This is a genomic window from Brevibacterium sp. 239c (genome assembly GCF_900169365.1).
Taxonomy (GTDB): domain Bacteria; phylum Actinomycetota; class Actinomycetes; order Actinomycetales; family Brevibacteriaceae; genus Brevibacterium.
The window spans coordinates 55,735-113,405 of the sequence record NZ_FXZH01000011.1; the positions used below are offsets into that span (position 1 = coordinate 55,735).

Annotated in this window: 51 protein-coding genes, 1 other RNA gene and 2 pseudogenes (2 of these 54 only partly in view); 27 read left to right on the top strand and 27 right to left on the bottom strand. The window is 61.2% G+C overall.

Features of this window, described 5'->3' with window-relative positions; genetic code table 11:
- From BSP239C_RS11555 to BSP239C_RS11580, 7 genes are all read left to right on the top strand, one after another.
- A protein-coding gene (locus BSP239C_RS11555; RefSeq protein ID WP_101572986.1) for a D-alanyl-D-alanine carboxypeptidase family protein crosses the window boundary here: on the top strand, positions 1 to 1,161 show its 3' portion. The gene continues 96 nt to the left of window position 1, outside the view; the window shows 1,161 of its 1,257 coding nt (coding positions 97-1,257); the start codon falls outside the window, past its left edge; its stop codon occupies positions 1,159 to 1,161.
- Between the two features lie 48 nt (positions 1,162 to 1,209).
- Entirely contained in the window at positions 1,210 to 1,683 is a 474-nt protein-coding gene (locus BSP239C_RS11560; protein WP_101572988.1) for a hemerythrin domain-containing protein, read from the top strand.
- A gap of 402 nt (positions 1,684 to 2,085) precedes the next feature.
- Positions 2,086 to 2,253 (top strand): hypothetical protein, encoded by a 168-nt coding sequence (locus tag BSP239C_RS20735; RefSeq protein WP_180958991.1) that lies wholly within the window; start codon positions 2,086 to 2,088, stop codon positions 2,251 to 2,253.
- A 201-nt stretch (positions 2,254 to 2,454) separates the two neighbouring features.
- Complete coding sequence (locus BSP239C_RS11565; protein WP_101572990.1) at positions 2,455 to 3,570, top strand: aromatic acid exporter family protein; 1,116 nt, start codon at positions 2,455 to 2,457, stop codon at positions 3,568 to 3,570.
- A 170-nt stretch (positions 3,571 to 3,740) separates the two neighbouring features.
- Positions 3,741 to 3,929, top strand: a complete 189-nt coding sequence (locus BSP239C_RS11570) for a hypothetical protein (protein WP_101572991.1) — start codon at positions 3,741 to 3,743, stop codon at positions 3,927 to 3,929.
- A gap of 1 nt (position 3,930) precedes the next feature.
- Positions 3,931 to 4,182, top strand: a complete 252-nt coding sequence (locus BSP239C_RS11575; RefSeq protein WP_101572993.1) for a hypothetical protein — start codon at positions 3,931 to 3,933, stop codon at positions 4,180 to 4,182.
- A gap of 548 nt (positions 4,183 to 4,730) precedes the next feature.
- Positions 4,731 to 5,903 carry an AI-2E family transporter gene (locus tag BSP239C_RS11580; protein WP_101572995.1) on the top strand — a complete coding sequence of 391 codons (1,173 nt, stop codon included), beginning with the start codon at positions 4,731 to 4,733 and terminating at the stop codon, positions 5,901 to 5,903.
- A 23-nt stretch (positions 5,904 to 5,926) separates the two neighbouring features.
- On the opposite strand, the pseudogene BSP239C_RS21140 reads toward BSP239C_RS11580, so the two are convergent.
- A pseudogene (locus BSP239C_RS21140) lies at positions 5,927 to 6,295 on the bottom strand (hypothetical protein); the annotation flags it as partial.
- Between the two features lie 361 nt (positions 6,296 to 6,656).
- Here BSP239C_RS21140 and BSP239C_RS11585 point away from each other — a divergent pair.
- The gene (locus tag BSP239C_RS11585) at positions 6,657 to 6,875 is read left to right on the top strand and encodes a hypothetical protein (RefSeq protein ID WP_257930180.1); all 219 of its coding nucleotides are present in this window, start codon (positions 6,657 to 6,659) and stop codon (positions 6,873 to 6,875) included.
- A 333-nt stretch (positions 6,876 to 7,208) separates the two neighbouring features.
- Here BSP239C_RS11585 and nrdF read toward each other — a convergent pair whose 3' ends face one another.
- The 4 genes from nrdF to nrdH form a co-directional block, all read right to left on the bottom strand.
- Positions 7,209 to 8,189, bottom strand: a complete 981-nt coding sequence (gene nrdF / locus BSP239C_RS11595) for a class 1b ribonucleoside-diphosphate reductase subunit beta (protein WP_101572999.1) — start codon at positions 8,187 to 8,189, stop codon at positions 7,209 to 7,211.
- Positions 8,190 to 8,335: 146 nt separating this feature from the next.
- Positions 8,336 to 10,462 carry a class 1b ribonucleoside-diphosphate reductase subunit alpha gene (nrdE, locus tag BSP239C_RS11600; RefSeq protein ID WP_257930185.1) on the bottom strand — a complete coding sequence of 709 codons (2,127 nt, stop codon included), beginning with the start codon at positions 10,460 to 10,462 and terminating at the stop codon, positions 8,336 to 8,338.
- Between the two features lie 5 nt (positions 10,463 to 10,467).
- The gene (gene nrdI / locus BSP239C_RS11605; protein WP_101573003.1) at positions 10,468 to 10,881 is read right to left on the bottom strand and encodes a class Ib ribonucleoside-diphosphate reductase assembly flavoprotein NrdI; all 414 of its coding nucleotides are present in this window, start codon (positions 10,879 to 10,881) and stop codon (positions 10,468 to 10,470) included.
- Between the two features lies 1 nt (position 10,882).
- On the bottom strand, positions 10,883 to 11,131 hold the full coding sequence (gene nrdH / locus BSP239C_RS11610; RefSeq protein WP_092106910.1) for a glutaredoxin-like protein NrdH: 249 nt from the start codon (positions 11,129 to 11,131) through the stop codon (positions 10,883 to 10,885).
- Between the two features lie 568 nt (positions 11,132 to 11,699).
- Here nrdH and BSP239C_RS11615 point away from each other — a divergent pair.
- From BSP239C_RS11615 to BSP239C_RS11645, 7 genes are read left to right on the top strand one after another with little or no spacing between them, the layout of a single operon-like run.
- Positions 11,700 to 12,695, top strand: coding sequence for a MoxR family ATPase (locus tag BSP239C_RS11615; RefSeq protein ID WP_101573005.1), 996 nt, complete (start codon positions 11,700 to 11,702; stop codon positions 12,693 to 12,695).
- 12 nt (positions 12,696 to 12,707) lie between these two features.
- Positions 12,708 to 13,592 carry a DUF58 domain-containing protein gene (locus BSP239C_RS11620; protein WP_101573008.1) on the top strand — a complete coding sequence of 295 codons (885 nt, stop codon included), beginning with the start codon at positions 12,708 to 12,710 and terminating at the stop codon, positions 13,590 to 13,592.
- Positions 13,579 to 14,031 carry a hypothetical protein gene (locus BSP239C_RS11625; protein ID WP_101573010.1) on the top strand — a complete coding sequence of 151 codons (453 nt, stop codon included), beginning with the start codon at positions 13,579 to 13,581 and terminating at the stop codon, positions 14,029 to 14,031. Before BSP239C_RS11620 ends, BSP239C_RS11625 begins: the two co-directional genes overlap by 14 nt.
- Positions 14,022 to 14,996, top strand: a complete 975-nt coding sequence (locus BSP239C_RS11630) for a VWA domain-containing protein (protein ID WP_101573012.1) — start codon at positions 14,022 to 14,024, stop codon at positions 14,994 to 14,996. The genes BSP239C_RS11625 and BSP239C_RS11630 overlap by 10 nt, the downstream gene beginning before the upstream one ends.
- Complete coding sequence (locus BSP239C_RS11635) at positions 14,993 to 16,075, top strand: VWA domain-containing protein (RefSeq protein WP_101573014.1); 1,083 nt, start codon at positions 14,993 to 14,995, stop codon at positions 16,073 to 16,075. The genes BSP239C_RS11630 and BSP239C_RS11635 overlap by 4 nt, the downstream gene beginning before the upstream one ends.
- Positions 16,072 to 16,863, top strand: a complete 792-nt coding sequence (locus tag BSP239C_RS11640; RefSeq protein WP_101573016.1) for a tetratricopeptide repeat protein — start codon at positions 16,072 to 16,074, stop codon at positions 16,861 to 16,863. The genes BSP239C_RS11635 and BSP239C_RS11640 overlap by 4 nt, the downstream gene beginning before the upstream one ends.
- A 23-nt stretch (positions 16,864 to 16,886) precedes the next feature.
- Positions 16,887 to 17,996, top strand: coding sequence for a histidinol-phosphate transaminase (locus tag BSP239C_RS11645; RefSeq protein ID WP_101573018.1), 1,110 nt, complete (start codon positions 16,887 to 16,889; stop codon positions 17,994 to 17,996).
- 116 nt (positions 17,997 to 18,112) lie between these two features.
- Here BSP239C_RS11645 and BSP239C_RS11650 read toward each other — a convergent pair whose 3' ends face one another.
- Positions 18,113 to 19,666, bottom strand: coding sequence for a PucR family transcriptional regulator (locus tag BSP239C_RS11650; RefSeq protein ID WP_101573123.1), 1,554 nt, complete (start codon positions 19,664 to 19,666; stop codon positions 18,113 to 18,115).
- A 195-nt stretch (positions 19,667 to 19,861) separates the two neighbouring features.
- Here BSP239C_RS11650 and speB point away from each other — a divergent pair, with 195 nt between their 5' ends.
- The 4 genes from speB to BSP239C_RS11670 all read left to right on the top strand — a co-directional run bounded on the left by speB (position 19,862) and on the right by BSP239C_RS11670 (position 26,133).
- Complete coding sequence (gene speB, locus BSP239C_RS11655; RefSeq protein WP_101573020.1) at positions 19,862 to 20,872, top strand: agmatinase; 1,011 nt, start codon at positions 19,862 to 19,864, stop codon at positions 20,870 to 20,872.
- 2 nt (positions 20,873 to 20,874) lie between these two features.
- The gene (locus BSP239C_RS11660) at positions 20,875 to 22,596 is read left to right on the top strand and encodes a thiamine pyrophosphate-binding protein (protein WP_257930181.1); all 1,722 of its coding nucleotides are present in this window, start codon (positions 20,875 to 20,877) and stop codon (positions 22,594 to 22,596) included.
- A gap of 49 nt (positions 22,597 to 22,645) precedes the next feature.
- Positions 22,646 to 24,136 (top strand): sodium:solute symporter, encoded by a 1,491-nt coding sequence (locus BSP239C_RS11665; RefSeq protein WP_101573024.1) that lies wholly within the window; start codon positions 22,646 to 22,648, stop codon positions 24,134 to 24,136.
- Positions 24,137 to 24,480: 344 nt separating this feature from the next.
- Entirely contained in the window at positions 24,481 to 26,133 is a 1,653-nt protein-coding gene (locus BSP239C_RS11670) for a thiamine pyrophosphate-binding protein (RefSeq protein ID WP_101573026.1), read from the top strand.
- On the opposite strand, the gene BSP239C_RS11675 is transcribed toward BSP239C_RS11670, so the two are convergent.
- The 12 genes from BSP239C_RS11675 to BSP239C_RS11725 form a co-directional block, all read right to left on the bottom strand.
- The gene (locus BSP239C_RS11675) at positions 26,103 to 27,146 is read right to left on the bottom strand and encodes a DUF418 domain-containing protein (protein ID WP_101573028.1); all 1,044 of its coding nucleotides are present in this window, start codon (positions 27,144 to 27,146) and stop codon (positions 26,103 to 26,105) included. The two genes, BSP239C_RS11670 and BSP239C_RS11675, sit on opposite strands and share 31 nt — an antisense overlap.
- Positions 27,147 to 27,214: 68 nt before the next feature.
- Positions 27,215 to 27,859: a response regulator transcription factor gene (locus tag BSP239C_RS11680; protein WP_101573030.1), complete on the bottom strand. Its 645-nt coding sequence runs from the start codon at positions 27,857 to 27,859 to the stop codon at positions 27,215 to 27,217.
- On the bottom strand, positions 27,831 to 28,937 hold the full coding sequence (locus tag BSP239C_RS11685) for a sensor histidine kinase (RefSeq protein WP_180958993.1): 1,107 nt from the start codon (positions 28,935 to 28,937) through the stop codon (positions 27,831 to 27,833). The genes BSP239C_RS11680 and BSP239C_RS11685 overlap by 29 nt, the downstream gene beginning before the upstream one ends.
- Positions 28,938 to 28,968: 31 nt before the next feature.
- Positions 28,969 to 29,523 (bottom strand): hypothetical protein, encoded by a 555-nt coding sequence (locus BSP239C_RS20740; RefSeq protein ID WP_180958994.1) that lies wholly within the window; start codon positions 29,521 to 29,523, stop codon positions 28,969 to 28,971.
- 224 nt (positions 29,524 to 29,747) lie between these two features.
- Positions 29,748 to 30,124: a transfer-messenger RNA gene (ssrA, locus tag BSP239C_RS11690) on the bottom strand.
- A gap of 153 nt (positions 30,125 to 30,277) precedes the next feature.
- Positions 30,278 to 30,748: an SsrA-binding protein SmpB gene (smpB, locus tag BSP239C_RS11695; protein WP_101573034.1), complete on the bottom strand. Its 471-nt coding sequence runs from the start codon at positions 30,746 to 30,748 to the stop codon at positions 30,278 to 30,280.
- Positions 30,749 to 30,959: 211 nt separating this feature from the next.
- Positions 30,960 to 32,189, bottom strand: a complete 1,230-nt coding sequence (locus BSP239C_RS11700; protein WP_101573035.1) for a M23 family metallopeptidase — start codon at positions 32,187 to 32,189, stop codon at positions 30,960 to 30,962.
- A gap of 1 nt (position 32,190) precedes the next feature.
- On the bottom strand, positions 32,191 to 33,105 hold the full coding sequence (ftsX, locus tag BSP239C_RS11705; protein WP_101573037.1) for a permease-like cell division protein FtsX: 915 nt from the start codon (positions 33,103 to 33,105) through the stop codon (positions 32,191 to 32,193).
- Positions 33,102 to 33,791 carry a cell division ATP-binding protein FtsE gene (gene ftsE / locus BSP239C_RS11710; RefSeq protein ID WP_101573039.1) on the bottom strand — a complete coding sequence of 230 codons (690 nt, stop codon included), beginning with the start codon at positions 33,789 to 33,791 and terminating at the stop codon, positions 33,102 to 33,104. The genes ftsX and ftsE overlap by 4 nt, the downstream gene beginning before the upstream one ends.
- 187 nt (positions 33,792 to 33,978) lie before the next feature.
- On the bottom strand, positions 33,979 to 35,097 hold the full coding sequence (gene prfB / locus BSP239C_RS11715) for a peptide chain release factor 2 (RefSeq protein WP_101573041.1): 1,119 nt from the start codon (positions 35,095 to 35,097) through the stop codon (positions 33,979 to 33,981).
- A gap of 160 nt (positions 35,098 to 35,257) precedes the next feature.
- Positions 35,258 to 36,484: a globin domain-containing protein gene (locus BSP239C_RS11720; protein ID WP_101573043.1), complete on the bottom strand. Its 1,227-nt coding sequence runs from the start codon at positions 36,482 to 36,484 to the stop codon at positions 35,258 to 35,260.
- A gap of 237 nt (positions 36,485 to 36,721) precedes the next feature.
- Positions 36,722 to 38,521, bottom strand: coding sequence for a multicopper oxidase domain-containing protein (locus BSP239C_RS11725; protein ID WP_219618890.1), 1,800 nt, complete (start codon positions 38,519 to 38,521; stop codon positions 36,722 to 36,724).
- Positions 38,522 to 38,595: 74 nt separating this feature from the next.
- On the opposite strand from BSP239C_RS11725, the pseudogene BSP239C_RS11730 reads away from it, so the two are divergent.
- The 4 genes and pseudogenes from BSP239C_RS11730 to BSP239C_RS11745 form a co-directional block, all read left to right on the top strand.
- Positions 38,596 to 39,164, top strand: a pseudogene (locus BSP239C_RS11730) (IS630 family transposase); the annotation flags it as partial.
- 317 nt (positions 39,165 to 39,481) lie between these two features.
- Positions 39,482 to 39,697, top strand: coding sequence for a hypothetical protein (locus tag BSP239C_RS11735; protein WP_180958995.1), 216 nt, complete (start codon positions 39,482 to 39,484; stop codon positions 39,695 to 39,697).
- A 97-nt stretch (positions 39,698 to 39,794) separates the two neighbouring features.
- Positions 39,795 to 41,045: a DNA cytosine methyltransferase gene (locus BSP239C_RS11740; protein WP_101573047.1), complete on the top strand. Its 1,251-nt coding sequence runs from the start codon at positions 39,795 to 39,797 to the stop codon at positions 41,043 to 41,045.
- Positions 41,042 to 42,187: a hypothetical protein gene (locus tag BSP239C_RS11745; RefSeq protein WP_101573049.1), complete on the top strand. Its 1,146-nt coding sequence runs from the start codon at positions 41,042 to 41,044 to the stop codon at positions 42,185 to 42,187. The genes BSP239C_RS11740 and BSP239C_RS11745 overlap by 4 nt, the downstream gene beginning before the upstream one ends.
- A gap of 231 nt (positions 42,188 to 42,418) precedes the next feature.
- On the opposite strand, the gene BSP239C_RS20480 is transcribed toward BSP239C_RS11745, so the two are convergent.
- Entirely contained in the window at positions 42,419 to 42,796 is a 378-nt protein-coding gene (locus tag BSP239C_RS20480; protein ID WP_145997440.1) for a hypothetical protein, read from the bottom strand.
- A 69-nt stretch (positions 42,797 to 42,865) separates the two neighbouring features.
- Positions 42,866 to 43,345: a hypothetical protein gene (locus BSP239C_RS11750; protein ID WP_101573050.1), complete on the bottom strand. Its 480-nt coding sequence runs from the start codon at positions 43,343 to 43,345 to the stop codon at positions 42,866 to 42,868.
- 26 nt (positions 43,346 to 43,371) lie between these two features.
- On the opposite strand from BSP239C_RS11750, the gene BSP239C_RS11755 reads away from it, so the two are divergent.
- Complete coding sequence (locus tag BSP239C_RS11755; protein ID WP_101573052.1) at positions 43,372 to 44,406, top strand: serine/threonine-protein kinase; 1,035 nt, start codon at positions 43,372 to 43,374, stop codon at positions 44,404 to 44,406.
- 519 nt (positions 44,407 to 44,925) lie between these two features.
- Here BSP239C_RS11755 and BSP239C_RS11765 read toward each other — a convergent pair.
- Both BSP239C_RS11765 and BSP239C_RS11770 read right to left on the bottom strand, forming a co-directional pair.
- Positions 44,926 to 46,401 (bottom strand): amino acid permease, encoded by a 1,476-nt coding sequence (locus BSP239C_RS11765; protein WP_101573054.1) that lies wholly within the window; start codon positions 46,399 to 46,401, stop codon positions 44,926 to 44,928.
- A gap of 74 nt (positions 46,402 to 46,475) precedes the next feature.
- Positions 46,476 to 47,477 (bottom strand): GNAT family N-acetyltransferase, encoded by a 1,002-nt coding sequence (locus BSP239C_RS11770; RefSeq protein ID WP_101573056.1) that lies wholly within the window; start codon positions 47,475 to 47,477, stop codon positions 46,476 to 46,478.
- Positions 47,478 to 47,523: 46 nt separating this feature from the next.
- Here BSP239C_RS11770 and BSP239C_RS11775 point away from each other — a divergent pair, with 46 nt between their 5' ends.
- A complete protein-coding gene (locus BSP239C_RS11775) occupies positions 47,524 to 48,333 on the top strand; it encodes a purine-nucleoside phosphorylase (RefSeq protein ID WP_101573058.1) in 810 nt (269 codons plus the stop codon).
- Between the two features lie 102 nt (positions 48,334 to 48,435).
- A complete protein-coding gene (locus BSP239C_RS11780) occupies positions 48,436 to 50,304 on the top strand; it encodes a phospho-sugar mutase (protein WP_101573060.1) in 1,869 nt (622 codons plus the stop codon).
- Between the two features lie 659 nt (positions 50,305 to 50,963).
- On the opposite strand, the gene bioD is transcribed toward BSP239C_RS11780, so the two are convergent.
- Genes bioD through bioB form a run of 4 tightly spaced genes read right to left on the bottom strand, consistent with a single transcriptional unit; the run spans position 50,964 to position 55,438 of the window.
- Positions 50,964 to 51,731 carry a dethiobiotin synthase gene (bioD, locus tag BSP239C_RS11785; RefSeq protein WP_219618892.1) on the bottom strand — a complete coding sequence of 256 codons (768 nt, stop codon included), beginning with the start codon at positions 51,729 to 51,731 and terminating at the stop codon, positions 50,964 to 50,966.
- Positions 51,728 to 52,861 (bottom strand): aminotransferase class I/II-fold pyridoxal phosphate-dependent enzyme, encoded by a 1,134-nt coding sequence (locus BSP239C_RS11790; RefSeq protein ID WP_101573062.1) that lies wholly within the window; start codon positions 52,859 to 52,861, stop codon positions 51,728 to 51,730. The genes bioD and BSP239C_RS11790 overlap by 4 nt, the downstream gene beginning before the upstream one ends.
- Positions 52,858 to 54,192, bottom strand: a complete 1,335-nt coding sequence (bioA, locus tag BSP239C_RS11795; RefSeq protein WP_101573064.1) for an adenosylmethionine--8-amino-7-oxononanoate transaminase — start codon at positions 54,190 to 54,192, stop codon at positions 52,858 to 52,860. Before bioA ends, BSP239C_RS11790 begins: the two co-directional genes overlap by 4 nt.
- Positions 54,185 to 55,438, bottom strand: a complete 1,254-nt coding sequence (gene bioB, locus BSP239C_RS11800) for a biotin synthase BioB (RefSeq protein WP_374701029.1) — start codon at positions 55,436 to 55,438, stop codon at positions 54,185 to 54,187. Before bioB ends, bioA begins: the two co-directional genes overlap by 8 nt.
- Positions 55,439 to 55,738: 300 nt before the next feature.
- Between bioB and BSP239C_RS11805 the strand changes: the two genes are divergently transcribed.
- On the top strand, positions 55,739 to 56,356 hold the full coding sequence (locus BSP239C_RS11805) for a hypothetical protein (protein WP_257930182.1): 618 nt from the start codon (positions 55,739 to 55,741) through the stop codon (positions 56,354 to 56,356).
- A 33-nt stretch (positions 56,357 to 56,389) separates the two neighbouring features.
- On the opposite strand, the gene BSP239C_RS11810 is transcribed toward BSP239C_RS11805, so the two are convergent.
- Positions 56,390 to 57,671, bottom strand: the 3' portion of a protein-coding gene (locus BSP239C_RS11810) for a GMC family oxidoreductase (RefSeq protein ID WP_101573069.1). It continues 254 nt past the right edge of the window; 1,282 of the gene's 1,536 nt are visible here — the last part of the coding sequence; its start codon lies off the right edge, out of view; it ends in the stop codon at positions 56,390 to 56,392.

Below are 57,671 nucleotides of genomic sequence, written 5' to 3' on the forward strand. Positions count from 1 at the left end.
CTTCTGCTCATCGGCGCTCAGCTGGTCCTCTCCCCCACGAGCTCACATGCGGATGCGAAGCCCGACAAGAAGCAGGAGAAGGTCTACGAAACTCCGGCCGACCTCGGCGATGGAGCGAAGCCACCGAAACCGGTGGGCATTTCATGGCTGGTGGGAGACCTCGATACGGGCGAAATTCAGGCCGCCCACGACATCGACAAGAAGCACGCGCCGGCGTCGACGATCAAGCTCCTGACCGCTCTGGCTCTGGTCGACGTGCTCGACGATCCCAAACAGAAGGTCGAGGCGAAGTTCGAGGACATGGAGATCGACGGCACCAAGGTCGGCCTCATGCAGAAGAACAAGTACACCGTCGATCTGCTCTTCCACTCGATGCTGATGTCGAGTGCCAATGATGCCGCGAACGCGCTGGGTCGGGCCGCTGGCGGTCAGGAGAAGGCCGTGGCCCTGATGAATGAGAAGGCCGAGGAGCTGGGTATGACGGACACCCACGCAGCGAACACTTCCGGCCTCGACGACAAGAATCAGTACATGACGGCTGCAGACATGATGAAACTGGCGTGGGCGGTGTGTGAGGACGACTACCTGATGAGCGTCATCGACACCGAGACCATCAAGTTCCCGGGCGGGAAGAACCCGGTCACGAAGGAGAAGTTCAAGGGCTACGAGATTCAGAACCACACTCAGATCGTCGGACAGGTCGACGGCGGGCTCGGGCTGAAGAACGGGTTCACGCGTAAAGCCAAGGGCGCCTATATCGCCGTGGCCGAACGTGACGGTCACCGTGTGGTCGCGACGATGCTCGGCATCGACAACAACTCCCGACAAGCCGCGGTCGACCTGCTCGAATGGGACTTTGCCCAGAAGGAACCCAAGTCTCTCCAGACGATCCCCGTCGGGCAGACCGTGACGCCGAGCGCCGATCCCAGCGCCTCGGCGAGCAGCAGTGATGCCGGCGGCAGTGGAAGCGACTCCCACGGCACAGAAAAGGAATCGGGTGAGAGCACCGATGATTCTACGGCTGCGGCGAACGGAACCGAGGCCTCATCGTCGGTGCTGGGCATCTCCGCAGAGAATCTCCTCCCATTCGCAATGTTGGCCGGCGCTGCGGTGCTTCTCATCGCGGCAGGGACCATCTGGGTCCGAATGCGCCGGAGCTGAGTGACCTGATCTCAGATAGAATCGGGACAGTCCCGTTCGGAGGTTGCCGTGAAAACACCATTGCTGTCCACACTCCTTGAGCGCGAACATGAGGAGATCGATGGCGGAATCGAGGAGTACGCCGACGGTCTGAGCAGTGGCGGAACTGACTCAGCGCCCCTGCTGCGGGCGATGGCGGCTCTGCGACGTCACATCTATCTCGAAGAGGAATTCATCTTTCCAACGCTGCGCACGGCCGGACTGATGATGCCTGTGTTCGTCATGCTCCGTGAGCACGGTGAAATCTGGGACGCGATGGCCTCCCTCGACGTGCAGCTGGCGGCTGACGCCGATTCGCAGACCATGGACGATGCGTGCCGGGACCTGCTGACTCGCCTCGATGCACACAATTCGAAGGAAGAGCCGATCATCTATCCGCGTGCGGATGCAGACCTGACGGATGAGGCGACCAGCCGCCTACGAGATTTCCTTGACGTGGGCGCCATGCCTGAAGGGTGGCGGTGCGAAAAGGCAACGCGGTGATCCGGTCCACAAACTGTTTGGCACCCCCTCGCGCTGCACCCCACACCTTGATTTTGACATCTTCTGATGAACTTGTATAAGCTGATGTCTTGCGTTCGAAGCAGTCCGGCTTCATCGAACCTTTGATTCCACTCTTACCGCAACATGCCATTCATTACGGCAGTTGAAGAATCAGGTTCAACTTGCAGATGAAATACGACGGACTCTATGTCTCTTCTGAATGCAGATCCCCCACCGTGACGGAGCAACCCGCACCACGGTAAAACCCAGCCGGCTCGCCACCGAGATTCTCGTTCGGCAGCTAGCACTATTCGGTGACTACCCCGTCACCAACTCAACACGAAAAGAATCGCGTGCACAGATGCATGCCATTCAACAGAACTGTAATGAAAGGAGGGAACGATGACTCAGTTCCCACAATGGGTTCAGCGTGCCGTCGAGCATGCAGGACTGATCGAACCGAGGATCAGCACCAGAAACACCGGCGAAATCACGATCAGTGATTCCACCGGACGGACCGTGCTGTTCACCGGAACATCGCTGCGTGAGACCACGCCGCTGGCGGCTTAATCGCCGCCGTCTGTCGGGTTCCTCTTCGCACTGCTGGGTCTTAAGCAGAGCGGGAACTAAGACAGTCTGACCTCAGCCCGACATTTCGCAGGTTCTGCCTGCAGGAATGTCGGGCTTTTTCATCGCCCACCTGTGCACGTCACCGATTATGAATGCCAGGTAGGGTGAACACTCCATCCTCATGGTCCGAAAGGACGACCATTGCCGCAGAACTCGCAGCGACAGCTATCGCTACTTGCCCGACGCCCCGATGTCATCACCGATCTGCTCCAGATCGTCAAGGCGGTCATCGCAGCTACCGGCGCGTGGTGGCTGTCCGATAGCGTTCTGAACTCTCAGATGCCATTCCTGGCACCGTGGGCAGCACTACTGACAGTTCACGCCACCGTCCACCGCTCGTTGTCTCGCGGTGCGCAGTCGACTATCGCCTCAACCCTCGGCGTTGCCTTGTCCTTCGTGATCGGCAACTACCTGGGCGTGAGCATATGGACATTTGCGCTTGCGCTCCTGGTCGGCCTCTCCGCTGCTCGGCTGCCTTGGATCCGCGATGAAGGTATCGCGATCGCAACAACAGGCATCTTCGTCCTCGGGAGCGGCTTCGACAGTCAGCAACCCCTTCTCGGGGAGCGGATCTTGGAACTCTGCGTCGGCGTCGCCGTCGGCATCGTCGTCAACCTTCTGGTAATTCCACCTCTGCGCGATCAACAGGCAAAGCGCTATGTCGACAGCATCAACCGGCGCATGGGCGACACCTTGGTCGAAATGGCCGATGAACTGGACGAAGGATGGGACACAGACAACGCCAACGACTGGTTCCAAACGACCAAATCTATGAGCGAGGAACTGAACTCAGCATGGCAGTCGGTCAAGTTCGCCAGGGAGAGTCAACGGGCGAACCCCCGCGACCGTCTGCGTCGGCGACGCACCCCATCCGGTGTAGCCCGCGAAGTGCAGACATCGCCGGAGGACGCCAGCTACGAGAACATCCTGCAGCGGGTCGATGAAGGCATCTCCCACCTGCGCCATCTGACCCGGACTCTGCGCGAGGGCTCTTACGATACCGGCGAATGGGACACTCGCTTCCGCGAGAAGTGGACAACAATCGTCCGAGACGCCGGTCAATCGATAGCCGACCCAGATGCGGAAGTCGAACCGATCTTCAAACGCCTCGAAGAGCTGTCGGTGAACATGGCCGAAGATGACGGCCTCCCGGAACGTTCCTGGGCCCTATACGGTTCACTGATCGCGAGCGTGCAGCACATCGCCGCCGTCGTCGATGACGTCGCCTCCGCGCGTACAGCACGCGATGCTGGCTGACGCTGGCGGGTGACGCATCGAATCACAGACGACGACCGAAGCTGGTCTTACCTCAGGCGGTCTCAGTCTGCTGTGCGGCACCCGTAGTGGATTTACCGGCCGTATCCACACCACCTGGCTCCTATGTGATTCGGGTGCTAGAGAGACGATGATCTGAGGAAAGTGCGACAATGGCCGAGAACAATCAAGACTCGAATGGGACGACGACGGTATTTCTCCTAGCAGGCGCGATACTCCCGTTCTGTACTTTTGTGGCGCTGCCCGGTGGCCATGATGAAGTTCATCCGGTTGGGCTGCTCGCTACGATCGCTGTCGTACTGACAGGTTCCGTCCTCCGTGCTCTCGAACAGAAGGACTGACATGCGTCTTGCATTTGGACAGATACTCGTTTTGCTCGTGATCCTGGCCGTCATCGCTGCGATTATTGTGGGCGCGATCTTCGGAGTCATCAAGCTCGTCAAGTCCACGAAACGATGTGAAGCTGACCGCAAGCTCACGCTCCCCCTCGAGTTCGCTATGCCCTGCGAGTTTCGCACACGCCGACGCCATGCAGGTGATGCGGCGAACCTCGGACTCGTGCGGGCGGGCCCTTTCAGGATTGAACTGGGCTGACCGCACCAATTGCACAGGTCTGCCTCATATATAGTCAGTGCGGGTCTATGGGAAGATCGTGGGCAGAAGCCGCTTCCACTTCCGACGATGGTTGAATGCACGAAAACGGCCCATCCAAGCAGTAATGCTCGGATTGGCCGAAAGCCGAGGGCGTCCGCCCCTCAGCGACTCAGAAGGTGACTCAGAAGTCCCAGTCGTCGTCTTCCGTGTTCTCTCGGCCTTGCCGATGACGCAGGAGCATCCAGAACCGCAGAGGTCGTGGTTCGCTCTTGCCTCCCGGTCAGGGAGTCGACCGTTGAATTCTAGGCGGAGTTTACGAGTTTCTACCTGGACCCATCGGGGATGAATGTGGTCAAGATTTGGGCAAATTCTGGGCCCTCGCTTCCCCTCTCACCGCACGTCGTCATGGTGCAACCACATCGCGACAGTCTTCTGTTGCTCGCCAAGGGAATACCCACGGCCACAGCCGTATGGCTCGTCGCCAAGCCCCCGGGCACACCTCGCCAACTGCACTTCCCCGCAACAACGCTTGAGGGTAGTGTGAATTCATGTTGAACGACTCCCAAGACTCCATGGAGAAAAATCGGGACGACCCTATTCCCGAAGGATTGAAGCTCGGAGCTCGTTTCACCGGCTACCTTCTGGTCATCGTCGCGGGGATCACCGTTGCGGGATTCCTGGCATTGCAAATGGCAGAAATCGTGATCCCCTTTCTGGCGGGACTGATACTTTCGGCCCTCCTGGTCCCATTGTCGTCGTTCCTGCAGCGGCATCGGTGGCCGAAGTGGCTGGCCGTGGTCACCGTCTGGGTCGTCGTCCTCGGCCTGCTGGCCGGACTCGTCCTCCTCATCACCTTCCAGATCAGAAGCGAGATTCCTGCGATCCAGAAACAGGTGGCGACGTCTCTGGACGCGGCGAAGCAGTTCTTGGCAACGCAGCCGTTCGGGCTGACCGAAGCCAAGCTCAACGATCTCGTCACCTCCTCGGGGCAGTGGTTGCAAGACAATGCTGCCGGACTCGGCTCGGGTGCCGCCGAAGTCGGCACTACAGCGGCTCACATCGTCGAAGGCGTCATCATCGTCTTGTTCGTGACGCTATTCGCACTGATCGACGGGAAAGGAATCTGGACCTGGGCAGTCCAGATATGGCCCCGGAAATCCCATCAGCGAATCATTGCAGCCGGAGACGCCGGTTGGAAGACCCTGTCGAGCTTCATTCGAATCCAACTCGTCGTCGCCGCCACCGATGCGGTCGGAATCGGCCTCGGTGCACTGATTCTGGGAGTGCCGCTGGCCGTACCGATCGCGACCGTTGTGTTCCTAGGAGCATTCGTCCCTTTTGTTGGAGCGATCATCGGCGGAGCGTTCGCAGTAGGTCTCTCACTAATGTTCAACGGATGGATTCACGCCGTCATCATGCTTGGCATCGTGATCCTCGTTCAACAAATCGAAAGCCACGTTCTTCAGCCCTGGTTGACCGGCTCACGAGTCAAAATTCACCCCTTAGCAGTGATCCTGGGCGTCACCGCGGGGGCTGCTCTTGCGGGCATTACAGGGGCATTCTTCGCGGTTCCTGTCATCGCTACTCTCAATTCAATGTTCAGAGCCGCGAAGAATCCGCCCACCGATCAGTCAGCGGCGAGTGCCCATCACACGATCAGCGATGCTGAAATGACCAACGACAGCGCTGGGAACGATCTCGAACCGAACGAAGACCGGTGAAGTCTGAGCTGATAACTCCGGGGTCACTTTCCAGCCAACGCAACTGCTGAAGGTTTGGTTGACTCCGGAGTTTGTGCCGCCAGAGCGACGGCCTTGTGGTGAACAGGCTCGTAATCAACCGGGGCCAGTTTACCCAATCTCCGTTGCCGACGCTTCCGGTGATAGGTCCGCTCAACCCAGTGCACGATCGCAGTCCGTAACCTCGCTCTTGTACCCCAACGGCCCCGATCAAGGACGTTCTTCTGCAACACGACGAGGAACGATTCCATTGCCGCATTATCACCAGCAACGCCGACCCTGCCCATCGAGCCGACTCGCCCATGATGCCGTAAAGCGTGCTGGAACTACCTGGGCCGAAATTGTGACCCGCGGTCGGTGGGGACGAGGCAGCCGGCAACGACTCGAGCCTCATTCGACAAAACCGGCGTAACTCGTGGTCGGACCGATCTCGGCGCTGGTCCCTCCACTCGCCTCGAACAGGTCGTGTCCGATCGAGGCCGGAGGTTGCCCGTATCAACCTGGGGCGAACGCTTTCGCATCGGCAGTGATATCGGCTGCGGTCTTTGTGACGACCAGTCTGGTGCCGGCCTGGGCCTTCACTCCGGCCCTTGTGAGGTCATGGCCGAGTGATCGGAATTCGCTTGCGTCGAACGCTTTGCCACCACTTCCTCATGCCGCCACCTTCTGTCCGTTGATGTTCTGGCACAGGTAGTCCCTGGTCCAGTTCGTGGTCCCGGACTCAGCCACAAGCACTTGAAGCTCGCGCTCCTTGAGGTGTGGCTCGTCGGGATTGTCGATGGTCTGGATGGTGTCTCCGCGGTGTCGGCCCGCGCCTCGGTGAAGGTGGTTCAGAACATGCTCGGGCACTCGTCGGCGGCCATGACGTTGGATGTGTATTCGGATCTGTTCGACACGGACGTGGATGATGTTGCCGAAAGGATTGATGCAGCTCGCAGTGCGCGGCTCGCGTGAAGCCTTCACCATAGATAGAGTGGGCGTGAGAACGAAGTGCGAATTCGTTCTCACGCCCGGATGGGGATCCTGCAGAGGGATCAGTACTTACTTCTTCTTGGGCTTATGAACGACGGTCGTCCGCGGGTTGCGGGCGGCCGTCGACATCTTCACAAAGCGTCCAGTGATAGCACTGCGAGCATGTCCTTTCTTAGCCAATCTCAATTCACCTCCCCTCGAGCTGAAATGTGGGCAAAAATTGGGCAGACCGATCTCGGCCAGCCCAAGTCTTCGCATACAGTGCGGGCCTGCCTTCCTCTCAAATCGAGGCGAGCAGGCCCGTCACCAGCAGTTTCAGAAGTCCCAGTCGTCGTCTTCCGTCTGCTCGGCCTTGCCGATGACGTAGGAGGAACCGGAACCAGAGAAGAAGTCGTGGTTCTCGTCGCTGTTGGGCGAGAGGGACGCGAGGATCGCCGGGTTCACCTCGGTGACCTCCTTCGGGAACATCGCTTCGTACCCGAGGTTCATCAGGGCCTTGTTCGCGTTGTAATGGAGGAACATCTTGCAGTCCTCAGCCAGCCCCACTGAGTCGTAGAGGTCATGCGTGTAGGCGACCTCATTCTCGTAGAGTTCGAACATGAGGTTCATCGTGTAGTCCTTGAGCTCCTGCTTGCGCTCCTCGGACTGTGACTCCAAACCCTTCTGGTACTTGTAGCCGATGTAGTAGCCGTGGACAGCCTCGTCGCGGATGATGAGGCGGATGAGGTCGGCCGTGTTCGTCAGCTTCGCATGTGCAGACCAGTACATGGGCAGGTAGAAGCCCGAGTAGAAGAGGAATGACTCCAGCAGCGTGGAGGCAACCTTGCGCTTGAGCGGGTCATCGCCTCGGTAGTAGCTGAGGATGATGTCGGCCTTGGACTGCAGGTAGGTGTTCTCCCGCGACCAACGGAACGCTTCGTCGATCTCTTTCGTCGAGCACAGGGTTGAGAAGATCGATGAGTATGACTTCGCATGCACGCTCTCCATGAACGCGATGTTCGTCATCACTGCTTCCTCGTGCGGCGTCACTGCATCCGGAATCAGGGAGATCGCACCCACGGTGCCCTGAATCGTATCCAGCAATGTCAGACCCGTGAAGACGCGCATGGTCAGCGTCTTCTCCTCCTCGGTCAGCGTCGCCCATGAAGGGATATCGTTGCTCAGCGGCACCTTCTCAGGCAGCCAGAAATTTCCGGTGAGGCGGTCCCAGACGTCATCATCGACGGGATCGATGACACGATTCCAGTTGATGGCATCGACATGCGAAGCCAAAGTCAGGTTCTCCAACGTTTCCATCTCTCTTCCAAGTTGCAGGTACGTCATACGTACGTGTGGTCTGCCGTGCAGACTAAGAATGTTGAGTACCCGGAGCCTGTTGTGTGCGCAGGCTCGGGGTCATGAGTTCAGCGGGCCGGTTGTCACCGGCCCGCTGAACTCATCGGTCACAGCATGCAGGAAACGCAGCCATCGACCTCGGTACCTTCCAGCGCGAGCTGGCGCAGCCGGATGTAGTAGATGGTCTTGATGCCCTTGCGCCATGCGTAGATCTGCGCCTTGTTGATGTCACGAGTTGTGGCCGTGTCCATGAAGAACAAGGTCAGCGACAGTCCCTGGTCCACGTGCTTCGTGGCCTCGGCGTAGGTGTCGATGATCTTCTCATAGCCGATCTCGTAAGCATCCTGGTAGTACTTCAGGTTGTCGTTATCCATGAAGGGAGCCGGGTAGTAAACGCGCCCGATCTTGCCCTCCTTGCGGATCTCGACCTTCGAAGCCACGGGGTGGATCGATGACGTCGAGTTGTTGATGTAGGAGATCGACCCTGTGGGCGGAACAGCCTGCAGGTTCTGGTTGTAGATGCCGTGCTCAGCAACTGCAGCCTTGAGCTCACGCCAATCGTCCTGAGTGGGGATGTGCACGCCCGCCTCGGTGAACATCTCGGCCACACGCGAAGTGCGTGGTTCCCACACTTCGTCGGTGTACTTATCGAAGTACTCACCGCTTGCATACTTCGACCGCTCGAAGCCGGCGAAGGCGGACTTGCGTTCCTTCGCGATCTCCATCGACGCCCGCACACAGTGGTAGGCGACGGTGTAGAAGTACATGTTCGTGAAGTCGAGGCCCTCATCGGAGCCATAGTAGATATGCTCACGAGCGAGGTAGCCGTGGAGGTTCATCTGCCCGAGTCCGATGGCGTGAGACATGTCGTTGCCGCGAGCGATCGAAGGAACCGACTGGATGTCAGAGGTTTCCGCGACAGCAGTCAGTCCGCGAATCGCGGTCTCAATGGTCTGCCCGAAGCTATCGGAATCCATTGTGAGCGCGATGTTGAGAGAACCGAGGTTGCAGGAGATGTCCTTGCCGATGACATCATAGCCGAGATCGGAGTCGTACTGGCTGGGCTCGGAGACCTGAAGGATCTCGGAGCACAGGTTCGACATGATGATCTTGCCGTCGATCGGGTTGGCACGGTTGACCGTGTCTTCGAACATGACGTACGGGTAGCCGGACTCGAACTGGATCTCCGCCAAGGTCTGGAAGAACTCACGTGCGCTGATCTTGCTCTTCTTGATGGCGGCGTTGTCGACCATCTCTTCGTACTTCTCTGTCACGTTGACGTCAGAGAAGGGCATGCCGTAGACGCGTTCGACGTCGTAGGGGCTGAAGAGGTACATGTCCTCATTGCGCTTGGCCAACTCGAAGGTGATGTCCGGGATGACGACGCCCAGTGACAGGGTCTTGATCCGGATCTTCTCGTCGGCGTTCTCGCGCTTGGTATCGAGGAACTTGTAGATATCGGGGTGGTGAGCGTGGAGGTACACGGCACCGGCGCCCTGGCGCGCGCCCAACTGGTTGGCATAGGAGAAAGAGTCTTCGAGCAGCTTCATGACTGGGATGACACCTGAGGACTGGTTCTCGATCTTCTTGATCGGTGCACCGGACTCGCGGATGTTCGTCAGAGCGAAGGCCACACCGCCGCCGCGCTTGGACAGCTGCAGTGCGGAGTTGATGGAGCGGCCGATCGACTCCATGTTGTCTTCGATGCGCAGCAGGAAGCAGGAGACGAGTTCACCGCGCTGCTTCTTGCCTGCGTTGAGGAAGGTCGGCGTGGCCGGCTGGAAACGGCCGGCGATGATCTCGTCGACGAGCTGGGTGGCCAGCTTCTCGTCGCCGCGAGCCAAGAACAGTGCGACCATGACGACGCGATCCTCGAAGCGTTCGAGGTAGCGCTTTCCGTCAAAGGTCTTCAGCGTGTAAGAGGTGTAGAACTTGAAAGCACCGAGGAAGGTCTGGAACCGGAACTTAGCCGAGTAGGCGCGCTTCGAGAGCTCTTCGACGAAGTTGAAGGAGTACTGATCGAGGACTTCGGGTTCGTAGTATTCCTTCTCGACGAGGTAGTCGAGCTTCTCCTTGAGGTCATGGAAGAAGACGGTGTTGTTGTTGACATGCTGCAAGAAGTACTGCCTGGCAGCCTGTTTGTCACGCTCGAACTGGATACGACCATCCTGGTCGTACAGGTTCAGCATGGCGTTGAGCGCATGGTAGTCAAGATCCGTCTCTTCGCGGATGATGTCTTCTACATTGCGGTCTTCAGCGAGCTCGCGCACAGTTTGTCCAATCCTAAATTCACTGCTTCGACTTCCTCTGGGGTTCCGAGGAGTTCGACACGGTACAGCACGGGTACATTGCATTTTGCGGCCACCTTGTGTGCCGCGCGACAGTATTCTTCGCCGAAACTCGTATTTCCAGCGCCGACGACGCCGACGAGATGGCGTCGATTCGATTCGATATTGAGGAACTTGATCACTTGCTTGGGAACGGCACCTCTGTTGGCACCGGCACCGTAGGTGGGAGTCACGAGGACGAACGGTTCGTCGATCGTCAGCGTCTCTTCTTTCGTCAGGAGGGGAAGCCGGCGCGAGGGGTGCCTCAGCTTACTGACGAAGCGGTCGGTGTACTCAGAGCTGCTCGAGTAGTAGACCAGGAGCATGTCAGGCCACGACGGAAACCGAGGTCTGCTCGCCGGCCAGAGTGGCGATCTTGTCCGGGCGGAAACCTGACCAGTGGTCGTTGTCGGTGACAACGACGGGAGCCTGCATGTAGCCCATGGCCTTGACGACATCCAAGGCGTTCTCATCGACACTGAGATCGACCGATTTGTACTTCAGCCCTTTGGCATCAAGCGCACGGTACGTGGCGTTGCACTGGACGCAAGCTGGCTTGGTGTACACGGTGATCATCGCGACTCCTCATTTCTGCACTTCGGCTTAGATTTCACGGTATGTCCACGCCGGATCCTTGACCTTGACAATGACGAATATCACGTCAAGCAGGCCCGGGCATGACCACTAGATGTTGTGTTCGGGTTCGACTCTACCCCTATATCCAGTGTTACACCAGTGTTGTTTCGACCGTCCACACCCTGTGTTCAAACCGTCCACAGTCATCCACAAGTCATGAGTGACACCGATGTAGTTCGATCACCTGCGAGGACACTGGGCAGAGCGGTCGAAAAGCCACTTCCGGGCACCTCCCCCGACCCCGTTTTCCACACCTGTCCACAGATAAATTTTTCACCTGTGGGTGTTTTTTCGGCGTGTCACATTCGCTTCTGCTTCCACATGCCCGGGGTCCGTCTGCACTGTCGATTCCGCCTCCTTCTGCGCCCCTATTCCACGCCGTCACCCACTCCTGCAAGCCGGTCTCCTAAGGGTATGTGTCGGTACTGACACGACAGAGTCCAGTCCCGTGTCAGACTCAGCCCATATGCTTGTCTTGTCAGCCAGTTGAGATTCGAGAGGCCCCACCATGACGGCAACGGCACCCGCCAACACCCAAGAGATCGCACACGCTCAATCGATCCTCGGCGGTCTGGAATCCTATCTGGATCATTTCGTCGTCGGTCAGCAGCGCCTGCGCGAAAGCCTGCTCATCGGCCTCCTCTCCGGCGGTCATCTTCTCCTGGAGAGTGTTCCCGGCCTGGCCAAGACGACCGCGGCGGCAGCGCTGGCCAATGCTGTGGACGGTGAGTTCTCCCGCATCCAGTGCACACCCGACCTGCTTCCCGCCGACATCATCGGTTCTCAGATCTACAACGCCCACGAAGGCTCGTTCAATACAGTCCTGGGCCCCGTCCACGCCAACATCGTCCTCCTCGATGAGATCAACCGGTCGTCTGCGAAGACGCAGAGTGCCATGCTTGAAGCAATGCAGGAGAAGCAGACGACGATCGGCGGCCAACGGTTCGAACTTCCCCGCCCCTTCCTGGTCCTGGCCACTCAGAACCCGATCGAGCAGGAAGGCACCTATCAGCTTCCCGAAGCGCAGCTCGATCGGTTCATGATCAAGGACCTCCTCACCCATCCGAGCCCCAATGAGGAGATGGAGATCCTGGCCCGCCTCGATTCGGGCGTCTTCGACCGCGACTCCGTTCCGAAGCCCTCCTGCAACCTCGAGGACGTCGAGACGCTCCAGAACTATGCACGCACCATCTATGTCGACCCTTCGATCACCCGGTACCTTGTCGAGCTCGTCCATGCGACCAGGAACACCGCCAAGTATCTGGGCCGACTCGCCCCGTTCATCGAATATGGTGCCAGCCCCCGCGCCTCGATCGCCTTCACCAACGCGGGACGGTCCCTGGCGATGATCCGGGGTCGCAACTACGTCATCCCCGAAGACATCAAGGATCTGGCTCACCGCATTCTCGATCACCGCATCCAACTCAACTTCGAAGCCGCAGCGGAGAACATCACGAGCGCCCAAATCGTCGATGCCCTCCTCATGGCTGTCCCCACTCCCTGATCGGGTGCATCGATGACTGCTCTGCTCAATCGGATCAAAGCGCGGCTGACCATCCACGCGCACCGCCGGACCCGGCGGCTCCTCGATGGGGACTATTCTTCTGTCTTCCACGGCCACAGCCTCGACTTCGATGATCTGCGCGACTACATCCCCGGCGACGAGATTCGCGACATCGACTGGAAGGCCACGGCTCGACATTCGAACCCCCTGGTCAAACGCTACGTCGCCCATCGCAGACATATTCTTGCCCTCGTCGTCGACTCCTCTCGGAACTTCGACGCAGTAACCTCAGCCGGGGTCGACAAACGCCAGCTCGCGATCCTCATGGCCGGAATGACCGGCTATCTCGCCGTCCGCCATGGCGATGACGTGATGCTCATCCACGGCAGCGCAAAGCGCACCACGGCCTCCCCGCGAAAGGGCAGCGAGGCCCATCTGGAGAACCTGCTCCAGCAGATCCTTGCCGAAGCAGGTGCAGACGGCGAGGGTTCGATCGATAAGCAGCTGCAGTGGATCGCCACTCACGTCAACCACCGGATGCTCGTTGTCGTCATCTCCGACCAGGCGCCGCTCGGCGCGAAGGAAGAGGCCACGATCAAACGGCTGCGGGTACAGCACGAAATCCTGTGGATCACGATCACCGACGCGGACCTGGCACAGCTTCCGGCCGCCTCGGCCCCGTTCGACGTCTCCCGACCAGACGTCGGTCTGCCCACCTCTGTGATGGCCAACCCACACGTGCGCGCCGAATTCATGGCCGCCGAAGCGAACCGCAAGCAGCATCGGATCGATCTGCTCTCGAAACTCGGAATCTCCCACACCGAAATCGCCCACCCGGACCATGCGCTGGGAAGCCTCCACACTCTTCTGCTGAGGCACCGCCGTGGGCCCCGCTGAGCTCGTCGGGCCGCTGGAGATCTCGGTCTGGTGGTATGTTGCCGCCGCATTCGTTCTTCTCGCCGCCGTCTTGAATCTGTTTGCCCCGCTGCTGCGTGTGGCGGCCGGATCGGGAGAGAAGTCCCAGCCGCGGATTCCCATTCCTGTCCGCAGCACCTACATGTCCCGGATCGCGACAGTCGAGTCGAAATTGGGTGCAGGCGACGCCGATGTCCGAGACTCGGCTCGGGAATTGGCGAAGATCGTGCGTGAGTTCGCTCGTGACGCATGGGGAGTCAAAGCCGAACACCTCACCTACCGAGATGCGGCAGTGGCCGGACTCGACGACCTCGCCGAGTCCTTGTCAGGTCTTTACGAAGCAGAATTCGCTGAGAACGACGCCCATGATCTGGGCCCCCAGATCGCCGATGCCAGAAAGTTGGTGGCTCGATGGTCCTGATGTTCTGGTGGCTGGCCCTCGTCCTCCTTGTGCTTGCTGGGGCCACAGTCTTCTTCTTTCGCAGACCCAAGGCCACCGCGTCATCACTGGCCGTGGCTCACAGCGCACGCATGACGAGCCTGCCCAGCTTCCGCAAAGCCATGCGGACCCGTCTGCTCACGACGGTCGCATTCCTCGCAGTCATCGCCCTCACCGGACTCTCCACTCTCGCCGGAATCTCCCGACCTGCATGGGTCGAAACAGTCAATCCGGAGAAGAAACTGCGTGACGTCATGCTCTGCCTCGACGTGTCCGGCTCGATGCTCGGATACGACGCCGACCTCCTTGAGGCCTACCAGGAGCTCGTCGACCGGTTCGACGGTGAACGCATCGGCATGACCGTTTTCAACGCAACCGCGGTTTCCGCGTTCCCGCTCACCGATGACTACGACATGGTCCAGAACTATCTCAAGGAAGCCGAAGAAGGGTTCCGCACATGGGGCTCGGAAGGCACCGACTACTCATGGTCGACCTCACCGCCCAACATCGGCGGCTCCTCCCTCATCGGAGACGGACTCGTCTCCTGCATAGACAACTTCGACCGACAAGATGAGAAGCGTTCTCGTTCGATCATCTTCGCCACCGACAACATGCTCGCCGGTGACCCGTTGTTCGAGCTCGACGAGGCGACCGACGTTGCAGTGGAGTCCAAGGTTCGGGTCTACAGCCTCTCTCCCCCATCGGTGCTGGCGAAAACGCAGACCAAGGAACTGAAATCGGTCTCCGATCGCACCCGAGGCAAACAGTTCGACATGGGGTCGGCCTCAACGATCGATCGCATCGTCGCCGAGATCCAGAGCCAGGAGGCTGAGAACACTCCGGGCCGTTCCTACACCATCGTCCATGACATGCCGGCTGTCCCCCTCGGGATCGCGGTCTTCGGCCTCGCCGGTGTCTTCGTTCTGGCGTGGAGGACGAAATCATGATCTTTGATCCCGTCTTCACCTGGTTCGGCTGGGGGTTCCTCGTCCTCGCCCTGCTGACCGTGTGCATCATTCCGACTGTGCGCGGTGATGGTCCCCGCTGGAAATGGTTCGCACGCATTGGCATCGTCGCCGTGCTCGCACTCGCCCTGGCCCGACCGGGCATTCCCATCAAATCCTCGACCGAGGAATACGAGGCGGCCGCCGATGTCTATTTCCTCGTCGATACGACGACGTCCATGGCTGCCGAGGACTATGACGGTGACAAGACCCGCCTCGAAGGTGTGAAGAAGGACATGCTCGAGCTGGCCAAGCAGTTCCCCGGCACCAGACTGAGCATCATCACTTTCGCTTCGACCGCCTCGACGGTCATGCCTCTGACCACGGATCATGCGGCGTTCGCCTCCGCTGTGGACGTGCTCAGCCCAGAGTTGTCCTTGAATTCGAATGGGTCCTCCATCACCGAAGCGGGTGCTGAACTGGATAAACGAATGAAATCCAACGACGAGGATCGTCCCGAGAACAAGAACCTCGTCTTCTACTTCGGTGACGGTGAGCAGACCGCTCAAACCTCCGTCGATTCGTGGTCGTCATTCGCCTCCCGCATCGACAGCGGTGCAGTGTTCGGATATGGCACTTCTCAGGGCGGGAAGATGAAGGAGCCCCAACCTTTCGGATACGGGTCGAGCCCCGGCGATGAACCCGGACTCGGCGATCCGAATGATCCCGGCGGGGCCGGAGATGGTGACGGGTCCGCGGGAACGAACGATGAGTACATTCGCGATGGCCAGAGCAATCCCGGGATCTCAAAGATCGACGAGGCCAACCTCAAACAGCTCGCAACCGACCTCGGGGAGAAATACCACCACCGTGATGGCGAAGCTTCGATGTCGAGTGTGTACACAGCACCGAAGTACGATCAGACACTGGTCAAGAAGGACGGACGGGTCACCGTCGACGAATACTTCTGGGTCCCCCTGATCCTCGTGTTCGCCTGGATCGCGGTCGAAATGGTCTTCGGAGTCCGCGAACTCCTTCGGCTGCGGACCATTGCTCTCACACGGAAAGGAGGCCGTCCATGAACCGGATCACTCGCACCTGGTCGACGATGCGCCGCCTTTCTCGCATCAACCTCATCATCGGGTCCGCCCTTCTGCTCGTCTTCGGCTATGTGGCTGTGACCCTCTACTTCGGGGCAGCCTCGCAGGTCCGGTACGTGTCCAACGATTTCCCCGGAGCGAAGAAGGCCTCTACCGCGTTCCTCACACTCAGCCCGATTCAACGCCATATCGGCTACTACAATCGCGGTACTGCGGAAGCGGCAGTCGGCGACTTCGAAGTGGCTGAGACCGACCTCGAATCCGCCCTCGAGATCGCTCCCCTTCGTGACGAGTGCGCCGTGCGAATCAACCTGTCCTACGTGTATGAGAAACGCGCCGACGAAGTCGCAGATCAGGATCCTGATCAGTCGGACGAACTCTACGACCAATCCCTGAAGACTCTGAAAGACGCTCCCAAGGAGTGCCAGCCCAAGAAGAGCGAAGAGAAGCACAAGAGCGACGAAGCCAAGAAGCGCGTCGAGGACAAGAAAGCGGGAGAGAAGTCGAAGCAGGAAGGCTCCGACAGCGACGACACCGATAGCTCCGAGGACGAGGATCAGCAGAACGGCGACTCCGGAGATGACTCGAAGAAGGACGAGAAGCAGGACTCCGGCGAAGACGATGAGAAATCAGATGACTCTGAAGGGAAATCTGAGAAGGAGAAGAAGCGCGAGGAGCTGAAGAAGCGCGGCGAAAGCTCGGAGCGCGACCAGCAACAGCAGGGCCCGGGTGGACAGGGCGGTCGCTCTGCCCCGGACAAGCCGTGGTGAGGCAACTGTGAAATCATGAGGCCATGAACTCTCCGGACAACTCAGCTGGCAGCACTTCGACCCCGCGACTGCGGGCCTCGCTGGAGACATTCCCGCCGTATGTTCCGGGGAAGGCTCCCAAGCGAATCGACGGACTCGTCCCGTTCAAGCTCTCCTCGAACGAGAACTACCTTCAGCCGCTGCCAGCGGTCACCGACGCCATGGTCACTCACGCGCAAAACCCTGCTCTGTACCCCGATGATGGCGCACTGCGTCTGCGCACGGAACTGGCCGACCGTCTCGGAGTCAGCATCGATGAACTCGTTGTGACCACCGGCGCCAGCGAACTACTCGTGGCACTGACCCAGATCACTTCTGACTCCACCACAGAAGCGATCTATCCCTGGCCGTCATTTGAAATGTATCCCCAGACCACCGGGCTGGCCGGATCGAAACGGATCGAAGTGCCGGTGCGCACCGACGGTCGACACGACCTCGACGCCATGGCAGCGGCGATCACCGATCGGACCAGCCTCATCATTCTCTGCTCCCCGAACAATCCGACGGGACCGGCTCTTCGCGACGACGAGGTCCGTCAGTTCCTCACCCAGGTGCCCGAGCATGTGCTCGTCGCCCTCGACGAGGCCTATTGGGAGTTCGCTACCGCCGAGGGAGTCGTCAACGGCGTTGACCTTGTGGCCGATTTCCCCAATGTCGTCCTGGTCAGGACGTTCTCCAAGGCTCACGCGCTGGCTGGATTGCGGGTCGGATACGGCCTCGCTCATAAAGCTGTGATCCAAGGGCTGCTGAAAGCGGTCATTCCCTTCGGAGTCACCGACATGAGTCAGGCTGCTGCACTGGAGTCGCTGCGTCACAGCGATGAGGTCGACGTTCGTGCTAAGGAGATCGCGGCTGTTCGCGACGACTTCGCACACGCGCTGCGCGAGCAGGGCTGGGACGTTCCTGAGGCGCAGGGCAATTTTGTGTGGCTGCCGCTGGGGCCGCTGTCCTCAACCTTTGAAGATGCCTGCGTGGAGCAGGCTGTTGCGGTGCGCAACCTCGGCGATGGGGTGCGAATCAGCATTGGGGAACGGGAAGGACTCGACCGGGTGCTCGCAGTCGCCTCCGCTTTCTACGCCGAGCATTTCAGCTGAGTAGCTTGGGTCGGCTGAGCACCTTGAGTTGGCTGGTCAGCTGAGTGAGGCGAGCTGAATCGGCTGTGCTGGTTTGCCCTGGTCCCCGAAAAATGGGCCGGGGTAGCTTATGCTTCTCAGAGTTCTGCGAGCTCAAGGGCCAGGGCCACGGCCTGGACCGATTCTGCCCGTGTGAGGTCGCGGCCCAACAGTGTCTCGATCTTCGCCATTCGTGCACGCACCGTGTGCCGGTGGATGCCGAGCTCGGCCGCGACCGCATCTCGCACTCCCCCAGCAGCGATGAAGGAACGCAGCGTCAGCAGCAGGTCCTGCTCGTCGCGCGAAGCCAGGAGCGTGCCCAGGACTCGGTCGACGAACCTCTGCGCCGCTGACCCATCGATCGACGACAGCAGAGCACGCACATCCGAGTTCGCGCTTTCGTGCTGCGTCCGCCACACGGTCCATGTGTGGTGGACTTTTGTCAACGGGATCATCTTCGCAAACAGCCGATCCAGTCCGGTGACGTCCGCAACCCGGTCGACCGCGCTAGTCTCATCGACCGCGTTGACGTCCTGGACTGTGCGAACCTCATCGACCGCACTCCTTTGACCGGCTGCACCCACCTCATCGACTGCACTCTCAAATTCGGCGGCGGGTTCGCCAGCATCCAAATGGCTGAGATCCGCGTTCCGAGTGCTGGCTTCGATGACGCCGAGCATCGCACCAGCACGAACCAGAAGCGTCCCGGCACCCAGGTCCCCCATCAGCGTCTCTGGAACCTCACCGCGCACGTTGCCGAAGACGCTGAGCTTCACACGCGCGACCGGAGCCAGACCAGTCTGCTCAACCCACTCGGCGCGGGCCTCTCCAGCCGCCAAGGGAGTGGTGAATAGCTGAGACTCCGATCGCCGAGGCGACACCTCAGTGATGCTCAGACTCAGCAATGCAGCTGCAGTGGAGAGCAACAGGGTGCGGGTACGGGAATTGCCGGCCACCTCGGCGGGGGCAAGGATCCACCCCCGCACCTGCTCGTCTCCGACCGGAACGGCCTCGACGATTCCCGCCTCGGTGCGCAGAAGACGTGGTGCCATGGAGGGTTTGAGAGACTCCGCAATCAGCTCATGACGCACCAGATTCTCTGCATCGGTTCCGGTCAGCCCCCTTCCTGTGGGTGAGACGAATCGAACGTCCGTGCCCAGAGTGCTGGCCAGATCAGCGACGAGCGCGGCAGGGCCTTGGTGAGCGAGGTCGGTGGCGAATCGACGTCCGGCGTTGCTGGCCCGCGTGAGCTCTCGAGTCGTCTCCTCCTCACGCATCCGGGTGAAGGCATCGACGACGGCGACGAAGGGGACAGGCTCTGGGACCCCGAAGAGTGGAAGACCCTGAGCCCTGGCGTGCTCGATCAGCACCGGTGGGATCTCCTGCCACGGCAAGGCGGAGCCAAGACCGATGCCAAGTGCATGGACGCCCACACGTTTGAGACGAGTGACATAGTCGCCCACGCCGTCACCGCCGAGGTCTTGGCCGACACCGATCGTGAGCAGGACCTCTCCCCCGGCCAACCATTCGTCGACCGCGGGCAGCTCCGAGGAGTGCACGATCGTGACGTCATCTGATCGGGCGCTCGGCGAATCGACGACGACGTCGAGCGCGAGTTCTTGACGTGCCCAGAGCTGACCCAAAGTGACCATGAAATCCATACTATCCGCGGTGGATACTCGATTCACCAATTCATCCATGATGGATATCGGTGTTGTGTGAGCCACGTCCTAGGCTGATGGCAATCACAAACCACTGAGAATAACCATGCACTGCCGATTGCAGTCAGTCACTACAGAGCGCAGTCAGTCACTACAGAGCGCAGTCACGATTTCGAAGGAGAGCCAATGTCGACTCAACCCCTAGGGCCAGCCGATTACAGCCAGACACCACGCTTCGCGGGACCACCGACCTTCGGTCTGCTGCCGCGCATCGACGAGGTCGAAGCGCAGCGGCCGGGCGAGAAGATCGATGTCAAGATCCTCGGCGTCCCCTTCGATGCCGGTGTCAGCTACCGTCCGGGTGCCCGTTTCGGTCCCGCTCACATCCGTCAGTCCTCGAAGCTGCTGCGCCCCTACAACCAGGCCACGAACGTCCACCCATTCACCTGGCAACAGGTTGCCGACTGCGGTGACTTGGGTGTCAATCCCTTCGACATCGAAGAGGCCATCACCGAAGTCGAACGCACCTCCGATGAGATGCGCGCCGATGGAGCGAAGCTGCTCACCCTTGGCGGCGACCACACCCTGGCCCTGCCGAACCTGCGTTCCCTGCACAAGACACACGGCAAGATCGCGGTCCTGCACTTCGACGCACACCTCGACACGTGGGACACCTACTTCGGTGCTCCCTACACGCACGGGACTCCGTTCCGCCGCGCCAGCGAAGAAGGCCTGCTCGACCTCGAATCCTGCATGCATGTGGGCATCCGCGGACCTCTCTACGGCAAAAAGGACCTGGAGGACGATGCGGTGCTCGGCTTCCAGATCATCCGCAGCGACGACTATCAGTTCACATCTGTCCAGGAAGTCGTGGCCCGGATCCGCAAACGCCTCGGCGATGCACCTGTCTACCTGTCCGTCGACATCGATGTCCTCGACCCTGCTGCTGCGCCGGGCACCGGAACCCCTGAGGCCGGGGGCATGACGAGCCGTGAATTGCTCAACTCGATTCGCGGGCTGCAAGGGCTCAATGTCGTCGGTGCCGAGATCGTCGAAGTGGCACCTGCCTACGACCATGCCGAAATCACCGGGCTCGCTGCGGCCCACGTCGGCTACGAAATGCTCTCCCTGTGGGCTGCCGAGGCCAATGGTCTCACCGGCCCCACGGGTCCCAGCGGCGAAGCCCTCGGAGTCTGATGATGGCAGATGACAACAAAGACATCGCTGGCGAGGAATTCCGCAACGGCGGTCGGGCCATCGTCGCGACCCTGGCCGCCCACGGGGTCGACACGATCTTCGGGATCCCCGGCACTCACAACCTTGAGTTCTACCGGCACCTGAACGGATTCGGCATCCGTGCCATCACGCCCCGCCACGAACAGGGCGCCGGCTACGGTGCCGACGGGTATTTCCTCGTCTCCGGCAAACCCGGGGTCGTCATCACCACCTCGGGCCCGGGCCTGACGAATGTCATCACGGCTGCGGCGACCGCCTATGCGGAGTCCCGCCCGATGCTCATCCTCTCCCCCGGTGTTCCCACCGGAATGGAGCGCGCCGACGTCGGAATGCTGCATGAGACGAAGGACTCGTCCGGGGCACTGAACCGCCTGCTGGTCTCCTCCCAGCGCACCCGCACGGCCGAAGGTGCCGCCCAGGCCGTCGCCGAGGCGTTCGCCATGTTCTCCTCTTCTCGCCCGGGACCCGTCCACATCGAGGTTCCCCTCGACGTGCTCGAAGGTGTCTGGAACGGCAGCGTGCCGACTCAGATCCCGGGTCGTCGTCCGGGTCTTGATGCTCATGTCATCTCCCGTGCCGCCGAGGCGGTCGGCAGTGCAGCTCGTCCGTTCATCGTCGCCGGCGGCGGGGCGCGCAGAGCAAGTGCGGAGGTCAGGGCCTTTGCTGAGCTTCTCGATGCGCCCGTGGCCACGACCGCCAACGGTAAGGGCATCGTCTCCGAGGACCATCCTCTGTCCTTGGGCTCCAACGTCCGCTTCCCCAGCGTCCAGGCAGAGTCCGCGGCCGCCGATGTGCTCATCGTCCTCGGTTCTGAACTCGCCGACTCCGACCTGTGGGGCGGACTCATCGGAGCCCAGACCTCGGCCGGGATCCGTGATGAGAACTCCGAGCAGATCGTCATCCGCTGCGACATCGATCCTGATCAGTTGGGCAAGAACCTAGGTGGGGACATCCTCGCCTGCGCAGACGTGGGGGAATTCCTCACCGCGCTGAGGACCGAGCTGAAGCAGGATATGGCCACAGCCACCTCGGCGGGATCGGACGATCCCAACGGCAGCACCACCTCGGCGAGGGAACAGGGTGCAACGCGCAGCGGAGCCAAACGTGTCGCTGACATCCGCGGCTCTTGGGGTTCGGACTTCGACTTCGAATCCATCGGTGCTCGCGTCACGCGCCTCGTCGAACAAGGTGCAGGTTCAAACGTGGTGGTCGCCGGGGACTCGTCCCAGGTGACGTACGACGGATCGGTGCATGCGCTCAATGCGAGCACACCCGATCAACTGCTCTACATGCCCGGCTTCGCGACCTTGGGCTACGGGATCCCCGCAGCCATCGGAGCGAAACTGGCCGACAATGCTCGCCCTGTGACCTGCATCCTCGGAGACGGGGCGGCCATGTTCTCGATCCAGGAGCTGATGACAGCCAGCGAACTGGGGTTGGGGATTCCCTTCGTCATCGTCGACAACGGCGGATACGCCGAAATCGAGGCTCAGATGGTCGACCGGAGCATGGAGCCGTTCGCGGTCAAGCTCGCCCGTCCCGACTTCGCGGCCCTGGGCCAGTCCATGGGCGGGGCCGGAATCACGATCGCTGAGGCCGATATCGACGAACAGCTTCCGGCTGCCGTCGCCGAGGCGCTCGCACGAACCGTGCCCACCACCATTCACATCACTGCCGGGTGCTGAAGCACCCACTGAACCGATTGCTCGCGCAATCAATCAAGAAAGGGTCGACGTGGACTCTCTAGTCGTCATCATCTACCTCGCTGCCATGGTGGGATTCGGAATCTGGGGCCGGTACAAGGCGAAGAACCAGGACGATTTCCTCGTCGCCGGCCGGCGTCTGGGTGGATGGCTGTACACGGGCACGATGTCCGCAGTCGTCCTCGGCGGCGCCTCAACGATCGGCGGCGTCGGTCTGGGCTACACCTCGGGGCTGTCGGGCATGTGGCTCGTCTTCAGCATCGGCCTAGGCATCATCCTGCTCTCGCTGCTGTTCGCTCCACGGATTCAGAAACTGGAGATCTACACGGTCTCGCAGATGCTGGAGCTGCGTTACGGGAAGGGCTCCCGCCTGGTTTCGGGCGCGATCATGACCGCCTACGGACTGATGATCTCGACGACGTCGACGGTCGCCTATGCCACGATCTTCCACGCACTCTTCGACCTCAATAAGTTCTGGTCGGTGCTCATCGGCGGTGGCATCGTCATCCTCTATTCGATGCTCGGCGGCATGTGGTCGATCACGCTGACCGACTTCGTGCAGTTCTTCATCCAGACCATCGGCATCTTCCTCATCATGCTGCCGATCGTGCTGAGCAAGTCCGGCGGCATCACAGAATTGTTCGCATCACTGCCAGCCGAACAGACCAGTCCGGTGGGCATCGGCTGGGAGGCGATCCTGGGCTACATCCTCATCTACACGCTGGGACTGCTCATCGGCCAGGATATCTGGCAGCGCGTGTTCACCGCACGCAGCCCGGGGGTGGCCAGGTGGGGCGGGCTCTCCGCCGGCGTCTACTGCCTCTTCTACGCGGTGGCCGGTGCACTCATCGGAATGGCCGCGACCAAGATCGTGCCCGGCATCGAAGTCCAAGATGATGTCTTCGTCGCCGTCGTCGATGCCGCAATGTCACCTCTGATGGGCGGACTCGTCCTCGCCGCGGCACTGGCGGCCATGATGTCCACGGCCTCGGGCTCGCTCATGGCGGCTGCAACTGTCTGCCGCCAAGACATTGTCGAGCCGGTGCTGGCTCGTAAGGATGTCACACCGGTGACCGGCGGTTCGGGTGCGGGCGACAGTGCCGCCGCGGGTGGCGCGAAGTCGACACTGGTGAAGTCCCTGGTGCGCGAGACCGGCGACGAGATCCGCGATTCGCGCATCTACCTCATCGGCCTCGGCCTCGTCACCCTCATCCTCGCCATGATCATGCCCAGCGTCGTCGAGGCCTTGACGGTTGCCTACAACCTGCTGGTGGCGGGCCTGTTCATTCCCATCCTCGGCGGCCTGATCTTCAAGCGCGGCACCATCGTCGGAGTCATGGCCGGCATGATCTTGGGTGCGATCACCACGATCGTCATCATGATCACGATGGGCATCTACTCAAGCGAGGCCATCTACCTGGGTCTCATCGCGTCACTTCTCGGCTACGTCATCGGTTCCCTGGCATCGAAGCCGACACCACCGGAGGTCATGGCTGCATGGAAGGAACGCCTGAACCGCTAGGGCCTTCGCCCTGCCAACCGCCGGCCATCAGTCACCCACATGCTGGTCCGCAGCGCGGCCCGCCATCAAAGAACGCACGCTGCATCGAAACACTCATGCACGCGTGCGTTCTTTGACGCTCGTCCCAGTTTTCGACGCAGCCACTGCCTTGTGGCCCAGCGCAACTTGGCTGGCTGGCCTAATGTCATCTATATTCGATGATGTCAGGCCGGTACCAACGTCGAATCCGGTTGCTGCCGAACAGCCGGCGCTCGAAAAAGGAGCGCGAAGCCGCGGAGACCGCGTGTGAGACATATATGGATCCCCTTTTTCCATATCTCTATCTCATACTCGAAAGGTCTCTCATGGCGCACACTTCCGCGCACGTCGCACACACTCTGGCCCGCCACATCGATGAGGTCTTCGGACTTATGGGCAACGGCAACGCCTACTTCCTCGATGCCCTGCTCACCTCCACCTCGGCGACCTACACCGCTGTGCGGCACGAAGCCGGTGCCGTCGTCGCCGCAGATGCACACTTCCGCACCTCGGGACGGATCGCCGCCGCGACCACCACGTACGGTGCCGGGTTCACGAACACACTCACCGCGCTGGCCGAAGCTGCGCAGGCCAAGGTTCCACTCGTCCTCGTCGTCGGTGATGAGCCCACCTCCGGCCCCCGCCCCTGGGATGTCGACCAGATCGCCATGGCTTCGGCCGTGGGCGTGCGCACCTACACCGTGGGTCGCGTCGATGCCGCGGCGGCGGCGGTCACCGCCATCGAGCACGCGCTGACCTACCGAGTGCCCGTTGTCCTCGCAATCCCCTACGATGTTGCAACCCTCGACATCGGCGAGATCCCCTCGGTTCCGGGACCCGGGCGCCCTGCTCCCTTGGCGCCGACATCCGAGTTCTCACGGACCTCGCTCGATCGTCTGACGACAGCCCTCGCCGAGGCGAAACGACCACTCCTGTTAGCCGGTCGAGGTGCGTGGTTGGCAGGGGCCGAGGTCGAACTCGGCGCGTTGGCTAAGGCCACCGGGGCATTGACGGCGACTACTGCTCTGGGCCGCAACATCTTCCCAGATGCCGACCACGACCTCGGCGTGGCCGGAGGATTTGGCGCCCCTGAAGCCATGGAGCGAATCCGTGAAGCCGATGTAGCTGTCGTCTTCGGAGGTTCGCTCAACCAGTTCACAATGCGCTTCGGTGAGCTGTTCCACCCATCGACTGAAGTCTGGCAGGTCGACACCGACGATCGGGCGACGCATGCCCGGGTCGGCGGTTTCATCCGCTCAGACGTTCGCCTTGCGGCCGGCGAACTGGTCTCTCGTCTGGAGTCCTCTGGTGCGGAGTCGAGTGGCTGGCGCGAGAGCGTGGATACAGCCGCTGACCGGGCCTATGAAATGGGCACAGAATTCGCTGAGGACGGTCGCCTTGACCCTCGCGCTGCCGCTGCGCGACTCGGTGAACTGATGCCAGAGGACCGAGTCGTAGTCTCCGACGGCGGGCACTTCATCGCGTGGGCGAACATGTTCTGGGAGCCCAGCGCACCCGATCGTCTGGCGATGGTCGGCACCGCGTTCCAGTCGATCGGCCTCGGCTGGCACAGCGTTGCAGGTGCGGCACGAGCCAACCAGGATGCGACGATCGTTCTCACCACGGGTGACGGTGGCGGAGCAATGGCACTGTCCGATCTCGACACGGCCATCCGTTCAGCCGGTGGGCGGGGCATGGCGGTAGTTTTCAACGATGCGGCCTACGGTGCCGAGGTGAACCTCTACGGTCTCAAGGGTCTGGATAAGACTCCGATGCTCATCGATGAGATCGACTTCGCGGCCCTGGGCAGCGCTGCCGGAGGGTTCGGTGTTGCCGTTCGTTCGCTGGCCGACCTCGAGGTGGTCAACGAGTGGAAGGCGACACCGGTCGCCGAACGGAAGTTCCTGGTCCTCGATCTGCGGATCTCGGGCGCGGTCATTGCGCCATATCAGGAGGAAGTCATTCGCGTGAACTCCTGAGGCTGGCGGGAAATGCGCTCAGACCCCCACGTGACGTTCCGCCACAGCTTCTCCAGCGGGCCTTGGCCGAAGCGACGCAGCCACAGGCTTGAGACCACGACCTGCAGAACGAGGATTCCCAAGCAGACGACCAGGCCTGCGGCATAGCCTCCCTGAGAGTCGAAGCGGCTGAGGTCGGGCAGGAACGTGCGGACGGCGATGATGAGGATTGTGGCTCCGACATAGTTGCTCAGTGCCATCCGCCCCAGCGGGGAGAGCGCTCGGCGCAGCACCGCCTCGGCGGGGGTCCGCAGAAGCATCAGGACGACGACGATATAGGTCAGTGCCATGGCGATCCCCAGGCCTGCATTGATCCACTGGTTCACCTGACGGGTCACGTAGTCCGTGACCGCGAACCCAATGACCGAGATGACCACTGCACCGGCCCCCACGAGAGCCAGACGGCCGGGGTGGCGGAGGACCGAGTGGAGAAATCCGCTCCAGCTGATTGCGAAGCCGAGGAGGAAGAGCCCGGGGATCAGTGCGAGGCCTCCCCCGGTGAGGATGCCGACTATCAGCAGGACGCTTCCGATGACCGAGGCGATCGGTGCGAGCAGTCGGACGGGAATCCACGTCGAAGGCAGGAGGACGACGATTCCGGCGAGGGCGTAGGGCAGCAGGGCCTCCCCCGGCTGCAGGAACTGATGGAGGAGTCCGATGACTGCCAGGAAGAGGAAACGGCGGAGCAGCGCCAGCCGAGGCCGCGGGCTGCGCTTGGAGGCGGTCAGCCACATCAGCCCGAACCCGATTCCGAAGAGGAAGGAGAAGATCGGGAAGAAGCGGTTCTGCACGAAGTCCTCGTAGAACCTGTAGAAGGCCAGCGGGTCACCGTGGGCGTCGACGGCGCCCAATTGGAGCATGGGCGGCAGGTTGACCAGGAGGATTCCGCAGAGGGCGAAGCCGCGGATGACGTCGAGGGCGACGATTCGGCGGCGGGTTGCCGGGCGGGCTGATTGTGTCAGTTGTGTGTTCATAACATCCATCGTCGGTGTTCGGCGGTGTCTGTGGCATCGGCCATGGGGCCGAAAGTCAGCCTCAGGGGTCAGCCATTCGGCCGATTCATCACTCCCGATTCCCACATCCGTGCGGCGATCTCGACCCGGTTGCGCGCCTCGAGGCGATTCTGGATGCTGCCGAGGTGGGTCTTGACGGTGCCGAGCGAGATATAGAGTTCCTGGCAGATCTCCTGATTGGTCCTCCCGTCGGCGACGAGCTTCGCCACCTCGATCTCGCGCCCGCTCAGTCTCTCGACGGCATGGGTCTGTCGGGTCGGAGTCGAGCGGCGCCGTTTGAGCAGGTCGAGGGTGAGCGAAGGAGAGATGAGAGCGTCTCCGTTCGCCGCGGCCCTGACACCGACGATGAGGAGGTCGGCTCCGGCGTCCTTGAGCAGGAATCCGCTGGCGCCTCCGTCCAGTGCGGCATCGACGTAGTCATCATCGTCGAACGTGGTGACCATGATGACCTTCGAGTGCGGACTGATCTTCGGCAGGGCCGCGAGCCCGTCGAGTCGCGGCATGCGAATGTCGAGGAGGACGACATCGGGCGCCTCCCGCCGAGCCAGGTCGATCGCCTCGGCACCGTCGGCGGCCTGCCCGATCACGCTGATCGTCTCCTCGGCGTCGAGGATGAGAGAGAACCCCATCCGCACCATCTCCTGGTCATCGACCACGGCGACTGTAATATCCATCGTCTCTCTTCATCGTCAGCGGGAGCCGGGTGCGGACCATCCATCCGCCCTCGTGGACTCCGGCATCGATCGACCCGCCGAGGTGGCTGACCCGGGTGCGCAGACTGCTCAGCCCCGTACCGCTGCCGGCACCGATTCCGCCGGAGCCCGGACCGTTGGCCACGGTCATCAGCAGTGTCGTCGGCCGCTCCTCGCTCATCGTGAGACTCACGGTCACCGGTGCGTCGGGGCCGGCATGTCGGCGCACATTGGTCAGGGATTCGACGAGCACACGGTCGAGTACCGGCCATACAGCCTCGTCGTCGATCTCACCGGTATCGATCGAGATCTGTGCTCGTTGCCCGTAGGCCTCGACGCGGTCGCGCAGCGCCTGCGGCCCCTCGGCGATCGGAGTCCGCGATGCGGCCTCGGTGCGCGTTTCGGAGACGAGCCGTCGGATCTCCTCGAGGGCACGGGTACCGGAGGCCTCGATCTTCTGCAGTGCCGTGGAGGTCAGCTGCGCATTGTCGCTGCGCCCGGCGGCCTGGGCAAGAACGACGATCCCGGTCACCTCGTGGGCGATGACATCGTGGAGTTCGGTGGCGATGCGACGGCGCTCCGCCTCGGCGGCGGTGGCCTTTCGTTCGACAAACGACCGGTCGGTGAAACGCAGCATCAGGCCGATCGAGATCGCGACGATGATGACAGTGGTGAAGGCGAGGCCGAAGATCAAGCCATCGGGCAGCAGACTGGGGACGATGATGTTCGCGACGGCGAGGACCGCGATGAGCGCGATTGGGCCTGGTCCCGATCCGAAGCGACCGAGCATCGCCAAGGTGACGAGGCTCAGCCACAGCACCGTCAGGCTCATCGATGCGGCAATGGCCACAAGGCCCAGGGCGACGAACACCCCAAGGACGGCGATTCCCAGCATGCGTGCAGACGTCCGGCCCAGTTGGATGCGGATGAGGATGGGCAGGACCGCCGCCACTGGGAGCACGGCACCTGTGATCAGCGGCCACCCCGTGCTGGTGAGCAGATCGATCCCGAATGCCAGGGGCACCGGGATCAACCACAGCCATGCGATGAGTCGTCTCATTGGCTCCCAGTTTAGTCTGTACGGCACAGACTCAGCGGCAGCTGCTCGGGGCGTACTCGACTTCGACGCCGTCTCCGCAATCGGTGGCGGACACGTTCCTGACCGAGGCTGACTGCGGCAGGCTGACTTCCCCGGCCTCGCGGCCATCGGCGAACATCCGCACAGCGGCGGCATCGGTCTCGGCAGGGAACGTCACCGCCGTACCGCCGATCGTCGCCGAGTCCGAGAACGAACCGTCGGACTCCTTGATCGAAATGGCCTCGGAGGGGTAGTCGAACGTGATGAAGCGAGTGAGGCGGTCGGCATCACCGTCGACAAGGCGGTGAACGAGGAGCTGGTCCTTGTTCGTGCCGGTCGCCGGAGTCGTGTCGACATAGGTGAGGTCGGCCCGGTCCTGTGCGGCGTACATGAGGTAGGGCCGACCGCGGACCTCGATCGAGGTGGGCTCGACGCCGCAGTCATCAAGGTAGGCGGTGACCTGAGATTCGAGTTCGGCCTTGGCACGGAACTCCACAATGACGACGAGGCCGATGGCCCCGGCGTTGAGGGAGCAGGTGACGGCGAGAGCGATGATGGCTTTTTTCATGGGGGTGTCCTTGTCGGATGCCAACGACTCTGCACCATCGATACTTCCGGAACGGGGACTCTGCGACGTCGACCGAACGGCCAGTCAGGCTCGGCCGATCGGCCACAATCGCCGACGGGCGAATCAGGCGAGCTCGCCGATGGCGGCGATGCGCATGAGAGTCACGACATGACGGTTGCGAACGCAGAAGCGCCCAGGAACCGTTTCCGGTCCTGGGCGCTCAAAAGTGGAGATGGCGGGAATCGAACCCGCGTCCGTCGGCAGATTGTCAGGACTTCTCCGGGCGCAGTTCGTGAAGTAGTTTCTTAGGTTCTGGCCCTCACACGAACATGTGGACCAACGAACGGAGTTGAGTAGAAGTCCCTCAGATACCCTCAACGAATATCTGAAGCAGTGGCTCCCTAAGCGACGCCAGGACCTAGAGTGGAAGCAACTCTAGACTGACGGATTCGCAGCTCGGCCTAATCAGGCAGCGAGGGCGAAATCGGTGCGGTTATTAGACTTAGCACCTATTGTTTTGCAGAGGACATTAACGAGATGACTCTGCATTCTCGGCCCGCTTCTCCCGTCGCAGTGTCCGACGTCGAAACCGATCATCCCCATATTCTGTTACCAACCCTGTCCAACTCATTCACCTGCGCAAGCAGGCTCATGCGCTGACCAGAATCACCAGCATACTCGTAGAACACCAGCCGATCCAATTGCATTCCCAAGGACAGGGCCTAGTCAGACCGATGGTGTCAGACGAGCAGACTCAGAGGAATTGTTTGGACTTGATAGCGCGCTCAGCCTCACGTTTGTCCTGCGCTTCACGCAGAGCCTGACGCTTGTCCCATTCGCGCTTACCCTTAGCCAGAGCAATCTCGACCTTGACCCGCGATCCGTCGAAGTACAGCTCCAGCGGGACGAGTGTGCGTCCCGATTCCTTGACCTTCTGCGACAGACGGAGGATCTCCTCGCGGTGCAGCAGCAGCTTTCGACGTCGACGAGCGGTGTGGTTCGTCCACGTCCCCTGTGCGTATTCGGGAATGTAGACGCCCTCAAGCCACGCTTCATTCTGGAAGATCAATGCGAAACCGTCTGTCAGCGACGCCCTGCCCTCTCGCAGTGACTTCACTTCGGTTCCGCTCAGCACGAGACCGGCCTCCCACGTATCTTCGATGAGATAGTCGTGGCGTGCCTTGCGGTTCCTCGCAATGACTTTCTTGCCAGTTTCCTTCGGCATGTCCGGCCTCCTTCCTGTGTCTCGGTTCACTGTGTCCAGCCACGATTGTCAGCCTCTGAAGACCGCCCAATCGAGTAGACACGCAGACCAACTACTCTAGCTCAATGATATCGCGTACGAAAGGCCGGGTTGACCGGCCCAAAAAGGCCACGCTGACGGCTGCTCAAGGCCCACCTCGGCGAGGCCAGGTCCCTAAAAACGCTGACCAACGTCAGGAGATGTAGGGCATCGGGTTGACGTAGCCGCCGTTCTTCATGATCTCGAAGTGCAGGTGGCAGCCGGTGGAGGCGCCGGTCGTACCCGAATCCGAGATGACCTGGCCCTTCTTCACCTTCTGCCCATCATGGACCTTCAGGTCCGTGTTGTGGTTGTACGTCGAGGCGATCGAACTCCCCTTGATCTTTCCGTGCGAGATCACAACGCGGTTGCCGTAGCCCCCGGTCCAACCGGAGGTCACGACGATCCCGTCACCGGCAGCACGGATCGGGGTGCCGCAGGGAACACCGAAGTCGGTGCCGGAGTGCAGCTTCTTCGCCCCGGTGATCGGGTGGATGCGGTAACCGAAGGGTGAGGTGATGGGATAGCCCTTGGCGGGGTTGGCCAGCGCGCCGTCACCATAGACGAACTTGCCCTTCTTCTCCTGCTCCTTCTCCCATTCACGGACCTTCTTCGCCAACCGGTCCTGCTCGTCCTGTTCCTTCTGCAGCTGAGCTTCGGTTTTGTCCTTGTTGTCGGAGATGGTCTTCTCCGCATCGTCCTTCGCGGAGATGATGTCGTTGAGGCTGTCGGACTTCTTCTTCGCATCGATCTGTGCGGCCTCTTTGGCCAGCACAGCCTCGGCGGCTTCGTCCTTGAGGTCCGAGATCTCATCGGTCACACCCGACAGGCGCTCTTCGTTGTTCTTATTCACCGCGCGCTGCTCGGAAAGGTTGTCGATCGTGCGCTGCTGTGACCGCACGGCGGAGTCCACTCGCCCGATGCCACCGTCGGCGCTTGTGCCCTCGGCCATCTGCAGCAGCATCGCCAGGTCGGAGGTGATGCCCGAGTTCTGGTACGCCTGACGCCCGATGCGCGCGGCCGAGGTCTTGTGCTTGTCGATCTCCTCCGCGCCGTCTTCGATCGAAGACTTCAGATCCTTCTGCGCGTTCTCCGCCGAGGTCAGGCGAGCGGCCATGGCATCATCCTTCTCGATGGCAGCGCCCAGAGCGTCATCAGCCTTCTTCGACGCGGCTTCAGCGTCGGGCAGCTTCTCCTGCGCCGCGTCGCGTTCTGCGATGACGCGGGCCAGGTCCTCGTCAAGTCCTTCGAACTCCTGCTGGAGCTCCTTGACCCGGTCATCGACCTTGCTCTTATCGTCACGGGGATTGGCTCCCGCCGAGGTGACGGGCAAGATGACGGCCAACACCGCCGCTGTGATGACTAAACCGAGTCTGCGCTTCATCTCAGACCTTCGTGTACTTATTCAAGGTGATCAGAGACGATGCCCCGGCCATGATCACACCGATGGCAATGAGGATCGGAGCCACGATGAGGACATTGACTCCCGAGATCAGGCTGAAGCCCGTCGCCTGGCCCTCCAGCCAACCGCTGACACCGAAGTGGACGAGCAGTCCCAGGGCACCGGCGGACAGGGTCGCACCGATCGCCGAGGCGATGACGCCCTCAAGCAGGAACGGGAGTTGGATGAAGGTGTTCGACGCACCCACCAGGCGCATGATTCCGGTCTCGCGCCGCCGGGAGAATGCGGACAGGCGGATGGTCGTGGCGATGAGCAGCATGGCACACAGCAGCATGATTCCGGCGATCGCGACCGCAACGACGGTGGCGATGTTAAGGACACCGAAGAGACGGTCGAGCAGCTGGTTCTGGTCAACGACCTCTTCGACACCTTGGGTCGAGGAGAACGATTCCTTGATGATGTCGTACTTCTCGGCGTCCTTGAGCTTGACCCTGAACGACTCGTTCATCTCATCTTCAGGCACGGTGCCTTCGAGGCTGGTGCCCTTGAACTGGTCCTGGAAGTGCTCGAATGCCTCGCCCTTGTCTTCGAAGTAGACCTCGTCGACGTAGGGGGCAAGCTCCGAGCTGTTGAGCTGATCTTCGATGTTCTTTTTCTGCGTATCGGTGGCTTCGCCCTCGACACAGTTGGTGGCCTCAGAATCCGGTGGGCACAGGAACACGGAGACCTGGACGCGGTCATACCAGTAGTCCTTCATCTGCCCGACCTGCATCTGCAGCAGGATTGCGGCGCCGACGAAGAGCAGGGACACGAAGGTCACGAGCACCACGGACAGGACCATGGAGACATTCTTGCGCAGCCCCGACCAGACCTCGGAGAGGATGAATCCGGCCCTCATGAGGCGACTCCGTAGGTACCCTCTTCGACGTCTCGGACGATGACTCCGTCGGAGAGTTCAATGACTCGCTTGCGCATCCGGTTGACGATCTCGCCGTCATGAGTGGCCATGAGCACCGTGGTTCCGTTGCGGTTGATCTTCTCCAGCACCGACATGATGTCAGCACTGGTGCTCGGGTCGAGGTTGCCTGTGGGCTCATCGGCGAGCAGGATTCCCGGTTTGTTCACCACCGCGCGGGCAATCGCCACGCGCTGCTGTTCACCACCGGAGAGTTCGTTGGGGTAGCGCTTCTCTTTGCCAGCCAGTCCCACGGTCTCGAGCACATCGGGGACCAGGGTCGACATGGCCGCCCGGGATTTGCCGATGACCTGGAGTGCGAAGGCGACGTTGGCGAATACGGTCTTGTTCGGCAGCAGACGGAAGTCCTGGAACACGGTGCCGATCCCCCGGCGCAGATAGGGCACCTTCCAGCTGGGCATCTTCACGACCGATTTTCCGGCGATGTGGATCCGCCCATTGCTGGGTACCTCTTCGCGGAGGATGAGTCGGATGACCGTGGATTTGCCCGAGCCCGAAGCGCCGACGAGGAACACGAATTCTCCGCGCTCGGCCTCGAACGAAATGTCGTCGAGTGCTCTGCGGGATCGTGCGTCGTAGGACTTCGAAACTGAGTCGAATTTGATCAAGAGGGTCTTCAATCATGTCGCGGATGGCTCGGCCGCTTCCACTGTACGTAACAGCCCCGTGATGATCCGGGAGGCTTAAGGGCGTGTGTTGCGCATTGGAGGAAGTTCACAGCGACACAGGAAGTTCACACAGCCGCCGAGGTGGTACTTGAACCAGCCGTGCAACCGCGCAGCCGCAGAAGAAGAATCAGGAGTCGTCTTCGGCCATTTCCTGTTCCTTGCGCCAGCGGATTCCCGCTTCGATGAGGCCGTCGAGGTCACCGTCGAAGACGTTCGAGGGATTGTTGACCTCGTAGCCGGTGCGCAAGTCCTTGACCATCTGGTACGGGTGGGTGACGTAGGAACGCATCTGGTCGCCCCAGCTGGCCTTGATGTCGCCGGCCAGTTCCTTCTTCTGAGCCGCCTCTTCCTTGCGTTTGAGGTCAAGCAGGCGTGACTGGAGCACGCGCATCGCGGCTTCGCGGTTCTGGATCTGGGACTTCTCGTTCTGCATGCTCACGACGACGCCGGTGGGTTCGTGCGTGATGCGCACGGCCGAGTCGGTCGTGTTCACGGACTGACCGCCGGGGCCCGATGACCGGTAGACGTCGATGCGCAGATCGTTCTCATCGATATCGACATGGTCGGTGGATTCGATCAGCGGCACGACTTCGACGGCGGCGAAGGAGGTCTGGCGACGTCCCTGGTTGTCGAAGGGGCTGATGCGCACGAGGCGGTGGGTGCCGGCCTCCACGGACAGTGTGCCGTAGGCGTAGGGGGCGTTGACCTGGATCGTTGCGGACTTGATGCCCGCGCCCTCGGCGTAGGAGGTATCGAGCTGCTGCACGTTGTATCCGCGGTTCTCGCCCCAGCGGATGTACATGCGGATGAGCATCTGTGCCCAGTCGGTGGCGTCGTCGCCGCCGGCACCGGAGCGCACGGTCACGACGGCTGAACGCTCATCGTATTCGTGGTTGAGCAGCGTCGAGATCTCGAGTTCGGCCAGCTGGTCGTGCAGCTTCTTGAGGTCGCGTTCGGCCTCAACCTTCGAGTCCTCATCGCCCTCGTCCTCGGACATCTCGATGAGCAGCTCGGCATCGTCAATGCGCTCACCGAACTTCTCGAGCTTCTCCAGGGTTCCCTGTTTATGCGAGAGCGTGGCCGAGATCTTCTGAGCCGAGTCCGGATCGTCCCAGAAGGACGGCGCCGATGCCTGCTCCGTCATCTCAGCGACCTCGGAGCGGAGATTATCCAGATCGGACACGTCCAGGATCGCTTTGTAGGTCTGACGGAGGTTGGCGATTTCAGCAGAATAATCAGTGGGCATAATGATGCAATCCTAGTGCATGGCGGCCCTCAGGCTTGAATCCTCAGCCTTCACCCCCATCGATGACCGACGCCGAGGTGGTACGTGAAGTCGTACCACCTCGGCGCCGGTTCGGTTGGGTGCAGAACCCGGGAATGAGGCTGGGCTGCTGTTTTGCGGATCAGGCCGACACAGGCTCTGCGGCAGCGCTCCAGGTGTCGGGTCCGAAGACCTCGAAATGGACATTGTCGGCGGGAATGTCGAGTACTGCCAGACCGCGTCGCACGGCGTTCATGAACGGTGGTGGCCCGCACAGGTACACCTGCGCGTTCGCGGCGATGGGGACCTCACCGAGATCGATGAAACCTTCATGGACAGTGTCGGTGACCGTCCGGGCCCCAAGCTGTTCGTACCAGTGATGCATCTGCGCCCCGGGCAGCTGGTTCACCAGCTGCCCCATCTCGCGGCGGTGCGCGTGGGAGGCCATCGACTCGTCGGCGTGCAGGACCATGACGGGCCGCGTCGATTCGGTCTGCACCAGGTGGTTGAGTGCTCCGATGATCGGCGTGCATCCGATCCCGGCCGAGACGAGGAGGAGCGGCTCATCGGACTCTTCGACGACCAGGTCGCCGTAGGGCAGGGAGCAGCGCACGGTGTCGCCTTCGAAAATGTTGTCGTGGATGAAGTTCGAGACTTCGCCGGCCGGGACACCGGAGTCGGCGCAGCCGGGTTCGGCCTTGACCGTCACGGCCCATGAGGTGCGGTTCGAGGCTCTGGTCAGCGAATACTGGCGGATCTGCTGGGCCCCGTCGGGAAGTGTCACCTGCACGGAGAGGTACTGGCCCGGCTGCGCGGCGGGCAGTGCCGCGCAGTCTTCGCGGGCGAGTTCGAGGCTGACGGTGGTCGGGGATTCCTGGTTGCGGGAGGTCACGACGAGTTCGTTCCACACATCACCGGGCGCCACGTCGAAACGGGCGTAGAGGTTCTTCTCCGCCGCGATCAATCCGTCGGCCATGTCCCAGTAGACCGCGGTCCAGGCATCGACGACCTCCGGGGTGGCGGCCTCGCCGAGGACCTCGGCGATGGCGGCGAAGAGATGCTCGTAGACGATGGCGTACTGGTCTTCGGTGATCCCCAGCGAGGCGTGCTTGTTCGAGATCCGACTCATCATGGCATCGATGTTCGGTGCGTCCTCGGAGACGAGCAGGCTCGCGTATGCGGCAATTGCTCCGGCCAGAGCCTTCTGCTGTTCTCCCTGTGCCTGGTTGCCGCGGTTGAAGAGGTCGCTCTCCAGGTCAGGACGGGCAGCGAACATGCGCTCGTAGAAGATCGGGGTGATCTCACCGATCGAGGCGCCGACTGCCGGCAGGGTCTCGCGGATGACGGAAAGTGCGGGTTGGGAAATCACATCTGCCCCTTTCGTGATGCCAGTGCACCACGTGGCTGCAACGGCCTGTCCAGGTCGCTATTTTGGTTGGCGTCTGCGACATTACTACGCTGTGTAGAATTTCTTTCTACCGGTCGCAACCGTGAGAAATCTCAAGCCGAAATATGGACATCCGGTGGCTCGCAGCCGTTTCGCTGATACGTCACCCGTGTCGCTCTGGGCTTGAAGATCCGGGCTTGAAGATCCGGGCCCGGCATTTCACTTACTGACATCGACCATTCCGTGGGCTCCCCGCTCGGCGTCGACCATCTTGTGGGAGACGAACGGGTAGTGTCCAGCCTCGGCGAATTCGAGTTCGACGAACCCACCCTGTGCGGCTTCGAGGTCGAGAGTCTGGCTTGCCCCCTTCTCGGAATTGTCGGGGCGGAGCACGTATGCGCCTTCCTTATAGACGGTGTCGAACTGTCCGCCGATGATGTGGAAGGCACTCGATCGGTTCGGACCGACGTTGAGCACCCAGATCCGCACCCGCTCTCCGACGTGAGCGGTGAGCGGTTCATGGTCGTACTGGCTGGCGAAGCCGTTGAAGACCACGGCGTCGGGTTCTTCCCGACGCACCTTCTCTGAGTCGACGACCCCGCCCTGGGGTCCGAGGTAGAACTCGGATTGGACGAACACGAATTCCTTGTCCACGGCCGGCAGCTCGGGTGGATCGATGATGACGGCACCGAACATGCCATTGGCGATGTGGGATGACATCGGCATGGTCGCGCAGTGGTACATCCAGATGCCGGAGTGGGTGGCTTTGAACGTGTAGGTGAGTGACTTCCCGGGCGCGATCGTGCGCATCGGCTTGTCCGGGGCCAGCTCACCGGCGTGGAAGTCGATCGAGTGCCCCATCGACCCGTCGTTGACCAGGGTGATTTCGAAGACGTCGCCGACCTTGCCGCGCAGGGTCGGCCCGGGCATGGTGTCGTTGAACAGCCACAGTTTCTGCCTGACGTTCGCGGCCACCACCTGTTCGACCTCGGTGACGGTGAAGATCTCCTTGTGGGTCGTGCCTCCCGGTGCGGGTGGCAGTTCAGCGTCCTGTGCGCTGAAGTCCTTGCCCGGATCGGCCATGAAGTCCAGGCCCGAGGCCGCCGAGGCTGTGCCCTCATTCGCGGCATCATCGCCGGTGGATTGCGCAGAGTCGTGATCCATTCCCGGCATCGCATCCGCCGATCCCCCATCTGCGGCATCATTGTCGCCTGCGTCCCTGGTGGCTGCGGCGCCGGTGGCGTTGACGGTGAAGACCATGCCCATCTGCTTATGGCCGGCGATCGAGCACCACCCATCGATATCGGAGCCGATGATGCCGACGTCCAGGCTCGTCGACTCCCCCGGTGCAAGCCTGCCGCTGTCGTGCCCATCGGCGAGCACGAGGTCGTGGACATCCTCATCATCCGTGTTCTTCAGGTCGATGATCAATCGGTTGCCCGCGGGCACATCGACGCTCGCCGGGGTGAAGCGCATATCTTTGGCTTCGACGCTCACGCGCGTCGTCTCACCTGTGGCGGCCACTCCCGCCGAGGTGGATGAGGCGTTGATCGCAGTCGTGGCACTCGGGTCAAGGGCGACGCCGCCGGCAACGGCGAACAGCACCGCTGCCACACCTGCTGCTGCGAGGCCCAGACTGTTTCGGTTCTCCTGCTTCTGCTGGGCCGCGCGCTCTTCCTTCGTCGCACGAACCTGGGCCTTCCGGTTGCCCGTCACGGGTTCGGGCGGGTTCTTCTTCGCCCGTCGTGAGGCCCTGATTCCGCGGAAGATCAGGGGCAGGAACGCAGCCAGGCCCAGCGCCACCAGTCCAGAGCACAGCACGCGGACCCAGCTGGGAACCGGGAGCAGGCAGATCGCCAGCCCGAGGTTGATGATCGTGATCCGCAGCGCACCGAAACGCGCGAACTCAGTGTTGGCGGCACGCACTGCGGCCGGTCCCCCGCCGAGGACGACCGGGAGGAGATAGGACAGCGCCCCGAAGAGCACCTGGGCGGTGAACCCGGCAGCCAAGGCGGGCACCAGCCACGTGAAGCCTTGCGTAGCTTCGGCCCAGGTGGCGGAGGTGAAGAAGACCCAGGTGGTGGCAATCAGGCAGATGTGTGGTGCTCAGTGTCGATGAAAAGTCCCAGATCCAGGCCCTGGACCGTACGGCACCGTTGTTGCCGATGCGCATGGGTGATGCCGAGAAGCGCACTCATGACTACCACCGACATGGAACCTCAACTCTGTTCGCCGCTCTTGAGGCCGCCACGGGACAGGTTACCGGCGCGGTGAAGCCTCGGCATCGGTGGCAGGAGTTTCTGTCGTTTCTCCGCCAGATCAATCGAGCATATCCGGATCAGGAGCTGCATTTGGTGATGGACAACGACGCTACTCACAAGACAGCCGAAGTGCGTCAGTGGCTGGACGAGCATCCGCGTTTCCATGTGCATTTCACCCCGACGTCAGGGTCGTGGCTGAGCCTGGTGGAGGTCTGGTTCGGCATCATCGATCGCCAAGCGATCAAGAGTGGGGTGTTCACATCGGTGAAGGATCTCAACGCGAAGATCCGAGCATTCATCACTGGGTGGAACAAACGCAAGCACCCTTCGTGTGGACAAAGACACCAGAGCAGGTGCTGGAAAAAGCGAAACCCAAAGCAACTTCAGAAACGCGACACTAGATACCGAAAAATAGCGCCACCGGCGGGAGATCAAGTCATCCCGCCGGTGGCGCGGTCTATGGTGCGCAGGCCCGTCGTCGCAGGCGGCTGCAATGGTGATGAGAATCTATACCCGAACACGCAAATGTGCAATGCGGATGCAGTGGTGTTCCGCCCCCTGGTCTTCACCTGAAACTACTCGCAGGGCATTCAGCTTTCTACACAGAGTTATCCACAGATTCGAGAAATTGCTGGATTCTTCAGTCGACTACAGATAGGTTAAAAACAAATCCAGCTGTTGGAAATGGGTTTCGTTTTCTGTCTGCCAGGGGTTCAATGTGGAAGCCACCGAGGTCATCAAGAGCGAAGTGCACAAGAGGATCAGGGACCTCGATGTGGACCCTCGCACCGATATGCAGCGCTCTCGCGAGGTCATTCGCACGGTCATCTCCGAGTATGACGAGCGCAGTCTGGTCGCGGATCTTCCGCCGATAGAAGATAAGGAGGCGACGATCCGATCGCTCGACAATCAACCCTCCGGATTCGGCATGTAGAGAGTATCCTCGGCCCCTTGTCCGCGGCGAGACCTCAGACCAAACTGGCGAGAGAAGAACGAGCTCGTAGGTAGGTAGGTTATGAGAGAATTGAGCTATGTCTGAAACTGAACCAGTTGTATGGTCGTTCTTCTCAGGAGCGATGGGCCTCGACCTGGGATTGGAAGCTGAGGGGTGGCGTCCCTCATTGGCCGTGGAGATGGAACCTAAATTCTGCGCGACTATTCGAAATAACCGTCCAGACATCCAAGTAGTCGAATCTGATGTCGCTGACCTAACTGGCGCAGGGCTCAAAAAACTGTGTGACGTGAATGAAGTGGACGTAATGGTAGGTGGTCCTCCTTGCCAGAGCTTCTCTACCGGTGGAAATCGTGCCGCTTTGAACGACCCTCGAGGCAACGCCATATTCGAGTACTTACGACTAATAGCAGAGACACAACCACGCCTTTTCGTGCTTGAGAATGTGGCAAACCTCGTTACTGCTGCCGCACGTCACCGTCCGATCGCTGCGCGCCCGGGAAATTCCTGGAACCTGTCGTCATACAGTGCGAGTCAATCAGCACTATTCGATATTGACAGCGAGTTTCCGCCTCTCGAACCTGACGAGCTATCCGGGAGCGCAATTCGATACCTGTTGGACACCGTCATAGCGGATCTCGGCTATCAGGTCCGCTTCGCGGTTTTAGACTCAGCCAACTATGGGGCACCGCAGAAGCGCCTACGGTTCGTGATGGTCGGTTCTCGCGATGGAGTCCCTCCGGAATTCATACAACCTACGCATGGAACCGGGGAACGCCCGCTAGTGACAGTAGCGGATGCTATTAGTGATCTTGAGAAAAACCCGGGTCCTGGAGCCCTCTATACGGAGATTACGCGAGGCTATTTCGATCTCGTCCCAGAGGGGGGCAACTGGCGCAACTTGCCTCACGAAGTCGCGGCCCTTGCAATGGGAGAACGGAGTCTTCGTGCCGGCGGGGGAAAGACAGGCTTCTTTCGTCGGCTCAGTTGGGACGGGCAGTCCCCGACAATCACCGGCAAAGCTAACCGCAAAGGATCTGCCATGTGTCATCCATCGGAAAGCCGACCGCTGTCGGTACATGAGTGCGCCAGACTGCAAGGCTTCCCAGATTCGTGGAAAATCAATGGGTCCATCGCCGATCAATACACGCAAATCGGGAACGCTGTACCAGTTGCGCTCGGAAAAGCCATCGGCGCAACCATCAAACAGCCCGTAGTCAGGGGGGCACAACCGGACATTGACACAATGCTCACTGACGCAATCGAACTACTGCGAATGTCCGCAACAAACAAACGGCGACGCAGCGCCAAAGAAGTCATTACCAAATGACCTACCGCGACCGTCTCTCCGGACTGAACCCACGTGTCCTCACCCGAATCGACGAAACTCAACTCGAAGTCGATTGGATCCGTTCAGCAACGGCACAACAACTCCTAGATCTCGCGACTGATCAACTTGGCCTCAAGCCCCTCACGAACGTTGCGTTACCGCATCAGACCGCGCTTGAGCTCGGAAATCTGACTCGCGCCGAGCTATTCAACCTCCTAGAGCCACATTTCGACTCAGGTACCTCCACTGCAAAGGATCTCGCTGATCAAGTCCAGCTGTGCCGCGCGTTCGCAAACCCGAGGCAGGTTACACGCGAGGTAGCCAACTACGTTGAGGCCCAGGTGCAGAAGTTCCCGACCAAGGCTGACCATCTGCGCGTGGGCAGCAATGCAGGCGACGTGCTTGATCCATTCATACTTGCTGCAAACTTCGAATTACTCAGTGAACAAAGTCTCCAACAGACGATCGAACATACGGCATCTCACAAAGTACTTATGAAGATCGAAGATCTAGTTGGTCATCTCCACGAGAACGTGATTGGTGAGATGCGCGGTAATTTCCGCGTCCCCGAGCCTCAGGGCAAAGGCGGGAAAGAGAAAATGGACCCGCTTTTCAATCCCTTCCCAGGTGCGGACGTGGGTCAAGTTCCGCTATCTGAGAAACAAGCTGCGCTCCGTCTATTTCAGGTCAAAAGCAAAACTGGATCTGCGAAAGGCGGTGATGGGAAGCGCTTAGGCGACCAACTAATCGCACTCGAGGAAAGCTATTTCGCTGATACTTACTATGTCGCGATAGTCGGAAACACTCTTCGAGGGCACCGGTCACGTGGGGCAGTAGCAAAAGCCTCGCCTCGCACTGCCATTCTTGTCGGGTCGTCTGCTCTAAATGAACTGACACAATCAGCAGTGGGTGCAGAACTTCTCCTGCGCGTATACCAGCGGGCATTCCGGACAGCATCCGAGGAGACGGGGTACCGGTTCTCGGAACTTGCTGTAAATATGGCCGCTGATTTTGAAGAACGAGCGAATCTGCATGGTACAGATTTCTTGTCCGCCTGGCTGCACGATGCCGTCGATGGACCCTCAGAAGAACAGGACTCACGTCGGCAATCCAAGAAAACTCGCAGGCACAAACTAGAGTAGCCACGGGTGCCAAAAGATGGCGCGACCGAGTTTTAAAGAGTCGTTACGTTCATTCTTCGAGGATTTTGTTTCATTTTAGGTGGCGTTTCTTATGGTGTGACTCGTGCTCATATGCCAGAGCTCGTCACGAACCTTTACAGCGCGCGTCCTAGGATTGCCAACGATCCTAACTATAGATGCCGGTCAAAACTCAAGAATAGTGGCGTAAAAGGCTTCCCCCGTGCACTAGCCTCAAAGACACAAACTGCTCGTGTTGCTATCCACGTCGTCTGTCAAAAATACCGGTCTAACTTGAGTTGCACCCAGACGAATAGCAAGCTCAATCTTGAAGTCAATTGCCACATTGCCCGCGACATAACCAGCTACAAGCAAAACATGCAACCCATCAAGCCGGGCAGAAGTATCAACCGTTTTGAGGTCTGAGTCTAAGCTAAGTGCCGCTCCGATAATGCGCTCCCCAGTTCGATCAACCGCCAGAAGATACCACTCGCCTCGTTGCGACTGATCAACAACATGTTGCGCCACAGCACTGAGCGAGGGCCCGGCGAGTGCACTGTTTTTTGTCTGCGCTCGATAGACCTGGCTAAGCAAACTCAACGAATTGGCCACGCTTACAGTATTGCGTGAAACCTGCAATAGCGGAACCACCCAAGCCTGTGTGTTGCGGCAAAACAGATACTAACGGTTGGCAACGAGCCCAGAAAGTGCCGCGGCAGTTGCTTCGCTGAACTTGCCACCTTTAATCTCGCTTGCGACCCTATCAAGATCAGCTTTATTGGTACCGTAATCCGACCCGCACTCTCTGCCGTTGCGGATCGTAGTACCGGCTACCAGCTGCTGGGCCGAACTCGTCAGGGCCCCCTCCATGAGCAGACGCATACGGGGACCTTCTGTGTTTGTTGGGCGAGCGGGTCGGTCGGCTCGCCGCACTGTGACGACATCTGGCTTCAGTCCTCGCAGACGACCAGAAAAGTTCTTGGCACAATCACCAAGCATGTTCGCCATCTCGTCCACGCCACTATTGATTTCAAACGTGGCCTCAACTCGTACATTTGAGACGTCAAGAGCCACGTCTCGATCTCCGTCATCATTTAAAACCACGACGGTCGTATCTAACCGATTCTTCTTGACCTTCACTGCAAGTCCCATAGCGCGCATACTTCAATTATGCCTACTATAGTCAGATGACGCACCCCAGTCCCCCTGCAATCATCGCCGAAAGATACGAAGTACTCCGAAAAATTGGCGAGGGCAGTTTTGGCGAAGTATACGAAGTATACGACCATAATATGCGACAGACGAGCGCATTGAAATTGTTGAAACGAACCTCAAAAAACATCTGGGAGGAAGCCCAGATTTTGCAATCGGTCGCCGGAGAACATGTGCTTCAGGTACGTAATGCCGATCTTGTCTTGGGGCAACCTTACATTGTGACTGCGGTCGCGACACATGGCACGATCGCGGAGCAGATAACACCAAACGTCGGAGTTCGCGTCGAGAAAGCTGTTCGGTGGGGACGGCAGTCCTGCCAGGGTGTCGCACGCTTGCATGATCTTGGCCTCTTGCACAGAGACCTAAAGCCGGAAAACATCTTCTTAGATGATCGAGGTGATGCGCTCATAGGCGACCTGGGGCTTTCCCAACTGCAAAACTCAGGCGGCTATGCAGAGGCTGGTGGCAGTCCGCCCACCATGGCACCAGAAGTAGCCGCCGGGTTCACAAATAATACCCGGGAGTGCTACACAGCACGCAGCGACGTATTCAGTCTTGGTGCTAGCTTGTATTGGATGTTAGCAGGTAGCCCGGCACTACCGTCCATGTCAGTTCAGGCAATAGCATTCACTCACGTACCAGACATTTGGAACCCTGCACCACATTTGCCTAAGGCACTACGGGATCTCGTCAACAGAGCTGTCCACTTCGACGCTTCCCAGCGCCCTTCTTCACCAGCAAATTTGGATGCTTCGCTTGCTAGTCTCAAAAGGATGAAGCGAGCGTGGAACCGGATCCCTCCACACTCCGGTCATCAAGACTGCTTTGAAGGCGAAAAATCCGGCTCCACTTCAGTTTCTGTCTGTGTTTCCGATATCGCTGGTGGTGCAAGCTCTGTGATTGACGTGCATCACCGAACATCAGGGCGCAAGCTGAAGGAACATTGTCGCCAAGTACCTTCAAGCGAAATTGGCCCCAAATTGCGTTCCATCTTCAGGAATGTTTGACCACCTATAGATGTCAGCCCTGAATGTCTCGATGGGCAGTCGAATGAAGAATAGGTCACACTTTCGATCAGATTCTCTAGTGGTCTGCTTCGATCTCGACCGACATGGATTCTCGAGTATAAGTTTCAGTTTCTCGGCCTATTGAATATGTGGCCTGCCGCCAAATCCGTAGGCTTCTGCATTTGCTCCGAACCATCTGTCGACAGAACATCGGTCGCGATTTGGTACACAACCAAACTGTCAGCTCGGGGCATGAGGATGCTCACTTGAACTCTGTCCACACCTCAAGTTGAGTGGCTGTCCGCAGGATGTCCCAGAGTGTCTCGTAACGGTAGAGTTCGTTCGCCTGTCCCGCTTCCACGAGGCGGTCAGCCAGTGCAGAAATCACTGGCATGCCACTTGTGACTTCGAGGACGACGTCTGCGTTGACGGAGAGTCGGGCCAGAACGTCGCCAGAAGGCCGCGCGCGAGCCTGGTCTCGGTGGAGTTAGCCTGATCAATCGCGATTCGAGCTGGCGATCAGTCAGTACTCGCGTTGTGCCTGCCTGCACGCAGTGGCTCGGTGTGGTCGATGAGCTGGTAGGGTCGGCGGCCCTCACCTCGGACGAAGGCGACGTAGGCCAGCCACAGCGCCGCGACCCAGAGAAGACCCACCCACAGTGCCGGACGGGAATCAGGCACGATTCCGACCATGACGATGACGAAGCCGATGAACGCCACCGTAGCCCAGGACCCCACGGGCCACAGCGGCATCGGGAACTCACTGCGCAGTCGGTTCTCCTGCACCAGGACCCGTTTCATCCGAATATGAGCGGCGAGAATGACCAGCCACACCAGCACCGTCGCAAATGTTGCCAAGGCGCCGAGCAGGAACAGTGCCTGGTCGGGGTAGAGATAGTTGAGGAGCACCCCGACGAGCAGTGCCACGATCATCGTGATCACCGTCATCACCGGGACCCCGTTGCGCGTGGTGTGGGCGAAGGAACGCGGCGCCTGCCCTTGTTCTGCCAGACCGTGGAGCATCCGACCGGCACCGAAGATATCGGCGTTGATGGCCGAGAGCGCCGCCGTGATGAGCACAACCTGCAGGATTGCAGCTGCCGCACTGAAGCCGACCGAGTCGAAGATCGCGACGAAGGGACTGATCTCCGAGGTGATCTGGTTCCAGGGCAGGATGCACATGATCACGCCGAGGGTGAGCACATAGAAGAGCAGGATACGTACCGGCACCGAGTTGATGGCGGCCGGCAGCACCTTCTTCGGGTTCTGTGCTTCACCGGCAGTGACTCCGATGATCTCGATGCCGCCGAAGGCGAACATCACGATCGTGAACGATGAGAGAAGCCCCCAGAATCCGTGCGGGAACGCTCCGCCGTGGTCGAACAATGCACGCGGACCCATCTGATCGTGGTCGGCGATGCCGAAGCCGAAGATGATGATGGCCACTCCGGCCGCGATGAGTGCGATGATCGCGACGATTTTGATGAGCGCGAACCAGAACTCCAGCTCACCGAATACCTTGACGCCGATCATATTGATTGCGGCAATGAAGAGCACCACGGCCAGCACCCAGATCCAGCGCAGTACTCCAGGGAACCAGAAGCCCATGTACACGCCGACGGCGGTGGCATCGAAGACTGCGACAAGGACCATCTCGAAGACGAAGGTCCAGCCGACGAGAAAACCGGCGAATGGGTGGAGATAGCTCGATGCGAATTGGCCGAAGGATCCTGAGACGGGGTGGCGGACGAGCATTTCGCCCAGCGCACGCATCACCATGAAGACGGCGGCACCGCCGATGATGTAGGCCAACAGAACGGACGGACCTGCGGTCTGGATCGACTCCGAGGACCCCATGAACAGCCCTGTCCCGATGGCCGACCCCAAGGCCATGAAGCGAATGTGCCGGGCGGTCAGCCCCCTGCGTAGGCCCACGTTCTCTGTGTGATTGTCATGGGTCGTCGCCTCTCCGCTCCCACTGTCGGCTGAAGACATGGGTGTCCTACTTTCTCTCAAATTCTCCCGGCAAGCCGGCCCCAGACATTGTGCACCCTCGGTGCAACGTCGGCTCAGCGAGCGTCGGTGGGAGGTCTCGTGAGAGTTTCGTAGCGGTAGAGTTCGGTGGCCTGTCCCGCTTCGACGAGTCGGTCGGCCAGAGCGGAAACCACTGGCATGCCACTCGTGACTTCGAGGACGACGTCGGCATCGACGGAGAGTCGGGCGAGGAGGAGTTCGGCATCGGCGACCGCTGCCTTGAACAGCTCACTCGTGGTGTCGGCAGCTTCCTCGCGAGTTTCGAACATCGACCCGATGATGAGCTCGGTGGGTGCCTCTTCGTCATCACCTGGTGCCGGCATCGCGTCCGTGATCTCGGCGCCTGACTGGTCGGCTTCGCGGGCGTAGGAGACGGCGAAAGCGCTCAGTCCTGCGTCCTCGGCAGCTCCAGCGTCACCGTTGAGCAATGCCGCACCATGGGCGCCGACTGCTTCGGAGAGGAACGCATTGTTGACCTGACCGATCGTCAGAGGACCGACAGCATCGTCCTTGTTCACAGCCGTGTACCAGGCGAGGAACGCCTTCGTCAGCTTCACCGAACCAGTGGCCACGATCTCGAGATCCTCGGCACGTCCGCCACCGCTGGGAGGCAGAGCGCCGGCGGCAACCTTGATCACCCGTGTCGTCGTCAGAGGCGTGAAGCCGAGTGCCTGCGCGAATCCGGCGCCCGGGCTGCCGGCCTGCACACGTGTGCGCAGGTCAAGTCCTTCCAGCGCGGTGCCCACGGTCTCGGCACAGACGGCTTCGAAGAGTTCCCGTCCCTGACCATGGCCCTGTTCTTCGCTCGCGACCTCAACATGGACCCATGCCCGATGGGGGTGCAGCGGGGACTCCGCAATCGCGGCGGCACCGACGGGAACCTCAGCGACCACCTCGGCGATGACGGACCGCAGCAGGGGCGAATCCGAGGATGGACGGAACAGGGACCTGGCCATATGAGCGGCCGGCGTATCGGCGTCGGCGAACACCTCGTTCAACCGCAGGTCGTCACCTTCGGTCAGGTCTCTGATCGGCATTGTGTGCGCTCCTTGAACGGGTCGATAACTTGATAATCTTGGCGTCATGACTGACTTAAGCGATCCTACCGCCGCCGCCCGCGCCGCGGCCACGACCATCAACTCCAAAGCCGGCATCGAGGCCCATGACATTGCTCTCGTTCTCGGCTCGGGATGGGGCGGGGCAGCCGAGCTCCTCGGCGAGACGATCAGCGAGATCCCTGCCTCCGAGGTCCCCGGCTTCCACGCTCCCGCCGTCGAAGGACACGGAGCCACCCTGCGCACGATCCGGATCGAAGCCAGCGGCAAGCACGCCCTCGTCCTGGGCTCTCGCACCCACTACTACGAAGGCAAGGGCGTGCGCGCCGTGGCCCACGGCGTCCGCACCGCCGCTGCCGCCGGATGCGCCAGCCTCGTGCTGACCAACGGCTGTGGCGGACTCAACCGCAACTGGGTCGCCGGCACCCCGGTCCTCATCTCCGACCACATCAACCTCACCGGCACCTCCCCCATCGAAGGCGCGAACTTCGTTGACCTCACCGACCTGTACTCCCCGCGCATGCGAGCCATCGCGAGGGACATCGACCCCAGCCTCGACGAAGGTGTCTACGCCCAGTTCCGCGGGCCCCACTACGAGACCCCCGCCGAGGTGCGCATGGCAGGAGTCCTCGGCGCCGACCTCGTCGGAATGTCGACCTCGTTGGAGGCCATCGCCGCACGTCAGGCCGGTATGGAACTGATGGGCATCTCCCTGGTGACGAACCTCGCCGCCGGCATCCAGGAAACACCGCTCTCCCACGCAGAGGTCATCGAGGCCGGAGTCGCGGCAGCCCCACGCATCTCCGGGCTGCTCGCCGACATCGTCGCGAGACTCTGAGCACTTCCAGCGTTCCTTTCACCAATCGCATTCCCCTCCCCAACGGGGGCTCACCCGTTCCGACAGCACTCCTTTCACCAACAGCACTGGACAAGGACAGACATGACCGATGTAGCCGATCGCTTCACCAACGGATTCGACGCCGGCATCGTCGAGGCGTGGATTGCCGATGACCCCGATCAGCAGACCGCAACCACGCTGAGCAACATCCTGGCCTCAGCGAAGTCCGGTGACGAGGCGGCATTGGCCGACCTGGAGGATCGCTTCGCCGGCCCCCTGGAGTTTGGAACGGCGGGCCTGCGCGGAGAGATCGCCGCCGGACCCAACCGGATGAACCGTGCTGTCGTCATTCGTGCCGCCGCCGGGCTCTCTCGTTTCCTGCAGAACACCGTGGGCGAGGGATTCACCGTCGTCATCGGCTGCGATGCTCGCTACAAGTCCTCCGACTTCGCAGCCGACACCGCCGCCGTTGTCACAGCCGCCGGTGGAACGGCCATCCAGTTGCCTGATCAGCTGCCCACCCCACTATTGGCATTCGCCCTGTCTCATTTGAAAGCCGATGCCGGGGTCATGGTCACGGCGTCCCACAACCCGCCAGCGGACAATGGCTACAAGGTCTACCTCGGTCAGCGTCCGTTGCAGTCCATCGAGTCAGACCTAAGTGCTGCTGAAGCAGGTGCCGGTGCGCAGATCGTCAGTCCCGCCGATGCTCTCATCGCCGAACAGATCGCGGCCGTGTCATCCGTAGCCTCGGTGCCGCGAGCCGAATCCGGGTGGGAGCACCTGGATGAGACGATCGTCGAGACCTACCTGGCTCGCATCGTTGCCCTGGATGTACGTGCGAGTGCTGATCTGAGCATCGTGCACACCTCCCTGCACGGAGTCGGAGCCTCCGTCGCCGAGGCGGCCCTGGCCCGCACCGGTTTCACGAACGTGCATCCAGTTCCGTCCCAACAGGCACCCGACCCGGACTTCCCGACGGTGGCCTTCCCAAACCCCGAAGAGGCCGGTGCCCTCGATGAGTCGTACGCCCTGGCCAAGGAGGTCGGCGCCGAACTCATCATCGCCAATGACCCGGATGCCGACAGGTTCTCCGCAGCCATCCCGGATGCTTCGCTTGCCGCCGGCTACCGGCAGCTCTCCGGCGACGAGGTGGGCCTCCTCCTCGGCGAGGACATCGCAACCCGTCTGGCACAGGGCACCCATCATTCGACGCACGAAGACATCGCCGGCAGCGCCACGGCTTCCGGAGACGTTGACGCCGCGTCGCCGATATTCGCGAACTCGATCGTCTCCTCCCGAGGCCTAGCGGCGGCCGCTGCAAGCCACGGGCTCACAGCGAAGAACACACTCACGGGCTTCAAGTGGATTTCCCGTGCCCCAGGCCTGGTCTTCGGCTACGAAGAGGCCCTGGGCTACTGCGTCGACCCAAGCGCGGTCAGGGACAAGGACGGAATCTCCACGGCCGTGACTTTTGCTGCGCTGACCTCACGCCTCAAGGAATCGGGTTCGAGCATCGATGCCGAACTCGACCGGATCCGCAACCGCGACGGATACTTCGCGACCGCACCCTTAAGCTTCCGCCTCGACGACGTGTCGCTCATTGCCGCGGCCATGGCGAAGCTGCGGGAGAACCCGCCGACTACCCTGGCCGGCTCCCCGGTCACCGAGGCCCATGACCTGTCGCAGGGTTACGACGGTCTGCCTCCCACCGATGGCATTCTGCTGCTTTCCGAGGCGAACTCACGGGTGATCGTCCGCCCCTCGGGCACCGAACCGAAACTCAAGTGCTACCTCGAGGTCGTCGCCGATCCCGAGGGGCTCTCTGCGGCTGCGGCCGCCGATCAACGGGCAGTGGCTGCTGCCGGGCTGAGAGTCTCCACAGCCTCGGCGAGTGCTGCTCTGAAGCCGGCGCTCAATGAACGACTGAAGTCGATCACCACCGAGCTCAAGGCGTTCTTCGGTCTCTGACCCGGCAGACGGCGTATAGGGAGCCTCAAGCCAATTCGTTCATTGCCCTTTCAGAATTTCGCGTCGAGCCATCGTCGATAGGCTGGCTCCTCGTTGAACAAATCGGCACCGAGCTAGACGGGCACTGAGTCAGATACCCAGAGCGCGAACTGTTCACCTGTCCCGGATGAGATGGCAAACAATACAAACCCTGATCAGGGTACGTGCCCCGAGTGTTGGGAGCGCCTCCACTGGTCCGGAAGCGACTGACCGCGCCAGACGAGCCCGCCCTGTGCCTCTTCGGCTTCAATTCACCGATGAGTACCGGAGCGGGGTGGGGATCGGATTTCAGTCTGGGTTCGAGTTCCCGGACATCCCACAATGTGGGCCTCGCTGCCCACAGCATTCCACCCAGGAGTCGTCTCAACTGGCCTGAGATGGCTGGTCTGTCAAGCCCCTTCAGACTGTGGTGATCTGTCCAGCTCCGTGAGTAGCCTCCCCCACCCGATCTCCCCCGGCCACAGCCTGGGGTAAGTGCCCGACGAATTTCTAGGCTGTCCGTCCCCCGGTCAGGATGGCTGCTGCTCCAATGAGATTGAATGCAATGAAGGCCAGCGCCGGTACAGAAATTGGCTCGAAACTGCCTGACACACGTTAGAAGCAGCACAGCCATATCTGAGTCACCAAGGCAGATGGAGCCAGCCGGGTGCTTGTGCAGTGAACTCGCCGCGCCCGAGGCGTTGACCGGATCCCGCGGGAACTGCACCGAGGATGGGGGCAATAGCGGACAGCGCGCAGCGATTGTCACGGTCGACCGGCGGCGCAGGCTCGGGCCACGAACCAATGATGATGCCGGTGACCGAAATCTGCCGACTCTCGAGCGCTTCGGCGGTCAGAGCGGTGTGGTTGAGGGTGCCCAGGCGTGAGCGGGCGACGATGACGGCACCGATGGAGTCTCTGTCGGCCGATAGGCAGGCGGCGACGTCGGCGGCGGTGTGGCCTCCGAAGTCGACGAGCACTCCCCCTGCACCTTCGATGAGGACGTGATCAGCACTGGTGTGTTCGGCAACGGTGCGGATGAACTCTGCATGCTCGGCTGGGCTGGGCAGGATCGAGGCTGCGTCGGTAGTGGAAGACATGGATCCGGCCGACTCCACGCGGGCAGCTGGAAGCGGAGCCATCGGCAGACGCAGCGTGATGTTCGTGAACGTATGGATTCCGGTCAGCCTAGCGACGATCTGGGCGTCGGATTCGGTGACGACATCGCTGTAGTCGGCTTCAAGCTGCTCGCGCTGAGGATCGTCAGGGCTGATGTGCCCCGTCTGGATCGGCTTGCACATGACGACCCGCCGCCCGGCAGCTGTCAGCGCTGCAGCCAGCGCCGCGGTAGCGGTAGTCTTGCCGACGCCGGTGTCCGTTCCCGTGACGAGCAGGCAGCGCGGAATCACCCTGCTGCCGCCGAAACGCAAGCGTCGGTAATCGCGCGGATCCGCTCACAGGCATAGGCCAGCTCATCAGGGTTCAGACCCGCACGCGCGGTCGGCCGCACCCGCGTGATTCCGTCAGGAACCGATGGCGGGCGGAAGCAGCCGACAAGGATCCCCTCCTTGCGCAGCAGAGCGCGGACTCGGACTCCGGATTCAGGAGTCGGCATCGGCACTGAGAGCACAGCGCCGGCAGGAATCGGCACCTCAAGCGCGGTTGCGAGTTCGGCGCGCGCAGCTGCCATGGATGCCACTCTGTCGCGAGTGATGAGACCAAGCGCTGCATGGGCGGCTGCCGCGTTGGCCGGTGCGAGACCGGTGTCGAAGATGAAGGAGCGTGCAGTGTTGACGGCGGCATCGCGGATGAGCTCGGATCCCAGCAGTGCTCCTCCCTGGGAGCCGAGCGACTTCGACAGGGTCGCGGTGACGACGAGCCGATCGCGGTGTTCTGCCAGGTCTGCGGCGGCGCCCATACCGCTGTGTTCCTCGACACCGGCCACGCCGATTCCGTGGGCCTCGTCAACGAGCAGCAGAGCATCATAGCGGGCGCAGAGTTGAAGCAGTCGCGGCAGATCGGCTGCGTCGCCGAGGACGGAGTAGACCGATTCGACGATCACGAGCGCCTCGGCCTGCTCACGATCGGCCAAGGCGGTTTCGACGGCGGTCGGATCGTTGTGGGTAACGACGGCTAACGAAGCCTTCGTCAGGCGACAGGCGTCGATCAGTGAGGCGTGGTTATGGGCGTCGGAGACGATGAGGGTGTCCGGCCCGGCCAATGTGGTGACTGCGGCGATGTTGGCCAGATAACCGCTTGAGAACGTCACACATGCCGGGTGGCGCAGCCGTTCGGCCAGCGCGGCCTCGAGCCGGTGATGGGCGCCCGTTGTCCCGGTGACGAGGCGAGACGCCCGGGCTGAGGTGCCATAGCATTGGGTCGCGTCGATCGCCGCCGCACGTACGATCGGGTGCTGTGAAAGGCCGAGGTAATCGTTGGAGGCGAGGTCGAGTCCGTTGAGCACCAGATCATTGCGGCCCATATCGGTGGCCCTGCGGCGTTCGGCTGCAGCGGCAAGGCGAGAGGCAATGACGTTCACTGCAGATCTCTTTCGGAGTGTGCCGCAGCGGCAGCCACCATCGCCGTGGTGATCGTCGCTATCGTCTCCGGAGTCGAAATGTAGGGCGGCATCGTGTAGATGTGCTGCCGGAAGGGCCGCAGCCACACGCCGTGCTCGGCGGCGATGCGCGTGGTGAGTCCGACATCGACCGGGCGGTCGAGTTCGATGACGCCGATGCCACCGGTCACACGCGCCTCGGTGACGTGTGCCAGCTCTCGAACCGGGGAGAGACCGGATTCGAGGGTCGGAGAGATACGGGCGATGGCCTGCTCCCAGCCGCTCGTATCATCGGCGAAAAGCAGTCCGACCGAGGCGGTGGCTGCCGCGCAGGCCAGCGGATTGGCCATGAAGGTCGGTCCGTGCATGAGCGCCCGGTGGGAGGAGGCGGTGATGACCTCGGCTATCGGGCCGCTGCACATGAGGGCTGCCAGCGTAAGATAGCCGCCGGTCAGCGCTTTGCCCAGGCACATGACATCCGGGGTGATGCCGGCCGACCGGCAGGCGAAATCGGCGCCGGTGCGTCCGAATCCGGTGGCGATCTCATCGGCGATGAGCACGGCGTCGATCTCGTTGGCCAGTCGCCGGAGCGCCCACAAGGCGGCTGGGTGATAGGCGCGCATGCCGCCAGCGCCCTGAAAGAGAGGTTCAACGATGATACCAGCGAGTTCGGACCCATGCGCGTCGACGAGGTTCTCAGCCAGGACTACCCATGCATCGACTTCGGCGGTGGAAGCCTCCGGCAGCGGAGGACGCGGCAGGAACAGCTGAGAGGCCAGCAGCCCGGCGAAATCGGCGTGCATCCCGCCGACCGGATCGCACACGCTCATCGCTCCGCTCGTGTCACCGTGATAGGCGCCTTCGAGGGCGAGGAAGCGTCCGCGGTCACGTCCGCGAGCCTGTTGATACTGGATGGCGAGCTTGAGCGCGACTTCGACCGAGACCGAGCCTGAGTCGGCCAGGTAGACATGGTCGAGTCCGGCAGGTGTGACCGCGACGAGACGCTCGGCCAGGTCGACGGCCGGCCCATGAGTCAGACCGCCGAACATGACATGCGAGAACGAGCGAACTTGGGCTGTCAGTGCCGCGTCCATGACCGGGTGGCGGTAGCCGTGGACAACCGCCCACCACGAGCTCATTCCGTCCAGGAGCCGATGCGTCGTGCCGGACGCATCACACAGTTCCACATGGGGACCGGCTGCACCGGTGACTGAAAAATGCGCCCCAGAATCGAGCGGACCATAGGGGTGCCACAGGAGACCAGCATCCCTCTCCAGGGTACTTTGGGGGCCTGATCGTGCCGACTCAGGCATTGGGAGAAACCTCTGTGCCAGCACCGCGGCGACGGATCGTCGGAATCGTCACGCCCGAGTTGCCTGCCTCGTAACCGACAGGCGCCAGTGGTTTGCCGCACGGCAGTGTGCCGGCTGAGACTGGTACCGATGCAGCCTCGCTCGATGCGCCGGTGCCGGCAGCGAACGCACCTTCGCCGTTCGCGTGGCCGGGTGCTTCGCTGTCGAAGGCAGCGTGATGGGCTGCCCGGTGGGCCTTGAGCTCGTCACGCAGCTGCTGGGCACTCTCGGTGCCGACAATCTCGAACCCGCCATCGACGATCATGTCGAGATCCTCTTCGGCAGCCTGGCCCTCCGAAGTGAGGTAGTCGCCGAGGAACAGGGAATTGGCCACATTCAGCGACAGCGACTGCAGCGAACGCAGGTGCATTTCGCGGCCGCCGGCGATGCGCAGTTCGCGATCCGGGCACAGGAAGCGCACAGCGCACAGAATCCTCACACAGTGCTGCGGGGTCAACGTGTTGGTGCCCTCCAAAGGAGTGCCGTCGAAAGGGATGAGGAAGTTGACCGGGATCGAGTCGGAGTCGACAGCCTTGAGCGATTCGATCGCCTCGATGATCTGGTCGTTCGTCTCGCCCAAGCCGACGAGGAGTCCCGAGCATGGGGAGAGGCCGGCGCCGCGAGCCCTGTCGACGGTGTCGACCCGGTCGGCGAAGGTGTGCGTCGAGCAGATGTCGGCGTAGTGGGACTCAGCGGTGTTGAGGTTGTGGTTATAAGCATCGACTCCGGCCTCTTTGAGGCGCTGCGCCTGGCCATCCTTGAGGAATCCGAGACAAGCGCAGACCTCGACGTCGGGAGTGGCAGATTTGATTTCCTCAACCATTCCCGAGACGCGCTCGACATCCCGGTTCGACGGACCGCGGCCGGAAGCCACGAGACAGACGCGCGAGGCACCTCCGGCCAGGCCGAATTCCGCCTGGCGCTTGGCCTCTTCCTTGGGCAGCCAGGAATACTTGAGGATCTCCGCTTCGGAGCCTAGGCGCTGCGAACAATAGCTGCAGTCCTCCGGGCACAGCCCGGACTTGAGGTTGACGAGGTAGTTGACCTTGATGCGCTTGCCGAAGTGCTCGCGCCGCAGCCGGGCTGCGGCTGCGACGAGGTCGAGCAGATCCTCATTCGGGGACGACAGGATCGCGCGGGCATCGGAGGCAGTGGCCGGGGTGCCGGAGAGCACACTCTCGGCGAGTGACAAGTAGTTAACCATAATCCAATTATTGAACACCGTTCAGGAGAGAGCAAAATCGAGCTCTCCGGACGCAGCCGCATCCGCCACCTCCAGACGTCCTCCACCTTCGGAATGATCAATGGCCGGAAGAACGGCTTACAATGACACTTGAGCGCTTCGACGGACTCGTCACTTTCATCCCCTGGCTACGTGGCAGCACTCGACCCGGCACCCAGGTGAGCAAAGCGCCACTCGGCTCACCTCCGGTGGTGATAGTCTCCATCCGCCTGATGGCGTGGCAGCTCGGAGTGGGCGGCTCCCTGAAGCGAACTGAAGATCTGGTTGACTTCGCCAGTCATATACCATCCGATCACCTCACAGCAGCAGGATCCTGACCAGGGTCTCCCGATCGTGATCCTCTCGAAGCCGGAAGAGGCTGGTGCCCTGGATGAGTCGTATGAGCTGGCCCGAGAGGTCGGTGCCGAACTCATCATCGCCAACGCCCCGGATGCCGACAGGTTCTCCGCAGCTATCTCGGATTCTGCACTCGCGGCCGACTACAGTCAGCTATCCGGCGACGAGGCGGGCCCGCTGCTGGGCGAGGACATCACGAGCAGGCAGACCGGAGCTCCGGACGGCAGTGTCTTTACGAACTCCATCGTGTCCTCGCGTGGTCTCGCCGCTGCCGCACGTGCTCACGACATCCGTGCCTTCAACCCTCTCACTGGTTTCAAATGGATCTCCCGCGTTCCCGGCCTGCCCTTCGGCTTTGAAGAAGCCTTGAGCTACTGCGTGGATCCGACCGTCGTCCGCGACAAGGACGGTAATTTCTCCACCGCACCCCCTGAGCTTCCGCCTCGAGGACGTCTCACTCATCGCCGAAGCGATGACCCGTCTGTGAGAGAATCCGCCGACCACGCTGACCGGTTCATCTGTCGTCGATCACCGGCGATCGCCTGACCGATTCGGACATCCCTCAGGTCGCTTCCCTGACTACCTCCGCAGCAGTTCGGCAGCCTTTTCACCGATGACGACCGTCGGCGCATGAGTATGGCCGCGAATGATCTCCGGCATCACGGACGCGTCAGCAACGCGAAGCCCACTGACCCCCCGAACCCGCAGCTGCGGGTCGACGACCGATGACGTGTCGGTGCCCATCCTGGCTGTCGAAGTCGGGTGATAGAGCGTATGCGAGGTACCCTCGAGTGCGGCGGAGAGCCGCTCTTCAGCAGGAAGGCGTTCAGCACCGAGCGGCGCTATGTAGCGGCCGCTGGTGACAGCGGAGATCGACGGGGAGGCGATGATGTCGCTGACTATGCCCAGAGCCCGCAGCATCGTCGCCCGATCAGCACCTTCGGGATCGGAGAGGTACCCCGCATCGATGATGACCTTGTCGCCAGGATCGGCTGAAGCCAAGGTGATGCTGCCTCGGCTCTGTGGCTGCAGAAGAACCGGGCCGAGAGAAACTCCGTGGCTAGGGATCCCATTGAGCCCCTCCTGCACGTATGCGACCGGTGCGAAGATCACTTCGATGTCCGGAAGGGCCAGAGACTCTTTCGAACGTACGAATCCATATGCCTCAGCAACGTTCGATGTCAGCATCCCCTTACGCCGAACGAGGTAGTTGAGGACACTGCGGAGCTTTGTCGCGTCCTTGAGAGTACCGCTTTCAACCTCGAGGCAGAACAGACTCGAGAGATGATCTCGCATGTTCTTCCCCACCTCGGGAGCATCAACGAGGACCGGAATTCCGTGTGAATTCAGCTGTGCGGGGTCCCCGATACCGGAGAGCATAAGCAGCTGGGGGGTATTGACAGCACCAGCGCTGAGGACGACTTCGCGCCTGGCCTTCGTTTCGAAGCGCGCTCCATCGACCACATAGGAGACTCCAGTGGCGCTGTGCCCGTCAAAGAGCACCTTCTCAACCAATGCCTCGGTGCGCACCGTAAGGTTCGCCCGTCCCTTGGCTGGCTTCAAGTATGCCTGTGAAGTGTTGTGGCGAGCCCCTCTGAGCTGGGTCACCTGAGCCTGTGTGAAGCCTTCGGGCCGCGCAGAATTCGCTTCCTCGATTCGATAACCTGCCTCGGCCGCGGCGTTGAGGAAGGTTCGAGTCAGAGGTCGAGGGGCAATTTGAGCGGTGACGCTGATATCGGTGGCTTCGAAGGTCGGTGCCAATGCTTCCCACCCCCACGCAGGTCCGGCCAATGCGGCCCAGTTCTCATAATCAGCAGCGTACCCTGGCACCCACATCATTGCGTTGAGCGAAGAAGAACCG

Bases quoted from the DNA above. Each gene is read 5' to 3' on its own strand.
- BSP239C_RS20735 (WP_180958991.1), top strand. From the start codon at position 2,086: ATGACTCAGTTCCCACAATGGGTTCAGCGTGCCGTCGAGCATGCAGGA.
- BSP239C_RS11570 (WP_101572991.1), top strand. From the start codon at position 3,741: ATGGCCGAGAACAATCAAGACTCGAATGGGACGACGACGGTATTTCTC.
- BSP239C_RS11575 (WP_101572993.1), top strand. From the start codon at position 3,931: ATGCGTCTTGCATTTGGACAGATACTCGTTTTGCTCGTGATCCTGGCC.
- BSP239C_RS11580 (WP_101572995.1), top strand. From the start codon at position 4,731: ATGTTGAACGACTCCCAAGACTCCATGGAGAAAAATCGGGACGACCCT.
- nrdF (WP_101572999.1), bottom strand. From the start codon at position 8,189: ATGGAAACGTTGGAGAACCTGACTTTGGCTTCGCATGTCGATGCCATC.
- nrdI (WP_101573003.1), bottom strand. From the start codon at position 10,881: ATGCTCCTGGTCTACTACTCGAGCAGCTCTGAGTACACCGACCGCTTC.
- nrdH (WP_092106910.1), bottom strand. From the start codon at position 11,131: ATGATCACCGTGTACACCAAGCCAGCTTGCGTCCAGTGCAACGCCACG.
- BSP239C_RS11615 (WP_101573005.1), top strand. From the start codon at position 11,700: ATGACGGCAACGGCACCCGCCAACACCCAAGAGATCGCACACGCTCAA.
- BSP239C_RS11620 (WP_101573008.1), top strand. From the start codon at position 12,708: ATGACTGCTCTGCTCAATCGGATCAAAGCGCGGCTGACCATCCACGCG.
- BSP239C_RS11630 (WP_101573012.1), top strand. From the start codon at position 14,022: ATGGTCCTGATGTTCTGGTGGCTGGCCCTCGTCCTCCTTGTGCTTGCT.
- BSP239C_RS11635 (WP_101573014.1), top strand. From the start codon at position 14,993: ATGATCTTTGATCCCGTCTTCACCTGGTTCGGCTGGGGGTTCCTCGTC.
- BSP239C_RS11640 (WP_101573016.1), top strand. From the start codon at position 16,072: ATGAACCGGATCACTCGCACCTGGTCGACGATGCGCCGCCTTTCTCGC.
- BSP239C_RS11645 (WP_101573018.1), top strand. From the start codon at position 16,887: ATGAACTCTCCGGACAACTCAGCTGGCAGCACTTCGACCCCGCGACTG.
- BSP239C_RS11650 (WP_101573123.1), bottom strand. From the start codon at position 19,666: ATGGTCACTTTGGGTCAGCTCTGGGCACGTCAAGAACTCGCGCTCGAC.
- speB (WP_101573020.1), top strand. From the start codon at position 19,862: ATGTCGACTCAACCCCTAGGGCCAGCCGATTACAGCCAGACACCACGC.
- BSP239C_RS11660 (WP_257930181.1), top strand. From the start codon at position 20,875: ATGGCAGATGACAACAAAGACATCGCTGGCGAGGAATTCCGCAACGGC.
- BSP239C_RS11670 (WP_101573026.1), top strand. From the start codon at position 24,481: ATGGCGCACACTTCCGCGCACGTCGCACACACTCTGGCCCGCCACATC.
- BSP239C_RS11675 (WP_101573028.1), bottom strand. From the start codon at position 27,146: ATGAACACACAACTGACACAATCAGCCCGCCCGGCAACCCGCCGCCGA.
- BSP239C_RS11680 (WP_101573030.1), bottom strand. From the start codon at position 27,859: ATGGATATTACAGTCGCCGTGGTCGATGACCAGGAGATGGTGCGGATG.
- BSP239C_RS11685 (WP_180958993.1), bottom strand. From the start codon at position 28,937: ATGAGACGACTCATCGCATGGCTGTGGTTGATCCCGGTGCCCCTGGCA.
- BSP239C_RS20740 (WP_180958994.1), bottom strand. From the start codon at position 29,523: ATGAAAAAAGCCATCATCGCTCTCGCCGTCACCTGCTCCCTCAACGCC.
- smpB (WP_101573034.1), bottom strand. From the start codon at position 30,748: ATGCCGAAGGAAACTGGCAAGAAAGTCATTGCGAGGAACCGCAAGGCA.
- BSP239C_RS11700 (WP_101573035.1), bottom strand. From the start codon at position 32,189: ATGAAGCGCAGACTCGGTTTAGTCATCACAGCGGCGGTGTTGGCCGTC.
- ftsX (WP_101573037.1), bottom strand. From the start codon at position 33,105: ATGAGGGCCGGATTCATCCTCTCCGAGGTCTGGTCGGGGCTGCGCAAG.
- prfB (WP_101573041.1), bottom strand. From the start codon at position 35,097: ATGCCCACTGATTATTCTGCTGAAATCGCCAACCTCCGTCAGACCTAC.
- BSP239C_RS11740 (WP_101573047.1), top strand. From the start codon at position 39,795: ATGTCTGAAACTGAACCAGTTGTATGGTCGTTCTTCTCAGGAGCGATG.
- BSP239C_RS11745 (WP_101573049.1), top strand. From the start codon at position 41,042: ATGACCTACCGCGACCGTCTCTCCGGACTGAACCCACGTGTCCTCACC.
- BSP239C_RS11750 (WP_101573050.1), bottom strand. From the start codon at position 43,345: ATGCGCGCTATGGGACTTGCAGTGAAGGTCAAGAAGAATCGGTTAGAT.
- BSP239C_RS11755 (WP_101573052.1), top strand. From the start codon at position 43,372: ATGACGCACCCCAGTCCCCCTGCAATCATCGCCGAAAGATACGAAGTA.
- BSP239C_RS11765 (WP_101573054.1), bottom strand. From the start codon at position 46,401: ATGTCTTCAGCCGACAGTGGGAGCGGAGAGGCGACGACCCATGACAAT.
- BSP239C_RS11770 (WP_101573056.1), bottom strand. From the start codon at position 47,477: ATGCCGATCAGAGACCTGACCGAAGGTGACGACCTGCGGTTGAACGAG.
- BSP239C_RS11775 (WP_101573058.1), top strand. From the start codon at position 47,524: ATGACTGACTTAAGCGATCCTACCGCCGCCGCCCGCGCCGCGGCCACG.
- BSP239C_RS11780 (WP_101573060.1), top strand. From the start codon at position 48,436: ATGACCGATGTAGCCGATCGCTTCACCAACGGATTCGACGCCGGCATC.
- bioA (WP_101573064.1), bottom strand. From the start codon at position 54,192: ATGCCTGAGTCGGCACGATCAGGCCCCCAAAGTACCCTGGAGAGGGAT.